The following is a 57,671-nucleotide window of genomic DNA, read 5'->3' as shown; positions in this document are numbered from 1 at the left end:
TTGGAAATTCTTCTTCAGTTGTGTTTTCCCAAACATTGGAGATTGTATCCGTGAATGCCCAGGAAAGTTTCACTTCATCCCAGTGAGTGAAGTTTGTTGCATCTCCGCGCATACAGTCATGAAGAAGCTTTTCATAGGCTTCAGGCGTGTTCATACCGTCGACACCATTATTGACGAAATTAAGTTTTACAGGTGTCGTTTCTATATTCTGCCCAGTTTTCTTGGCATTCAAGTGAAGGGTGATTCCTTCTTCCGGCTGGATGTGGATGACCAGAAGGTTCGGTGACAATTGTTTATCTGTATTATAATAAAGATTCATTGGAATATCCTTGAACTGGATGACAATCTTTGTCGACTTTGCTTCCATACGTTTCCCCGTACGGATATAGAATGGTGTCCCTGCCCAGCGGAAATTATCAATCATCAATTTCCCGGCAACGAAGGTCTCTGTATTGGATTCCGGGTCGACATTGCTGCCTTCACGGTAACCTTGAACTTCAGTGCCATTGATTGACCCGGCATCGTACTGACCGCGGACGAAGTAATCTTTCACTTCTTCATCTTTGAGCGGGCGAAGGGCCCTTAGCACCTTGACCTTTTCACTTCTGATTTCATCTGTTGTCAGCCTGATTGGCGGCTCCATCGCCAGAAGTGCTACCATCTGCATCATATGGTTTTGGACCATATCCCGTAATGCCCCGCTCTTCTCATAATAACGGCCGCGTTCCTCTACACCCAGTTCTTCACTTGAAGTGATCTGGATATTTGAAATGTAACGGTTATTCCATAAAGGTTCAAACAGCGCATTGGCAAAACGGATGACTTCAATATTCTGCACCATTTCTTTTCCAAGATAATGATCGATACGATAGATTTCCTTTTCAGAGAAAGAAGCCCGGATCTGATTGTTCAGGACTTCGGCAGACTCCAGGTCGTGTCCGAACGGTTTTTCAATGACAAGGCGTTTGAAACCTTGCGTATCGGTCAATCCGTCCTGCTTTAAATGATCCGTGATGGTTCCGAAAAATTCCGGTGCCATGGCAAGATAGAATATCCTGTTGCCTCCGAGTTCATATTTCTCATCCAATTGCACTGCCAACTGATTTAACTCTATGTACGAATCGCTGTCAGAAACATCATTGGACTTATAATAGAAATGAGAAACGAATTCTTCAATATTCTCGTCTTTTCCGATTGATGTAAGGACAGAATCCTTAACGTGTGCCTGGAATTCCTCATTTGACAGCTCGCGGCGGGCTACGCCCACTACGGCAAAATTCTTAGCGATTTTCCCTTTTCTGAATAGGTGGTATAGAGAAGGAAAAAGCTTTCTTTTGGCCAAATCTCCAGTTGCACCGAAAATCATTAGTAAAGTAGATGGTGTATCATTATGTTTCACTGCTAAGACCTCACTTTTTTCCTATTGAATAGCTGCTGGTTGGTTTTGAAAACAACGCCATACAAGTACTTAATTTTAAAGTCTTACTATCCATTTAGCAAATCATATGCTGTAAGCTTTGGGGTCGTCCATCTTAATAGTACACAATAATTCACTTTAGTGACATACTATTTGCGAATAAGTTACACCTTAAGGAACAGCCTTGTGTTCATTAGGTTGTCTCCAATCAGTATTCTTATTACAGTATGACCGACATTTTAACAAAGCGTGTACAGTTCTTTTATATCAGCAGGAACCGTCTTTTATGCTATGATAAAAACGAGAAAGTCAGGAGAGGAGTGAAGGGAATGGACCTGCTTTTTCTGGGGACGGGTGCAGGTGTTCCTGCCAAATTAAGAAATGTAACTTCAATTGCTCTAAAGCTTTTGGAAGAAAGAAATGCTGTCTGGCTGTTTGATTGCGGTGAAGCGACTCAGCATCAAATATTGCATACAACGTTAAAACCAAGAAAAGTCGAAAAGATCTTCATCACCCATCTTCATGGGGACCATATTTTCGGTCTGCCGGGATTCCTGGGCAGCCGGTCCTTTCAGGGAGGGGAGTCGGAACTGACGGTATACGGCCCTCCCGGCATAAAAGACTACATTGAGGTTTCTTTATCCATCAGCGGAACCCATCTGCTTTATCCTTTACATATTGTCGAAATCGAAGAAGGCATCATTTTCGAAGATGACCAGTTTACGGTGGAAGTACGTAAACTTGACCATGCCCTTCCTTGCTTTGGGTTCAGGGTAGTGGAAAAAAATAAGCCCGGGATTCTGCAGGCTGATAAATTAAAGGCCTCCGGCATTAAACCCGGACCGCTCTTCAAGAAATTGAAAAATGGAGAAACCGTTGTTCTTGAAGACGGAAGGGTGATTGATGGGAACGACTTCCTGGGGACTCCTATTCAAGGAAGGGTCGTTACCATCCTTGGCGACACTAGACCATCCCGGGAGGCGGTCAAGCTTGCTGAAAATGCCGATGTGCTGATTCATGAGGCTACTTTCGCCAAAGGCCAGGAAGAGATGGCACATGCTTATTTCCACTCTACAACAAAGCAGGCTGCCGAGACAGCCAAGGCAGCCAATGCCCGCAAATTGTTCTTGACCCATATCAGTTCCAGATTTTCTGAAGCCGAGTGGCCTGTCCTTGAACAGGAAGCCAGGGAATCCTTTCCTGAAAGTTATGTTGCCAGCGACTTCTTTGAAGCTGCCATAACCAGGAAGTAGGCTTCGATTTACAGGGCGGCAGCCTGCAATTTACTATTTATAGGGAGTGGTGAACAAAATGAAGGACTTATATATCGTGCGGCATGCAAAGGCTGAAGGACAGCCTCCATGGGCAAAGCTCACAGATCTTGGTGAAGACCAGGCAAAGATGCTGGTGAGGTTCTTTGAAGGCAGGGAGGTGGATGCCGTCTACAGCAGTCCATTTTTAAGGGCGGTTAAGACCATCGAACCTCTTGCAGCTGATAGAGGGCTTCCCATCATCCAGGATGAGCGACTTGGGGAAAGGGTTCTGAGCGGCACCAATCTCGATGACTGGATGATGCACCTTGAAAGAAGCTTTGAGGACTTCGAGTATGTTCTTGATGGGGGAGAATCAAACCGCGCTGCTTACGAAAGGGCTTCATCATTTATTGAAGAACTGATAAAGAGTGACCATGAATGCGTCATTGCAGTCAGCCATGGAAACCTTGCGACACTTCTTCTTAAATTTTTCGCGGCCAGCTTTGGATACAAAGAATTGCTGGAACTGTCAAATCCGGATGTCTATCATATTAATTTTGCGGCTGACACACCTTCTGTAAACCGGATTTGGGAAGAAGCATAGGATAAGAGGTTGTTTTAATGGCTGTTTTCGGATTGGGCAGATCTTTTCTAATTTCTCCGGTTTCATCCTATGTAGCAGCAAAGGCTGTTTTTGCATATATTGTGGCTTTCGGAAAATCCCAGATGCCGGATTTTCCCCTGTATTCAAAGGTTTTACTCTCGAAAAAGAACGAGCAGCTCTGTTCTTTCCTGCTCACCGGGGATTTTTACGGCGATTAACAGGATAGTATTTGAAATTTATATTGAATAGCAACAATTTACGAAAAGAGCCTTGTGAAAAGAGATCCATAAAAAGAATGCAGCAAATAGTCGCTGCATTCTCTGATAGCTTTACCAAGCCCTGTCATATTGTTTTGGAGATTCGATTTCCACCCCGAGTTCTTTTGCGGCTGTCCTTGGCCAGTAAGGGTCACGCAGGAGCTCCCTTGCCAGCAGAATGAGGTCTGCGCGTTCATTTTGGAGGATTTCTTCTGCCTGAATACCGGTGGTGATCAAGCCGACTGCTCCGGTTGGGACCTCTGCTTTGTTTTTGATGGTTTCTGCCAGTTTTACCTGGTAACCAGGGAAAACATCAATCTTTGCCGGTACCACGGCCCCCGAACTGACATCAATCAAGTCTACCCCCTGTTCTTTCATCCATGATGCAAAGACGGCATAATCCTCTGCATCCAATCCGCCATCTGCATAATCCTTTGCCGATACCCGTACAATAAGCGGTCCATCCCAGACCGTGTTGACGGCTTCCAGCACCTCCCGCAGGAAGCGGTAACGATTCTCTGCGGAACCGCCATATTCATCACTGCGCTTATTGGAAAGAGGGGAAAGGAATTCATTGATCAAGTAACCATGTGCCCCGTGGATTTCAATAAGATCATATCCGGCATTCCCTGCCCTTTCTGCGCCTTGTTTAAAGGCTTCGATAGTTTCCTTTATGTCTTCTTGGGTCATCTCCTGAGGTGTCTTCATTTTTTCATTGAATGGTATGGCTGACGGAGCAATGATATCGCCCTCAAGCACTGCTTTTCTGCCTGCATGAGCCAGTTGAATGCCTGCATGGGCCCCCTGTTCTTTAATAAGTGAGACAAGTTCTTTTAACCCCTCAACATGGTCATCGCTCCAAATACCCAGATCCTGAGGTGAAATACGGCCTTGGGGCGTAACAGCAGTGGCTTCCTGGATGATGAGGCCGACACCGCCGACTGCCCTGCTTGTATAGTGGGTTTTGTGCCAGTTCTCAACTTTGCCGTCCTCGTTATGAGAAGAATACATGCACATTGGTGCCATCACGATCCTGTTTTTCAAGGTAACATCTTTGATTGTATAAGGTTCAAATAATTTAGCTGACATTATATCGTCTCCTTTTGGCTGTTTCGTGTTCCTAAATACACGATTATTATATCAGCAGGGAATTTTCTGAAAAAGGATTTTGCCTTACTCCCCTATTTTCCTGCGAAGTTCCTTTAAGGAATATTTTGTCCCTCTCCAGATGACACCTCCGCGTAAAAATGTAAGGGCCACAGCCCGGATGATGCTGAAAATGAAAATCAGGGCGGTTACAGGAAGTACAAAAAATAAGCCTGCATGAAAGTCTGTCATCTTCTTGATTACTATGAAATAGCTGAAAAAGATGAGGGTGATCACTGTTAAGCTCAATAACCGTACAGCAGTATCCGAAGACAGGAGAGCCAAAAAGGGAAAGACCTGAGAAAAGAATACTCCCGCGACTGCCAGAATCACCATTGAATAACGGTAATACAACCCCGCAAACGTATTTTTCTCCAGCCCCTGCAAGGCAGATCTCAAGGTTGGATACCATTCCACACTCAGGAGGCCGATGGCAGTGACCATTCTCTGTTCCAGTCCATGTTCCTTTACTTTAGCACCAAGCTGGAGGTCATCATCCGGCCGGTTCCGCAAACTCTCATGCGTCCCGATGGTTTCGTAGCCTGACCGTGTCATCAGATTGAAGGCGCCGATGCCCATCCCGATGCGGGAGTTTTGATCATTCGCTTTCCAAGGTCTTTTATAGTAGGTGAACCCAAACAGGAAAAATGCTATGAATGTCTGTAGCCAAAACCCTTGGGCGGTCAGGGAGGGGGCTGCCGTTAAGTGATCGGCCTTTTCATTCTGCAGCGCCTTTACTGCTTTCGAGACGGAGTCCGGATGGAAGTGGACATCGGCATCTGTAAACAGAAGGAGATCCCCTTCAGAGTGGAGATATCCCTGATAAAGGGCATGGTTTTTACCCAGCCAGCCTTCTGGGAGTTCGTTCAGGTGCAAGGTCTTGATCCGGTCATCCATCTTGGCGATCCGTTCAATTTCCTGACGGGTTTCATCCGTTGAGCGGTCATTCACAATGATCCATTCGATGTTGTTGTATTTGAGCTTTAACTGTGTCAGGAGGCTCCTTCCGATGGTATGGGCTTCATTGCGGGCAGGGACGATAATGGAAAGGAAGGGCCCGTGATATTCTGCAGGGACTTTCTCCAACCGGTCGATCGTCCTCAGCCCCCAGTATATATCGCAGCTTAAAATAAGCCATCCAATAATGTTTATGATCAGCAATATGACAAGCATCGTTCACTTCTCCCATGTAGTATTTACGGTTTTCTCCATTGTAGCAATTCACGCTGCCGAATGCAGTGTTTTATCATTTTCCCTGTTTTCCATGACATCTTTTAAGAAAAAGAGTAAAATAAGGGAATGAATGATCATTCATTTTCAAATACATAAAAAGTGGTGAACGTATATGAATGCCAGTTGGGCTGGAGATATAGCAAAAATTGTACTGCCGACCCCTTTTGCAGTGGGGGACGTCAATGTCTACCTTGTGAAAGGGGAAGTACTGAGCCTGATCGATGCCGGGCCGCAAACCATAGAAGCAAAGGAAGTCCTGGGCAGGAATCTTAGTGAACTGGGCTATTCCTTTGAGGATATTGAACAAGTGATCCTGACGCATCATCATCCTGACCATGCGGGAATGCTGGACTGGATGCCGGATCACATTGAAGTCATGGGACACCCCGCCAATCAAAGATGGCTGGTGAGACCTGAGGGATTTTTTGAAGAACATGACCGATTTTATGTAAAATTATTTCTGCAGGCGGGACTGCCTCAGGAATACTTCTCCTTTATACAAAAAATCAGGTCTCCTTTGAAGTTCATGGGAAACAGGGGATTGACCTCCGCCATTAGGGAGGGGGACTCCATCCCCGGGATGGAAGGCTGGGCTGTTCTGGAAACGCCTGGCCATGCGCAAAGCCATATATCCTTCTGGCGGGAAAAGGACGGCAGGATGATAGCCGGGGACCATCTCCTGGCACATATTTCCCCGAACCCGCTGATCGAACCTCCCGAGAAAGAAGGGGAGGAAAGGCCGAAGCCCCAGCTGCAGTATAACCGCTCTCTGCGCGAGCTGCTGCAGGTGGATATCAGCATGGCCTATACCGGCCACGGAGAAGAGATAATGGAGGTTCACCCCCTTATCCGGAAACGGCTGAACAAACAGCATGAGCGGGCGATGCATGTAAAAGGACTACTGAAAAATGCTCCCCAGACCCTGTTTTCTGTTTGCCAAAAGCTGTTTCCAACCGTGTACCAAAAAGAACTGGGGCTGACGCTGTCCGAAACCCAGGCCCAAATCGACTATTTGGAAGCAAGACAGGAAATTTTCTGTGAAGAACGGGAAGGTGTCTTGTTCTATTACTGTTAAAAAGAAGGTGGAACCGTGAATCATCGTTTACAAAATAAAAATATCGTCATTACAGGCGCCTCGGGCGGAATCGGGGAAAGAATTGCGCTTAAAGCAGCAGGGTGCGGAGCCAATGTCGTACTGCTTGCCCGCAACACTGAACGCCTTAAAGAACTTCAGCTGAAAATCCAGGAGGAATACAAGGTGAAAGCCTTCGTGCATAGTGTGGATGTATCTGACTTTGAAACGCTTCCTTCTGTTTTTCAGTCAATCTACAGAGAGGTTGAGAATGTCGATATACTTGTCAATAATGCCGGTTTTGGAATCTTTGATGAAGCGGACGAGGCAAGCTTCGAGGACATTAAAGGAATGTTCGATGTCAATGTCCTCGGGCTTATCGCATGTACAAAGCATGTGCTGCCAATCATGAAAAAAAGGAAGGCCGGCCATATCATTAATATTGCGTCCCAGGCAGGCAAACTTGCTACACCCAAATCGAGTGCATACTCAGCTTCAAAGCATGCAGTCCTCGGCTTCACGAACAGCCTGCGGATGGAGGCATCTTCTTCGAATATTTATGTAACAGCGGTCAATCCGGGACCTATCGCCACAAACTTTTTCAATGTCGCCGACCGCTCCGGCACCTACGCTAAAAACGTTGAACGCTTCATACTTGATCCCGATGCCGTCGCTGAGAAAATTGTGGACAAGATGCTGACGAATACAAGGGAAATCAACCTGCCCCGCTGGATGAATGCGGGCAGTGTCCTGTACACCCTTTTCCCGGGAATCGTGGAGCGCCTCGGGAAGAACGCTTTCTTTAAAAAATGATTATTTTGACCAGCCTTGGTGAACCGGGGCTGGTTTTGTTTGTTTTTTTATTGAGTTGTCCTTATTAGGAAGTGGTTTGGTTGGAAAGGTACGTCCCCCCCTATAAAGTGCGGCCGGATTTAAAATGGGGTGATTGATTAGCGGAGAACACCCGGTTATAGGGAGTGAGCCGATTTAAAATAGGGTGATTAGGCGGGAAACACCGGGTTATAGGGAGTGAGTGTTTGATAATGGTAACTCCCGCCAAATATACCCCTAACCAAAGGAATGAACGTGTGAAAGGGCACGAATCCGCGCCAAGCGTGCCCTTAACCGGAGGAAGGCCATGTCTAAGGGCACGAATCCCCGAGAAACCAAACACCTGCTTGCCCACAGAAATCCCGGAAAGGAAGCCAAGTTTGTCCGAATCCCACCAGTATTCGGACAGAAATGCCGGAAAGGAAGGCTAGTTTGTCCGAATTCCACCAGTATTCGGACAGAAATGCCGGAAAGGAAGCCAGGTTTGTCCGAATCCCACCAGTATTCGGACAGAAATGCCGGAAAGGAAGCTAGGTTTGTCCGAATCCCACCAGTATTCGGACAGAAATGCCGGAAAGGAAGCCAGGTTTGTCCGAATCCCACCAGTATTCGGACAGAAATCCCGGAAAGGAAGCCAGGTTTGTCCGAATCCCACCGGTATTCGGACAGAAATCCCGGAAAGGAAGCCAGGTTTGTCCGAAACCCACCGGTATTCGGACAGAAATGCCGGAAAGGAAGGCTAGTTTGTCCGAAATCCACCGGTATTCGGACAGAAATGCCGGAAAGGAAGGCTAGTTTGTCCGAATCCCACCAGTATTCAGACAGAAATGCCGGAAAGGAAGCTAGGTTTGTCCGAATCCCACCAGTATTCGGACAGAAATGCCGGAAAGGAAGCCAGGTTTGTCCGAATCCCACCCCTTAAGGTGACGCCGCCACACATGCATATCATTATTTTCCTTCTTTCTCCTCTATTGTCCATTATTTGCTGATTCCCCTTTTTTGACCAGAACCTCATAATTTTTCTCATTATACCAACAAATAATATTTGAAAACGAACGTATATTCGTATACAATTTTAGATAAAATAGAACGAACGTTCCCTTTTAGGAAGGAGTGTAAAGAATGGCTGTTGATTACGGTGAACTTCCCGACCAGAAGATTTTGTGCATCGATATGAAGAGTTTTTATGCAAGCTGTTCGGCTGTCATGAGAGGCCTTGATCCATTGAACTGCTACCTGGCTGTGGCAGGGAAACTGGATCGTCCGGGAAGCGTAATTCTGGCTGCTTCCCCAAGATTGAAAAAGGAATTCGGCATCAAAACAGGTTCCCGTCTGTTCGAAGTGCCAAAGGACCCCAAAATCCTGGTGGTTGAACCCGCCATGGCCACCTACATCCGTATTTCCACTGAAATCACCCGTTTATTCCATCGGTATGTTCCCAAGGAAGCCATCCATACCTATAGTGTTGACGAAAGTTTCTTGAAGATAGATGGAACATCCAGCCTCTGGGGCGACGCCCATACAATTGCATGGAAGATCAAACAGGATATCGCAAGGGAATTCCAGCTCCCTTGCGCCATCGGGATCGGTCCGAATCTGCTCATGTCAAAGCTCTGCCTTGATTTGGAAGCAAAAAAGCACGGGGTTGCAGAATGGACTTATGAAGATGTGCCTGAAAAGTTATGGCCGGTCTCCCCGCTGAGTGAAATGTGGGGAATCGGCAAGCGGCTTGAAAAGACCCTGAACCGGATGGGAATTTTCAATGTCGGCCAGCTTGCGAAATATGATCTGGATAAACTTGAAAGTAAATTCGGGATCATGGGTAACCAGCTTTACTATCATGCCTGGGGTATCGACCTTTCCGAAATCGGTGCCCCGATCATGGAGGGGCAGGTCAGTTTCGGCAAAAGCCAGATCCTGCTGCGCGATTACAAGGAGGTAGAGGAGATCAAGAGCGTAATTCTTGAAATGTGTGAAGAAGTAGCCAGGAGGACGCGGAATCACCGGCAGGCAGGACGGACGATCAGCCTTGGCATCGGTTACAGCCAGGAAGAATTTGGAGGAGGGTTCCACAGGTCACGATCCATAGAGGAGCCTACAAATATCACTATGGACCTGTATAAAGTCTGCCAGGATCTTTTTAAAGAAAACTATAATGGCAAGACCGTCCGGAGCATTTCCATCAGCCTCGGAAACCTTTTTCCTGATGAAAGCATGCAGGTCAGCCTGTTTGAGCCGGACCGCTGGAAGAAGAGGGAACTTGGCTATGTCGTGGATCAGATTCGCCATAAGTACGGCTCAGGCGCATTACTTCGTGCCATTTCCTATACCGCTGCCGGAACAGCCAAACATCGTGCAACCTTATTGGGCGGGCATAAGGCATGAGATGCTGTCAGGCAGGGGCTGAAACGATGCAATCCATTAAGAAGAAGGAAAGAGGGTGGTGAAAAATGAACCGCGACCGTGGAAGAATCAAATGGACCTCCATGATGCTGCCTGAGCACGTGAAACTGCTGAGGGACTGGGCGAAAGAAGACAGCTTTGAACAGCGGAAGAAAATTGATGAACAGCATCTTGAGGAATTGAATGAAGTTACGGCAGAAGCCATGGAGTTCGGCCGAATGGTCACCATCACCCATTATGCAGGGCGGCGCCATGAATTGCTCATCGGCCGGATTCATTACTTTGATGGGCTGAACAGTAAGCTTCATGTTGTTGACCGCTTTGAAAGAACAACCTATCTGTACATCCATGACATTGTGGATATTCGTTTTACAGAAGAGTACTGAATTGAAAAGGTTGTTTTCTGTTTGGCTCTTTTCGCAAACTTTGTTGCAATTCCATATAAATTTAAAATAATGTCCTGGTAAATCGTAAAAACTCCGGTGAGCAGGAAAGAAAAGAGCAGCTCGTTCTTTTTCGAGAGTAAAACCTTGAATAAAGGGGAAAAATCCGGCACCTGGGATTTTTCCAAAAGCAACAATATCTTTTGTTCAGATTGCTTATTGATACGAGGGTTTCTTTCTTGTTTATGTAATTCATATATGCATGCAGCAGGAAGTTCAAAAAATAGAGCATTAAAAAAGCCCGAAACAGGAGGGAGCCCCCGGGTTTCAAGCTTTTTTAGTCATTCCTTATCGTCAAGGACTTTTTCTGCACGGACACATGATTCAAACTTGCCTTTATGAGAGGCGTCGCAGAACGGCATTCTCGAAGACATGCCGCAGCGGCAGAGAGAGAATACGCTTTTTGTGGGAAAGACGTTGCCTTCTGCGTCCACAAGCTCAACATCGCCTGTCACCTTCAATGATCCATTATCATTCACTTTAATTTGCGCTTTTGCCATCACTAACCATCCTTTCCATATGTAACAAAGATTCCCCACTTTGATAGTAAGTCGAAGCCGTGGAAATTGCAACCGTTTCTATACAGCGGCCATGAATTTCCTGCTTCCATATGATAAACTTTACACCATACAGAAATGTCAGGGAGGCCAGCTGATGAACATCACGATTACAGAAGAGGCACAGGAAATTCTGAAAGCAAAGATAGGCAGTAAAAAAGGCCATTTAAAGATAAAATATGAAACAGAAGGCTGCGGGTGTGTGATGAGCGGAATCCCGGTCCTGGAGTATGTAGAACAGATAGGACACGACGATATTGAAATCGACACCGGCTCGATTCCAGTGCTGGTGGAGAAATCAAAGCAGGTTTTTTACGATAAGAATTTGAAAATCGATTTTTCCCCCTCGTCGAAAATGTTTCAATTAAAAAGTCCCGGCCAGATTTTGAACGGGAGGATGAATTTTTTCATTCGCTGATAAAAAAGGATGGCGCCATCAATGGCGCTATCCTTTTCTGTTTTACGAAACTTGGTCTGCGGCAGCAATCTCCTCCAGGAACTCATCTACAGCTTTCTCGTATTCTTCTTTATTGTCATTATAAGACTGCGCATGAAGCCCATTGGCTGCAAGGTATAACTTTTTGCTGCCGCTCTTCTTGTCATACAGCTCCTGCGTCATAGATGACAAAATGTAGTCGTCCGGGATACTGTGGATGAATAAGACCGGTTTATGGATGTTTTCTACCACAGAGCGCGGAGAAATATCCTTGAGAGTGTAACCTTCGCGCAGCTTGAGGAACAAATCCGCGAGCGGCAGCAGCAGTCTCCCGACAGGCAGCCTTACCTCCCTTGCCATCCGGTAGGAAAGCTGCTCGCCAAAGTCCGAGTAAGGGCAGTCAGCTATGTAGAAGTCAGCCCGGTCTTCTATAGAGCCTGCATAAAGCAGGGTAGTGGCCGCCCCCATTGATTCCCCGTGGATGCCAAAGTAGACATCCTCCCCCTGGCGTTTGATTAGTTCATCAACGACGGCTTTCAGGTCCTGTTTTTCAAAGAATCCATAGCTGGAGGTACTGCCTCCGGATTCTCCGTGCCGGCGATGGTCATATATGACCGCGTTGAAGCCCCTTTTCAAAAAAAGATTCATATATTTTAAGGAATTGAGCTTGTTTTCAGTAACTCCATGGCAAAAGATCATATATTTATTGCCGGGATTCGGATGTATGAACACCGCTTTGATGGAATAGCCAAAAGGAGAAGGAATGCTGACCTCTTCCTTTGGCAAAGCTTTATATTCTTCAAGGTTGAGACGTCCAGCGGATATTTCCCGCTGAAGTATGACCTGTTCGTCCTTCTTTTTCAGATACATGAACTGATTGGTTAAAAAAACACCGAGACCTGCTGCAGCCGCAAGGGCTCCTCCGACAGCCGGCATCCACTTTTTCATAAAAATGTCCCCCAAAAATAAGTTATTTATAGTTTACCATCGGGCCTGACAATAGTCATAAAATAAGGCTGTTTCCACATGGAAGTATTATTATCTCAACAGGAAAAGCAGCACTTATCCTCCTTGCTTACAAAGATATTCCAGCTGGATCTTTGCATGAAGTAGCAGCACGGTTTAAGCAAAGAACCTAAAGAAAGACGGACCGCGAAAACAACGGCCCGCCTGGTGCCGGCCGCCATTTACTGCTCGGAATTTTGGCGGCCCGCCGGATGTACAGCTTTTTCAAGTTCTTCTTTTGAGATTACATTCTGCACAGTATCAGCATTAGGTTTCCCTTTTTGGCTGAACCCTTTTTCGCGCTTTTGGCTCATGCTCCTCTTCCTTTCCTAAATAAGATATAGGATTAGGATGCTCAAGGCAGTGCCGGCTATTCAGTTTATTGGACTGTCGTCTGCAGCTTGTAATAGCCGGTATCGATGGAGCGGGAAAGATGAGGAGCGACGATCTTGACCGCTGCCACCAGTCCGTCAAGGTCCACGCCGGTATCGATGCCCATTTGTTCAAGCATGAAGACGACATCCTCTGTAGCTGCATTGCCTGAGGCACCGGGTGCGAAAGGACAGCCTCCAAGACCGCCTGCTGATGTATCGAAACGGTCGATTCCGGCTTGCAATGAAGCAAGAATATTGGCAAGAGCCATTTTTCGGGTGTCATGAAAATGGGCTGTCAGCAAAACATCAGGAAGTGTTTCTTTAAGCATGGAGAATAGTTCAAAGGATTCCTTTGGATTGGCCATCCCGATTGTATCCGCAACACTCAGCTCATCCACTCCCATTTCAACAAATTTCCTGCATAGCTGCAGGGTTTCCCCAGGAGGAATTTTTCCTTCATAAGGGCAATAGAATGAGGTAGAGATGCAGGCGCGGACAAAGCACCCTTTTTCTTTAAGTTCACTGACGATCGGCTTCAGTTCCTCAAGGCTTTCAGATGTCGTTTTATTGATATTCTTTTTATTGAAACTATTGCTGACACCGACAAATACTGCGACGGCTTTCCCTTTGGTATGGAGGACGCGGTCGACCCCTTTTCGGTTTGGGGCCAGGACAATGTCACGGCTGCTGTTGAGACAGGCTTCGACAACTTCGCCGGCATCCCTCATTTGCGGGACCCATTTGGGTGAAACGAAGGAAGTGAGCTCCATTTCTTTCAAACCTGCAGCTTTCAGGGCGCGGATGAATTGGATTTTGATATCGATAGGCACAAAGTTTTTTTCATTTTGCAGGCCGTCACGGGGGCCGACTTCAATCATGGTGACTTTTTTTGGCAAGTCCATTGGGTTTCCTCCAGATTCAAAATTTAGTTCTAATACCATTGTAGAAAAATTCAGATTTAAAAATCAACTATAAATTTTTTGACGAATTAAGAGGAATTTAAACGCTTACATAGAAACCATTATAAGTAGAGCTAAAATGCATGGCAGCTTGCGGCACGTTCCGGCAAGTTCTGCATGACAAGGAGGACGAATGACATGGCGAAAGAAGTAGTGATCGTAAGTGCGGTCCGTACTGCAATAGGCAGTTTCAACGGATCTTTAAAAGATATCTCAGCACCAGAGCTGGGAGCGGTGGTAATCAAAGACGCGCTGGAAAAAGCGGGAGTATCTGCAGGCGATGTGGATGAGGTGATCATGGGGAATGTCTTGCAGGCCGGTCTTGGCCAGAATCCTGCAAGACAGGCGGCGTTGAAAGCGGGCATGCCGGAAACAGTGCCAGCCATGACGATCAATAAGGTGTGCGGGTCCGGCTTGAAGACCGTCCATTTGGCTGCGCAGGCCATCCTTGCGGGGGACGCTGATATTGTCGTGGCCGGGGGAATGGAGAATATGAGCCAGGCGCCATATCTTCTTAAAGATGCCAGGAACGGCTACAGAATGGGAGACGGGAAAGTGGTCGACAGCATGATTTCAGACGGATTGTGGTGTGCATTCAACGATTACCACATGGGCATGACGGCTGAGAACCTCTGTGACCGATACACGATTTCACGGGAAGAACAGGATGAGTTTGCCGCTTGGAGCCAGGAAAAGGCGGCAGCTGCAATTGAAGAAGGGAAATTTGACAGTGAAATCGTTCCGGTCGAAATTCCTCAGCGAAAAGGGGATCCCCTTCTTTTCAAAACGGACGAATTCCCGCGGAAAAGCTCAACAGCGGAAAAACTGTCAGGCTTGAGGGCTGCATTTAAAAAGGAAGGAAGCGTGACAGCAGGGAATGCATCGGGTATCAATGATGGAGCTGCAGCAGTAGTGGTCATGTCAAAAGAGAAGGCTGAAGCACTCGGCATCAAACCGTTAGTGGCCATCAAGGCAAACGCGAATGCCGCGGTCGATCCGGCGGTAATGGGCATCGGGCCTGTCACTGCGGTTAAGAATGTGCTGGAGAAATCGAGTCTTTCACTTGCTGATATCGACCTGATTGAAGCGAATGAAGCTTTTGCGGCGCAATCTCTGGCTGTGGACCGAGAATTGAAGTTTGATAAGGAAAAGCTGAATGTAAACGGGGGAGCGATTGCATTGGGCCACCCGATTGGCGCCAGCGGTACACGTATCCTGGTCACACTCATTCACGAAATGGGCAGAAGAGATGCCAAAAGGGGACTGGCGACGCTTTGTATCGGCGGAGGCCAGGGTGTTGCGACAGTAGTGGAAAAAGCGTAAATCTTTTGCGGAGGAGGAAAAGGGATGAAACAAGTTTACACTTCTTTTAATGAAGCGGTTGCAGATATTCAAGACGGGGCGACATTGATGGTCGGCGGATTCGGGTTGTGCGGTATCCCGGAGAACCTGATCCTGGCCCTTGTTGATAAAGGGGTAAAGGACTTAACCGTCATTTCCAATAACTGCGGAGTGGATGACTGGGGTCTTGGACTGCTTTTGCGAAATAAACAGATCAAAAAAATGATAGGTTCCTACGTAGGAGAGAATAAAGAGTTTGAAAGACAAGTGCTCTCAGGGGAAATTGAGGTTGAATTGGTGCCACAGGGAACTCTGGCGGAGAAAATCCGTGCAGGCGGGGCGGGCATCCCTGCGTTTTATACTCCGGCAGGCGTCGGCACGCCAATTGCAGAAGGCAAGGAAACCCGCATTTTCAACGGCAAGGAGTATCTGCTGGAAGAAGCTTATACAGCTGACTTCAGTCTCGTCCGTGCCTGGAAAGGCGATAAAATGGGGAACCTGCTTTACAACAAGACAGCCCGAAACTTCAATCCGATGATTGCTGCTGCAGGAAAGGTAACGATTGCGGAAGTGGAAGAACTGGTGGAAACGGGCAGCCTTAACCCGAATGATATCCATACCCCAAGTATCTATGTTCAGCGCATCATCCAGGCGGAACAGGAAAAAAGGATTGAAAGAAGAACAGTCAGCCAATAACTTGGAGCACCCGGAAAGGAGAGAGAGAAATGGATCGTGCAAAAATGAGAGAGAAAATAGCTAGAAGAGCAGAAAAAGAGATACAAGATGGTTTTTATGTGAACCTTGGGATCGGTATGCCGACACTTGTTGCTAATTATATTTCCGACAACAAGCAAGTTGTCCTTCAATCGGAAAACGGCCTTCTGGGAATCGGGCCTTACCCTTCAGAGGATGAGGTAGATGCCGATTTGATCAACGCAGGAAAAGAAACGGTAACAGCTATCCCCGGTTCGGCCTACTTTGACAGTGCTGAATCTTTCGCGATGATCCGCGGGGGCCATATCAATGTGGCCATCCTGGGCGGAATGGAAGTTTCAGAGACGGGGAATCTGGCGAACTGGATGATCCCGGGCAAGATGATCAAGGGAATGGGCGGAGCCATGGACCTTGTTCACGGAGCCAGGAAAATCATTGTCATCATGGAACATGTGAATAAGAATGGTGAAGGGAAAATCCTGAAGGAATGCACCCTGCCGCTGACAGGCGAAGGCGTTGTGGACAGGATCATCACTGACAGGGCAGTCATTGATGTGACCGAAAGCGGTTTGGTTCTGAAGGAAGTGGCCAAGGGCTACACAGTTGAAGATGTGACATCTACAACTGAGCCGGAATTGATCATTGACGATAACCTGCTGACGGATGCGTTTTAATCTTTTAGTCTCTTTTCGCAACCTGTTTTGTGACTTATAATAAACAAATCCGTAATTTAGTGGAAACCCATTGGGGTCAGGAAAGAAATGCTGCTCTTCCTGTTGGGAGGGAACACTTTTGGTAACTGGAGGAAACCCGGGCTTCAAGGGCCTTTCCGAAAGCAAACAACTTATGCAGGAACAGATTTTTTTAAGAGGGAAGCAATGCGCTTCTCTTTTTTTATATTTTTGATAAAATAAGTTCACAAAATGCAATTGCAAAGGAGGAACCTTCATGAAGAAAAAACATAAACAGCAGAAGCGCCCATCATCAAATAAAAATGAAGAATTGACACTTAAAGACTCATTACAGACGGATGTATTCCAAGCGTTGAAAGATAAAAAGAAAGAACTTGAAAAGGCAGAAACCGTCCGTCAGGAAGAAGAAGCCGAAAGAAAAAGGGAAGAAGCCAGACAGCGTGAAAAAAATAAATCTTTTGAAGAACTTCTTGGAGAAAGCAGCATGAATTGGAAGGACTTCAAGTAATGACAAGGAGAGTGGAAGTCACCCCTTATAATCCACTGTGGAGAAAAGACTTCCGTAAAGAAAAGAATAGGCTTGATATTGTCTTTGCGGGAAACTGACCTGTCATACATCATATTGGGTCGACATCGGTTGAAGGATTGGCAGCAAAACCCACCATTGATTTTCTGGTTGAGCTTCCGGATATTCAGCTGGCAGATGAAAGAACCCCCGCTTTAGAGGACTTGGGGTATACAGCCAAAGGTGAAAACGGAATAAAGGACCGCCGTTATTTTCAATACGAAAATGGAAAAGGGGAGAGGCTTTACCATGTTCATATCTATGGCTCAAACAGTGGGGAAATTGAGAGACATCTGATCTTTCGAGATTATTTGAGAACATTCAAAGGGGAAGCTGAAAGATACGGCCGGTTAAAAAGTGAACTTGCTGCACGATTTCCAACTGATATTAATGCATACATACAAGGGAAAGATGAATTTGTGAAAGAGTTGGAAAAGAGAGCTGTAAAGTGGGGCAGGATGAATCCAACTGATTAGCAGAATGACAAAAAAAGAAGAGTCGGCATTCGCCGACTCTTCTTCCTTTACAACTTATCTTTTGGAGTTAATATACAATTTGCCATCTGCGCGCTTGGTTGTCACATTGCCAAACTCATCCGAGATTTTCACTTCAACCACTGCTCCCGGGGCCTTCACATTTGAAGTCGCAGTATAGTATCCGACATAATGTCCATCTGAAGTTTCCATCATCGGAAGCTCGGTCGCATTGGAGACAGATGCTTTCGCATTCGTCAGCGGCATATGGATCACGAATGCCGCATCAAGACCTGGCTCACTGTCGAATTCAATTTTTACAGATTCACCTTTTTTCAGTTCCTTATCCTCTGCAGGAAGAAGGTTGTCAATCGCGATGTCGCCAAACTTTGCATGGACTGTAACTCTTTGTTTCTTTTTGTTTCCAGCCTTGTCTTTAGCGACAACCTGAATGACGTTTTCTCCTTCATCCAAAAGCAGCCTGTGGGTGAACTTTCCATCTTTGACAGAAGCTTTCTCACCATTTACTTTAACCCAGGCAAGGTTCTGATCAGTAATGTTTCCTTCTACTGTAATCGCCTCACGATTGGTTTTCGATCCTTCCTCAGGAGAGGTGATTTCCAATTCAGGTTTATCCTGGTCAAGAGTGATTGTGACCGGCTCGGAAGGACCTGTCATGCCTTGCTCTGTCGCTGCCTTTGCAGTAAGCGTATTTTCGCCTGCCTGTAAAGCAACGTCAGCGGAGAAAGTACCATTTTCCTCAGTTTCAGTTTCAGCAACTTCCTCATCCCCATTGAACAAGTGAACGGTTGTGGATGGGGCGGATGTTCCTTCAACTGTAACAGTTTCATTATTAGTGAAAGAATTATCCTTAGGCGACGTAATCACCGGAGCGGTAACTTCATAATTCACCGTTGCGCGGATCATATAGTTACCTTCCTCTTCAGGAGCAGGTGACCACGCTCCTCCAACCAGCTGCCAGCTTCTTGCTGCGTATTCGCCGTCTTCATCCGTTCCAAGTCCTGGTGTATTAGGATTTGGTTGAGATTGGATGTACACCATGTAGAAATCCCCCTCGACCATGATACCATGCTCGCTCAAGTCTACATGTGTCCATTCACCATTACGTAATGCTGTGCCATCAAAAGGACCGGCAAGTTTCTTTCCGGGTGCGCCGTCAGTACCGGATGCATCATAAACGGCCACTTGGAATTCAGTTCCGCCTGGTACAGGCCATTCAGTATCCCAGAATCGGAATAACCCGCCTGTTACTAAAGCTGTATCATTTCCTTCTTCAAGAGACATCTTGACCGCCCAGCCATTTCCTGCATCATAGAAGGCGCGGGCATTTTCTGCCGTACCATCATCATAGCCGATTTCACCAGGGTATCCGATGAAAGGTTCCAAGGCGATATCCGCAGTGGTGACTTCCCCGCCTTCAATCGTGATGTTTACTTCCTGGCTGTAGAAATAAGGTGCAACAACTTTTAGTGTATATTCACCTTCGTACGCCTCTAAGTCGAACTCGCCATTTTCATTTGTTTCGACAGGCTCCACTGCTGCATCTTCAAGCAGGAATGCTGAAGCCCCTTCAACCGGTTCACCGGTGACTTGATTTGTTACAGTGCCAGTCACGTTTCCTCTAGGAATTTCTTCAAGTGTGAAGTTGGAAATTGAAGTGCCGTCTTCTTCAATTTCCACACTCTGAGTCTGTGATCTGTAGCCGTATGTGGAAGCTTGCAATGTGAATTCGCCGGCAGCATGAGTCATTTCATAGGATCCATCAGCTGGATTGGTATATACTGACCGTCCGGTCTCAAGGACACTTACTTCTGCTTGCAAAGGCAGCAGAACTGGCGCAGGGGTTCCGTTCTGGTCAGCTGATTCCTTTTTAATATTTTTGGCTGGCTTGATCTTGCTTGGATTGACACTAGGTTTTTTGGAAACAGAAGCAGATGTGTCATCTTTTGATTTAAGTCCAAGTTGTTTTTTCTTGGCAGGGAGGATGGATTCAGCACTCAGTTTCACATCATCCAAATACCAGCCTTGTTTCACAACACTTCCATCTGTCGTTACATTGAAAGCAATATATACCCGCTGGCCGGCATATTCACTTAAATCAACTTCTCCGTCAATCCAGCCGTCTGTATTTCCGTTCACACGCAGGACTTGAGTCCAGTTTTCACCATCTGTGGAGATGAAAACGTGTCCATAGTCATAGTTGCGTTCAAGTTCATGCCACTGCTTGAATTGAAGGAAGCTGTTTCCTTCAGGCAGGTCCACAGGAGGCATTTGTAAAGACATATTCGCGTTGCTGGCGTAATTTCCAGCAAGGCTGGTTGCATATACCTTTTCACCAGATGCAGCACTGCCGGGACCATTTACAGGAACTCCCCATTCCCAGCTGTCTGCTTCCCCATAAGAAGTCCAGCCAGCCGGACTGGATTCGAAATCCTGCTCATATCCTGTTGAAATCCCTGGAAGGAGTGCAACAGAATATTCATCAGTCTCAACATTATTTCCGCCGAAATCAAGAGCGCTCCATTTATAAGTGACACTGTCACCGGTCAGAGCCTCACCAGGAATGACGGCTTCGTAGATACCGGACTTGAAGTCACCCGAGGTTTTTGCTGCTTCGACAGGAACCCATTCGCCATCAGCATTTTGATAGTGAAGGGTTACGCTTGTAACACTTACATTATCGCTGGCTTCTGCCTGCAATGAAAGACTCATTTCTTTGAATGATTCAGCTGGTGCTTCATGAGTGATAGCAGGCGCTTCAGTATCATCGCCTTCTTTTGATACTTGCCCTTTCACTTTCCCAAGGCCGCTCATCACTGAGGAAACGGCGTCAAATGCATTGACCAGACCGTGGCCGTAGCCGTTGTTTGGTGTTTCCGGGAAAGTTCCGTCTGTTAAAGGAATAGCAGTTGTTGTTAAGATTTCTTCAATTTCATCCACCGTCAACCCTGCATCTGCCTGCTTGAGTAAAGCGACAACAGCTGATACATGGGGGCCGGCCATAGATGTTCCATTCCAACCGCCTTCATAATTGCTTCCTGGAACTGAAGAACGGATATTCACACCTGGCGCGGAAATTTCAGGCTTCACTTCTTGGTATGGAGATGGACCTTGAAGGGAGAAACTTCCAAGAATGTCGTTTATATCTGTTGCACCAGTTGCAAATGATTCAGGATAGTTTGCCGGAGTGGCGATAGAACCAGGTCCACCAGGATTAAAGAGGGTGGTATTTCCGGCTGAAAATTCAGGGAAGATCTCAGCTGCCCTCCAGGCTGACACCATATCACGGTACCATTCATCAAGGCCAGGTCCGCCGCCCCATGAATTGTTCACTACATCAGGAGCCATTTCAGGATGAGGATTACCTTCAGCATCCTTCGGGGCAAGAATCCACTCCCCTGCTTCAAGTAAATCAGCATCACTTCCACCGTCAGGCGTGAATGCTTTGACAGCGATCCACTTAGCACCCGGAGCAACCCCGATTTGATTGTTTCCATCCGGCTCGGAGCCGACCATTGTTCCGGTAACATGGGTTCCGTGACCATCATCGTCATAAGGGGTTCCCTGGCCGGCAGTAGCATCGAACCAGTTAAATTCATTATCTGGGGAATCAGGGTTTTGAGGATCGAATCCTCTGTATTTTTCTTTCAGGGCAGGGTGATTCCACTGCACTCCGGTGTCGATGGAGGCAACGACTGTTCCTGCTCCGTCAATTCCCATGTCCCATACTGCCGGTGCACCGACCCTGTCGATGTTCCATTCAATCCCGGCAGGATTATTTTCAGCTTGTTTAGCTTTCTCCATCACGCTTGCAGCAGGAGAGTCTGCTTTAACGGGCTGAATGAGTTGACGCGTTTCGTTTGGTAAGATTTTCTCGACTTCCGGGAAATTTGCGATTTTTTCCATGACTTCTTTTGTACTTGTAACAGCCATGCCGTTAACGACATAGAATCCTTTAACATCTTTAACCGAACCGGATTTCTTCTGGCTATTTAAGTATTTTTTCACTTCTGCTTGAGTTTCAAGGGCAGTAGAACGCAGCTCTGATACTACCAGGTTCCGTTTTAATAATTTTTTGCTGTAAGCAGTAAGCTTTTGCTTCTTTGCTTGATCAGCAGCTTTCTTTTCTGCAGACTTAGTGTCTGCCTGCTCCTTGAACTTCACTAAGTATGTGACGTGCTTATCCTTCTTGAATTGGTCTTGCAGCTTAGATGTGATTTTGGATTGCGGACTGACTTTTGCTGTATCCTTTACTGAAACAGAAGGTTTTCCTTTCTGTGCAGCCTGTTGTGTGGAAGCAGCTGCTCCTGCATTCGGTGGAAACATTAATGGAATAAACATGATCAGGGTCAGTGCAATGGACAACCATTTTACGTTTCTTCTTTTTCCTGTCATTCAGTTTTCCCTCCTATAATGTTTGTAATGGGGGTGCCGATCCTCCTTTCTTCTTATTCCACCTGGTAAAAAGTAGATGGTAAACCAACGATAACCAATAATATAAGTCGAATGTTGTATATATTTGTCGTAATAGTTTTGAATATTCAGAAAATAGATAAGAAGTTTCAGCATGCATCATTTTTGGTAGGTCATTGGTATGGCTTTTTTTATAACTCCAGGAATATAACGGATTAACGTAAAGAAATGACAGGGAGTTTAGTAGTGTGTATTTAAACGATGTAAATCGACAAGAGAAAAAATGAGAGGTTGGATGGAAGGGGAAGAAGCAGCAACACCTTTATAGAAAAAACTCCTAAATTGTATAATTAGTCATTCGGAATAATATTCCCAAAAGAATATACGAGGGATAAATCCCGGTATTTAACCTCGATTTTAATTTAAATGGGTCTATTATATCGGAATGCAAGAGACAGAGAAGTTTAAAATAGGGATATTTGAATCATCTGCAGACTTAGAATACCCCGGTTCTACTTGTTGAATGGAAAATCAATGAAGTTCAGAGTGAATAAGGCATGAGGACTGGAAATGAGGGTGATTTCCATAAGGCGGCAGAATCGGAGTGCCTGGTCATTTCGTAAAGTGTAAACAGTACGGCTCACCTTAAATGGGGAATTGTGTATAGGAAAATAGGTTTATTCATGCCGGTAAAAAATCCATCCCCATTGCCGGGGATGGATTGAAAGATTCATATACGGTGCTGTTCATAAATATTCTGCTTGGTAATATTCTTTAAGACTTCCATTTCTTTGCTGGATAACGGGGGTGCTTTTGCCGCCTGGGCATTTTCGCGTAATTGTTCAACAGAACTAGCACCTGGAACAACAGCTGAAACGGCGTTGTGACTGAGGATATATTGCAGGGCAATTTCATTCATGGATCTGCCGGCAGTCAGTTTTTCATGTATGTTCCCAAGCACTTCCTCAAGTTCATTGTATGAATAATCGAGATATCCTTGTTCTTTCATTTTGGAAGACGCTTTATCAAGCATTCTGTCACTGAGCAATCCTTTTGCAATAGGACCTCTTGTCACCACACTGATTTCTTTGTCTTCGAGCAGAGGGAAAATTTCCTCTGGACGTCTGTCCAGCAAACTGTACTGCATCATTACAGAAATAATACTGGAAGACTCAGAAAAACGTTTAATGACATTCGGGCGGATTGATGAGATTCCATAGAATCGAATGAGTCCTTCTTGCCTGAGTTCTTCAAATGCTTCGATCGTTTCGTCCAAGGGATCATCAATTGTCCCGCCATGAAGTTGAAATAAATCGATGTATTCCGTTCCAAGCCTTTTTAAGCTGCGCTTTGCTGCTTCTTTAATATATTTTTTGGAAGGGTCCCAGCGCCAGCCGTCCTCAACATCATCCCAGCGGTTCCCTGCTTTCGTGGCAATGATCACTTTATCCCTTACAGACTTCAAAGCTTTTCCGACAATTTGTTCATTTTCGCCAAAGTCATAGAGATCGGCTGTATCAAAATAGTTGATGCCTTCATCGAGGGCGGCCTCAATGATCGGCTTGGCTTTTTCAGGGTCTTTTCCAAGTGACATGCATCCTAATCCTATTCTGCTGACAAGCAGGTCTGATGTTCCCAATCTGTTCTTCTCCATCATTTCCCCGACCTTTCCTTTATATTAATTAAGGATATTGTAACGGAAGATGACAGGGGAAACCAAATTTACTGTTTCTCATTGCTTGCAGCCTTGGACCAATCCTGAATATATTGATATTTATGGCTGTATTCTTTCAGTTTGGCTTTTATTTCCCAAGCTTTTCCATGGAGTATAACTCCTTTGGGATGGACTATGATTTTCATGACCGGACCTCCGGGAATATATTTTGAACCAGAAACGTTGAAACGGATACCAGATGACACATTGTGGTTAATCTATATTCAAAAAAGGAAATAGTATGAATGAAACCACGGAGGATGGGTAAATGGTGGAGTTCTGATATAATGACCACAGCCACCATTAAGAACAGGAGTGTAAAATATGAAAAAATTTGAAGAAAAGACACTGAACTCAGAAAAGATTTATAAGGGGAAAATCATTGACTTACAAGTCGATGAAGTCAGCCTGCCTAACGGAAAGACCTCTAAACGTGAACTCATCAGGCATCCTGGTGCCGTCGCTGTTATTGCGCTGACTCCTGAAGGGAAAATCGTAATGGTTGAACAGTATCGAAAAGCCTTGGAACAATCGATAGTGGAGATACCGGCAGGGAAATTGGAACAGGGGGAGGAGCCTGCGAAAACTGCGGAAAGGGAACTGGAAGAAGAAACGGGTTACGCGTGCAGGGATATGAAGCCGCTCATCTCTTTCTATACCTCACCTGGATTCGCGGATGAACTGGTTCATCTTTTTATTGCTGAAGATATTTATAAATTGGAGAATGCCAGTCCTCCCGACGAAGATGAATTTGTCGAACTCCTGGAAGTCAGCCTTGAAGAAGCACAAAAGATGATAGAAGAAAAGCGGATTTTCGATGCGAAAACAGCTTATGCAGTTCAATATCTGCAATTGAAAGAGAGATTGAAAGAAAAGTGAACGAATATTTTGCAGATATGCATATCCATATCGGAAGGACTGCCAGCGGGCGGGCAGTAAAGATTACAGGATCAAAAACACTGACACTGGCCAATATCCTCACGTATTCAGGCTGCCCGAAAGGTCTGCATATGACCGGTGTAATAGACTGCCATTCACCGGAAGTCATTCAGGAGATCGAAGCCCTGATTCACACGGGAGAATTAAGGGAGCTTCGAGATGGCGGCTTTCAACATGAAAATGGACTGGTATTGATTCCTGGAAGCGAGCTGGAGATAAATGATGAAAATTGCAATGGGCCGATACATGTGCTGGCTTACTTTCCTGATCTGCCTTCGCTGAAATCGTTCTCTGGATGGCTGAGCAGCAAAGTGACAAATATTCATCTCAGCTCACAGCGGATTTATGCGGACGGCAGGGAGCTTCAACTGAAAGTGAAGGGTTTGGGTGGCCTTTTTATACCTGCCCATATCTTCACCCCTTTTAAAAGCCTTTATGGAAAAGGTGTAAGGAATTCGTTAAGTGAAGTATTTTCACCGGAACAGATTGATGCAGTCGAATTGGGGTTGAGCAGCAATACGGCGATGGCAAACAGTATACCGGAACTCCATAAGTATACTTTTCTGACCAATTCAGATGCTCATTCACTCGCTAAAATCGCGCGTGAATATAATTCAATTACAATGGAAGCCCCCTCGTTCAAAGAATTTGCCAAGGCATTGAAGAATGAGGAGGGGCGAAAGATTGCGGCAAACTATGGCCTTGATCCATTTCTGGGGAAATATTATGAAACAACCTGCTCCAGCTGCGGTGTCATCATGCAGGATAGCGCGGAAAAATGCCAAGAGTGTGGGCATGGCAGGAAAATCAGGGGAGTGAAGCACCGGATTGCAGACCTGGCAGAGGACATACCTTCACCTTTGAGACCGGCGTACATCCCTCAGGTGCCGCTCGAGTACATTCCCGGCCTCGGACCAAAAACCATGGATAAGCTGCTCGATCATTTTGGGACAGAAATGGATATCCTTCATCATGTACCGAAGGGCAGACTCGCCGAAGTGACGAAAGAGCAGCTGGCAGAAACGATCCACAAAGCCCGGACAGGACAGCTTGTGTTCAATGCGGGTGGAGGTGGAAGATATGGGAAAGTAGCCAGGAATGAAAATAAAGGACAATGACTGTAACTGAGTCATTGTCCTTTATTTTGTTCGAAGAAGTCCTTCACCATTTGGACGCACTTTTGTTTTGGGTAATTATGATATAACAATCCGGAAAGCCTGACGGGGTCACCAAAAAAGTATCTTTCGTATTGAGTTTGCCTGGTGCCGAATGAACTCATCGTAAGATCCCATGCTAAACGGAAGATCCGGGTCTTTTCTGCGGCTGAATGGTTGGCTCCTTGCAGGTACTGTTCCAGGTCTGCTCCGATTTCAGAGTGGAAGGCTTCCTCGGTAGGCAACGTCACCATTCCGCTCGCGCCAATCAATTGAATGATTTCGGTGAACCTCGGGTAAATCCTGGGAAATATATTGCTTGCCGTCCGAAGAGGAATGATGCTTGGCCGCATAATACCGCAGCCGTCCGGTTCCGCATCATTTTCTGCCTTCTCCAGAAGTGCTTTCATCGTCTCCAGGCCGATGATGATTTCTGATAATTTCTCTTGAATATGCTGGTATTCCCTGACATTGATCAGTTCGGTAAGTGATTCAGCAATCCCCAGTATAAACTCGGTCTTAGCAATTTGCCTTATGAGTACTTGATGTATAGTGAAGTGATGAAAGGAGCTCTGTATGACCAAAGAATTAGAGGCGTCTTGGTTATCATAAAAGAAGACTCGTTCCCACGGGACCAGCACGTTGTCAAAAACAAGGATTGTATCCATTTCTTCAAACCGGGAGCTGAGCGGGTGATCGAAAGCAGAGGCCCCGCCAACAAAGGACTCTCTGCAAATGAATTTCAAACCTGCTGTGCCGGATGGGATGGAAAAGGCGAAAGCTTCGCCTTTTTCAAATAATAATTTGCTTGGGGCGCTGAAGACGAGTACTTCATCACTTATCCCTCCCTGTGTAGCGAGAAGGCGTGCTCCTTTAATGATCAGGCCGTCGTCATTTCGATCCACGACCCTTGCAGATATCGGTTCCTCCGTTTCATCTTGAAAGTAACATTGAGACCGATTTACTTGCGGTGTTATGAATGTATGAGTGAAAGATAAATCCTCTTCCCTGGCCATTTCAAACACCGATTGGAAATGTTCAGGGAAACAATTCTCCTTCCCTTGCAGTATATGGGCGGAAGAAGCGAAGCTCATCATAGCTGTATTGAGGTAATCCGGGCTTCGGCCCATCAGCCCGTAATTTTGTCCTGCCCACTTTTCCATCATTCTTCGGCGCTTCCGCAGGTCTTCTTTCGACTTCGGCTGTAGAAAGGACAGCCCGACAGGTTCATTTGAAACTGGTGAGGTGAATGTCATTTCATTTCTATGAACCGGATCGGTCTGCATGTCATAAAGGGCGGCTTTTGTTTCAATGATCCCCTTGAATGCAGGGTGCTCAGAGACCTTGCCCTCGATTTTTTTCCATTGAACCAAATTTCAGGGTTTATTTGATCTAGCCTGCTGATAAACTGTTTTCCATTTATCGCTCCCAAGTGATTAATCCCTCCGTTCCAGGATTTCCTGTAATAATGATCGATTCCATTATATTCCTCTGTGCAGGTGTCCGTTCGGGACAGGAAACCAGAGGGAGCCAAAGTTTGACGTTTAATGATGATGGTATTTCCATTCATCTGCCAGTACTGAATACACACAAGTATTTCTGAGCTCCTGTCCGTCAGCACTTAGGGAATTCCGGCGGAGTGTTCCTTCGAGAGTATAGCCAAGTCGTTCGGGGATTCGACGGGATGCGTGGTTCAATTCATCGCAGCGTATCTCCACTCTATGAACCGCCAAATGTTCAAAGGCAAAGCGGGTCAGTTCCTTAACTGCTTCCGTAATATAGCCATTTCCGCTGTGAGAGGAAACTCCCCAGTATCCTATTTCCAAACTGCCTGTCTTCCAATCAATACGGTGAAACCCCGTCGATCCTGCAAACTCACCGTCATCTTTCTTGTATATATGCAGCCTGAAGTCTTTCCTTAATATAAAATCGGCATACGATTTCCGGATGCCTTCTTCTATTTCCTCAACGGTCTGCTCTTTTTGAGCTAAAGCCATCCATTTTGACAGATTTTTAATAGAGGAATTAATAGCCTTATGCAGCTTGTATCCGTCACCTGGTTTGCAGTGTCTAATATAAAGGCGGTTCGTTTCAATTAAGTCTGGAAAGTCAAACAGTATCCGGTTTCCCATGAAATCCCTCCTGATTTTTCAGAAAATTATATCTGAAATAGCGGCAGGGGACAACAGCTATTTAAAATATTAATGAAATCTCAAAGGTATAATTACTAGATTTGCAACATAGTATCTAGTAATACTCGATTAGGAGGAAAAACAGATGCGAAAGGGAATCTCATCCAAAAATCCAATCATTGAACACGTACAAGCCCATTCCTCTATCTACCTATTTATACTCACTCTGTTCTTAATGGGTGTCATTTTCGGGGCGGTGGTCGTGAACAGCCTGTCGTTCACCCAGAAAGAAGACCTTTACTTTTATCTCGGACAATTTTTCGGGGAAATATCAGATGGCAAAATTGCATCTGCCGAAGATTTGTTCCGGCAGAGTTTTCTTCATAATATAAAATATTTAGGGTTGATGTGGATACTCGGAATCTCCATTATCGGTCTGCCGCTCATTTTTATCCTTTTATTCATGAAAGGGGTCGTCATTGGTTTTTCAGTCGGTTTTTTAGTGAATCAAATGGGTTGGAACGGATTTCTCCTGTCGTTCGCAACGGTTTTGCCGCAGAATATCGTAATCATACCGGCCTTCATATTCATAGGGGTGATCAGTGTAAGCTTCTCTTTGACACTCATTCGGAAGATATTCATGAAACTTTCACCGCATTTACAGGTCCAAATGGTCCCATTACTGTCAAGGTACGTTCTTGCATTTGTAGTGGCGATCGCTATTATAACCCTTGCTGCTGGTATTGAAGCCTATATTTCTCCCAGCTTGATGAAAACGATGGTGAACCTATCCGGTAAATAATAATTATTATATAATAAAAATTCTAATCTCTTCTTTATAATTATTTTATTTTGCTTATTCCTCCCTTTTTGTTATAATAATGTAGACACTGACGGGGGAGGGAGACGGAATTATGGAAAGCCGGATAGACCGAATAAAGAAACAGCTTTCTTCTGCCAGCTACAAGCTGACACCACAGCGTGAAGCGACAGTGAGAGTACTATTGGAAAATGAAGAAGACCATCTAAGTGCAGAAGATGTATACCTCCTCGTTAAAGAAAAATCTCCCGAAATTGGTTTGGCGACTGTCTATCGGACATTGGAACTTTTGACAGAGTTGAAGATTGTAGACAAGATAAATTTCGGCGATGGTGTATCGAGGTATGATCTCCGTCAAGAAGGCGCAGCTCACTTTCACCATCACCTGGTATGCATAGAGTGTGGAGCTGTTGATGAAATCCAAGAAGATTTACTTGAAGATGTGGAAGCAATTGTAGAAAGAGATTGGAAGTTTAAAATAAAAGACCACAGATTGACCTTCCATGGCATTTGCTATAGGTGCCAGGAAAAGTCAGATGAAACCGAATCAGAATAGAAATCGCAGAGCTGACCGCCAAGTTGTCAGTTCTTTTATTTTGGCTCTTTTCGTAAACTTTGTTGCTATTCAACATAAAATTTTAGATTATATCCTGGTAAAACCCCGGTGAGCAGGAAAGAAAAGAGTTGCTTGTTCTTTCGAGAGTAAAGCTTTGAATACAGGGGGGAAATCCGTCAGCTGGGATTTTTCTGAAAGCAACAATATCTGCGAAATTAGCCTTTTACCTAGACAAGTGAAAACGCAGTGGGTCGTGCCGTCAGAGCGGTACTGAATCACTCAAGCTTTGTTGTAACCCTGCCAAGCAGCTGCACTAAGTGACAAACCCAGGTTTTTTTACACCCAAATGGTATAAAACCCTGCATTTTCGTCATAGCTTGTAAGAAAGAATGTTTACGGAGGACAGGCGTATGTTACAAACAGGGATGAAGACCATTTGGCACACTATAAAAGTGTTTATACTGTTTACAGGCTCTACGATTCTTTTTTACTATGGTATCATGTGTATAAGCGAAGAATACGAAAGCTATCACAGATACGATGAGCCGGAAGGTGCTGCTGTTAAAGTGTTCCAGACAGTTTCAGAGGAGGAGCGGAGCTGGACTGACCGGCTATTACTTTTTTATATGAATGGGGAGTAATTAGCTTGGAGAGCCGACTACAAGATTTTATCCATTTTTTGATTGTTGAAAAGGGGCTTGCCAAAAATTCGGTGGACTCCTATCAACGCGATCTGAAGAATTATATGAAATTCCTTCAAAATGTGGATTCAGCAAACGTTTGGAATGAAGTGCAAAGGGTCAATATTACCGGGTTTCTCAGCCATTTGAAATCTGAAGGGAAGTCTGCCAAGACCATTGCCAGGCATGTGGCTTCCATCAGGTCTTTTCATCAGTTTCTTTTGCGTGAGAAAGTAACCGAACAAGACCCATCTATACATATTGAGTCACCAAAAATGGAACGCTCGCTTCCTAAAGTGCTCAGTATAGATGAAGTGGAAGCCCTGCTGGAAGCTCCGCAGGAGAGCACTCCACTTGGGATAAGGGATAAGGCGATGCTAGAGGTGCTGTATGCGACCGGAATCCGTGTATCGGAACTCATCCGGCTCCAGATGGACGATGTCCATTTGAAAATGGGGTTTGTGCGGTGTATTGGAAAAGGAAACAAGGAACGGATCATCCCCATTGGTAAGACTGCAATTGAAGTGCTGGAGAAATACCTGACGGATGGCCGTCCGAAACTGGTCAGGAAGAAGCACAAGGACGATTCCCTCTTTTTGAATCATCATGGCAAAGGATTATCCAGGCAGGGCTTTTGGAAAATCCTGAAGGGATTGGCTGCGGAAGCAAAGATTTCCAAAGAGCTGACGCCTCACACCCTCAGGCATTCATTTGCAACTCATCTGCTGGAGAATGGTGCAGATTTGAGAGCGGTGCAGGAAATGCTGGGACATGTGGATATTTCGACAACCCAGATTTATACTCATGTGACCAAGACGAGAATGAAGGATGTCTATTCGAAATTTCACCCGCGGGCTTAAAAGGCCTGCTTTTTTTATGTTCATAAAAAGATAGAAGATTATCTATGTAAACGCTTGTTTTTTGTAAGCACCGGCTTTAAAATAAGGTTGTCTGACTTCTGACAAATCAACTTTTGGTTACACCCTGAGAAACGGGGTAATATAAGCGTAAATATGACAAGGGCTGTTGAGTTTGTATCTAGGGTTCCCTGCAGGATTATTGCTTTCCCATTTTTAAAGATTGGAGCTGCAGGTGAGGCTTCCTGATGGATTAACGGAACTTGCTTATCAGCTGAAATCCAGCTTGCAGCCTTACTGATTCAAAAGAAGCAGCAAATCAATGAAGGAGGAAGAGAAACAAATGAGCAATTATACATACAAAAGAATCCACCTTGTTGTCATGGACTCTGTTGGAATCGGGGAAGCTCCCGATGCTAAGGATTTCAACGATGAAGGGGCGGATACATTAGGTCATATAGCTGAACATATGAATGGTTTGAACATGCCTAATATGGCCAGGCTCGGTTTATCGAATATCCGTGAAATAAAAGGAATTGAAAAGCAGGAACACCCTATGGCGTTCTACACAAAGATGGAGGAAGCCTCGGTAGGGAAAGATACGATGACGGGGCATTGGGAAATCATGGGGTTGAATATCAGCCAGCCATTCAAAGTATACCCTGAAGGCTTTCCTGATGAATTATTGAAACAGCTTGAAGAAAGGACAGGAAGGCCGATCATCGGAAATAAGCCGGCAAGCGGAACGGCCATCATAGAGGAACTCGGAAAAGAACATATGGAAACAGGTGCGCTCATCGTCTACACATCTGCAGACCCGGTTCTGCAAATAGCTGCACACGAAGAGATTGTGCCGATTGATGAATTGTATAAGATCTGTGAAATTGCCCGTGAGTTGACAAAGGACGAGAAATATCTCGTCGGCCGTGTCATTGCACGCCCTTTTACAGGGGAACCGGGTAACTTCCAGCGTACATCAAACAGACATGACTATGCGCTGAAACCATTTGAACGGACAGTCATGAATGAACTGAAAGACTCAGGATACGATGTCATCGCTCTTGGGAAAATTTCCGATATCTACAATGGCGAGGGGGTGACGGCGTCTGTCAGGACCAAGCACAATATGGATGGTATGGATCAAATGGTCAAGTCTTTTGAAAAGGATTTTACCGGACTGAGCTTCTTGAATCTCGTCGACTTTGATGCATTGTTTGGGCACCGCCGTGACCCCGAGGGCTACGGAAAAGCCCTCGAGGAGTTCGATGCCAGACTCCCTGAAGTCTTTGAAAGAATGACAGAGGATGATTTATTGATCATCACTGCAGACCATGGCAATGATCCGGTGCACTATGGAACGGACCATACAAGGGAGTATGTTCCTCTGCTAGTTTATTCGAAGCGAATGAGTGTCGGGAAAGAGATCCCGGTCCGCAAAACATTCGCTGACATTGGTGCAACAGTGGCAGACAATTTCAATGTGAAACTTCCGAAATACGGAGAAAGCTTTTTAAACGATATCGCTAAGGAGTCTTAATATGAAATTCGAACAGATAGAGAATGCAGCAAATTTTTTGAAAAACAAATATACAGGCAAACCGGCTATCGGCCTTATTCTGGGATCAGGACTCGGTGTGCTGGCGGAAGAAATTGAGAATCCGGTTGTAGTACCTTATAAAGAAATTCCTGATTTCCCGGTTTCCACAGTGGCCGGCCATGCAGGACAGCTGGTATTTGGCCAACTGTCCGGTAAAGAAGTCGTGGCCATGCAAGGAAGGTTCCACTTCTATGAGGGATATGGTTTCGATAAAGTCACCTTTCCTGTCCGTGTGATGAAAGAGCTTGGCGTGGAATCCCTGATTGTTACTAACGCAGCAGGAGGGGTTAATGAATCCTTCCAGGCTGGTGATTTGATGATCATTTCCGATCATATCAATAATATGGGAGGTAATCCTCTGATTGGTCCTAATGATGACCGTCTTGGTGTCCGTTTCCCTGACATGTCGGAAGCATACAGTAAATCACTCCGTGAACTGGCAAGAACAGTGGCTGAAAAGCTTTCACTGGACATTAAAGAAGGTGTGTATGTTGGAAATACAGGCCCCGTTTATGAAACTCCTGCCGAGGTGCGCATGTTAAGGACACTTGGAGGAGACGCGGTAGGAATGTCTACGGTCCCGGAAGTCATTGTTGCAAGGCATGCAGGCTTGGATGTGCTGGGGATTTCGTGTATTTCCAACATGGCAGCAGGAATCCTTGACCAGCCCCTTACTCACGATGAAGTAATCGAGACAACCGAAAAGGTTCGCGCAGACTTCCTTGATTATGTGAAATCTATCGTTAAATCGATGTAAAGAATGATGAATACTGCAGGATGACTATGTTTTGAGGTGAATGGAAATGAGAATGGTTGATGTAATTGAAAAGAAACGGGATGGCAAAGAGCTTACCCCGGAAGAAATAAATTATTTTGTTGAAGGTTATACAGATGGAAGCATCCCTGATTATCAGGCGAGTGCGCTGACTATGGCGATTTTCTTCCAAGGCATGTCTGAAAGGGAGAGAGCGGACCTTACCATGTCAATGGTGCAATCAGGTGATCAAATTGATTTATCGGCAATTGAAGGCGTCAAGGTCGATAAGCACTCAACGGGTGGTGTCGGTGATACGACTACATTAGTGCTCGGACCTCTCGTTGCTGCCGTCGGTGTGCCCGTTGCGAAAATGAGCGGAAGGGGCCTTGGGCATACAGGTGGTACAATCGATAAGCTGGAGGCAGTCCCTGGTTTTCATGTTGAAATTGACAATGATGAATTTACCCGCCTGGTGAATGAAAACAAGATTGCCGTCATCGGACAAAGTGGAAATCTGACACCTGCTGACAAAAAATTGTATTCACTTCGTGATGTGACGGCGACAGTTAACAGTATTCCCTTAATCGCTTCTTCCATCATGAGCAAAAAAATTGCTGCAGGCGCAGATGCGGTTGTCCTTGATGTCAAAACAGGGGCTGGAGCTTTCATGAAGGAGCTCGGGGACTCACAGGAACTCGCACAGGCGATGGTCAACATCGGCAACAATGTCGGCCGCAGAACAATGGCCGTTATCTCCGACATGAGCCAGCCGCTTGGATTTGCGATCGGGAACGCTCTGGAAGTAAAAGAAGCGATCGATACGCTTAAGGGCGAGGGACCGGAAGACTTGACAGAGCTTTGCTTGACATTGGGAAGCCACATGGTTTACCTTGCAGGAAAAGCTGCAACCCTCGAACAAGCCCGTGAAAAGCTGGTTTCAGTGATCAAGGATGGATCAGCTTTGAACAGCTTTAAGCTTTTCTTGAAATCCCAAGGCGGGGATGAGTCTGTCGTCGATGAACCTGAGAAGCTGCCAAAAGCTGCGCACGTCCTTGAACTTGAAGCAAAGGAAGACGGATATGTTTCAGAAATCATCGCTGATGCAGTGGGCACTGCGGCTATGTGGCTGGGCGCAGGAAGAGCGACAAAAGAGTCAGAAATCGACCTTGCTGTAGGGCTGGAACTGAGAAAGAAAATCGGGGATAAAGTCCAAAAAGGTGAATCTCTTGTGACGATCCACAGCAATAGTGAAGATATCGCTGATGTTAAGAATAAACTTTACGAAAGCATCAAAGTGACTAAGAACAAAGTCGATGCTCCAGTGCTGATACACGGGGAAATTAAAGAAACAAAATAATCAGGTTGATTAGTCAACCCAAAAAGGCAGGTGATCTTTCAGGATCATCTGCCTTTTTTATGAAAATTTTACATTGCTTACATAATTGGCGGGAAATTAATGAAAAAAATCCTTGGAAATCACTGTATAAAAAAGATAAGGATGGAAAAAATGGGGCTATGCATGTAATGAAATTATTTACATTGAATGGAGGACCAGGAATGAAACGAATGATATCGGCCATCCTTATGTTGGTATTGATCTCTTCCGCTTTTGCTCCGTTTGCTGCGGCAGAGGAGAAAAAGACTGAATTAGCGGAAGGCGCTAAATCAGCGATAATGATTGAAAGAGATACGGGAACGGTTTTATATGATAAAAACAGCCATGAGAAACTGCCGCCGGCATCCATGACAAAAATCATGACAATGATCTTGATCATGGAAGCCATTGAAAAGGGCCAGATTAAATGGGAAGACAAAGTCAGGACAAGTGAATACGCTGCATCAATGGGAGGCTCCCAGATTTTCCTGGAACCTGGTGAAGAAATGACAGTCAAAGAAATGCTGCTTGGCATTTCAATCGGTTCTGCCAATGATGCCTCAGTAGCGATGGCAGAACATATAGCAGGCAGTGAAGAAGGCTTCGTCGAGAAAATGAACGAAAAAGTTAAAGATCTGGGATTGAAAGACACGAATTTCAAAAATCCCACTGGCCTGCCTGCAAGTGATCATGTCAGTTCAGCACATGATATGTCGATGATGGCAAAAGAATTATTACGGCACCAGGAAATCACTAATTTTACAGGAACGTATGAATCCTACCTGAGAGAAGATACGGATAAGAAATTCTGGCTTGTGAACACAAACAAGCTCGTAAGGTTTTATCCTGGAGTGGATGGATTGAAAACAGGCTTCACCAATGAGGCAAAGTACTGCCTGACCGCAACGGCTAAAAAAGATAATATGAGGGTCATTGCAGTCGTCTTCGGCGCGCCGACACCAAAAGACCGCAATGCAGAAATCAGCAAGATGTTTGACTATGCCTTCAGCCAGTATAAGACCCAGCCACTCTTTGAAAAAGGAGCAAGTGTAGGCAAGACGAAAGTGTCCAAAGGGAAGGACAAAGAAGTTGAAGCAATGACAAACGAACCTGTTTCGCTTCTAGCAAAAAAAGGTGAAAAACTTGATGGAATCGAGAAAAAAGTGAAACTCGATAAACTGAAGGCCCCAGTGAAAAAGGGTGATGCAATCGGGAAGCTTGTCATTGAGAAAGATGGCAAACAGCTTTCTGAAACTCCTCTCGTGGCTAAGCAGGACGTTCCTCAGGCAAGCTTCTGGCAGCTATATAAGCGTGCATTCGGAATGTTCACGAAGACCGGAAAATAAACTAAGCCTTCGAATAAAAAAAACAGCATAAATTGTCTGATTTCTTCTAGTTTTGTCTTGTAGGAGGAATTTAGGAATACAGAGTAGAATTGACTCACTATACGACAGAGAAGGAGGCCTGTTATAGTGAGTCTTACTATTGGTCTGGAAGTTAAAAGTGATGTTCTTTGCATTCGTCTGAGCGGGGAACTGGATCACCACACAGCAGAAAAATTGAGGCAGCAAGCTTCTCAATTGATTGAAGAACGCGGAATCAAGCACATCGTACTGAACATGGAAGCCCTTGGATTTATGGACAGCTCTGGACTGGGTGTGATTTTAGGAAGATATAAGCAAATCAAACAAAAGCATGGAGAAATGGTTGTCTGTGCGATTTCCCCTGCAGTCAAGAGGCTGTTTGAAATGTCAGGCCTATTCAAGATTATACGTTTAGAGCCGTCTGAAGAGTATGCATTACAAAGTCTGGGGGTTGCCTGATAATGAAGAACGAAATGAACATCCAATTCAGTGCGGTGAGCCAAAATGAATCATTTGCCCGTGTGACGGTAGCTTCCTTTATCGCACAGCTTGATCCGACAATGGATGAATTGACGGAAATCAAGACAGTCGTTTCAGAAGCGGTCACCAATGCAATAATTCATGGTTACGATAATAACCCAAACTGTTTCGTCTATATTTCGGTCAAGATGGAAGATGGGTTCGTTGATATGGAAATCAGGGATGACGGTATCGGCATTCAGGATGTGGAAGAAGCCAGACAGCCGTTATTTACGACTAAACCAGAGCTTGAACGTTCGGGAATGGGCTTTACAATCATGGAAAACTTTATGGATGAAATAGAAGTGAGTTCGCACCCAGGAGCAGGCACAACCGTTCGTTTAAAAAAGCATTTAGCTAACAGTAAAGCGCTATGCAATTAAGGAGCCATGCTAATGGATGTGGATGTTAAGAAGGACAAAGAGCAAAGCTTCCTGAAGGATTCGGAAGTTAAGGAGCTCATACAGCGAAGCCAGGAAGGTGACCAGTCAGCCAGGGACTTGATCGTCCAGAAGAACATGAGACTCGTATGGTCGGTTGTACAGCGCTTTCTGAACCGGGGTTATGAACCTGATGATCTGTTTCAAATCGGTTCAATCGGTCTGTTGAAGTCAGTGGATAAATTTGACTTGTCCTATGATGTGAAGTTTTCCACCTACGCTGTCCCGATGATCATTGGAGAGATACAAAGGTTCATCCGGGATGACGGTACAGTGAAGGTAAGCAGATCGTTGAAAGAAATGGGCAACCGGATCCGGCGGGCGAAAGATGAATTGTCCAAGACACTGGGAAGGGTGCCGACAATTAATGAAATTGCCGCCCATCTCGAACTTTCCCCTGAAGAAGTCGTCATGGCACAGGAAGCAAGCAGGGCCCCGTCCTCTATTCATGAAACAGTATATGAAAATGATGGCGACCCCATAACTCTCCTTGACCAAATATCCGATAATTCAGACCAGAAATGGTTTGATAAAATCGCCCTGAAAGAAGCAATCCGGGAGTTGGACGAAAGGGAACGCCTGATAGTTTATCTCCGGTATTACAAGGATCAAACCCAGTCAGAGGTGGCAGACCGCCTCGGTATTTCCCAGGTACAGGTTTCAAGGCTGGAGAAAAAAATCCTGCACAATATGAAAGAAAAAATGAATATGACGTAAAGGGAAAGAGGCCGGGACAAAAGCTTTTCAGTAACTAAAAAAGCCGAACTATTTTAGAAATGCTATCTTAGCATTCTAGATTAGTTCGGCTTTTTGAATTCAATTAGATCTTAAGTGAAATTAGCATTCGGCTATAGACGCTAATAAAATAGTCATGTCCCAGCCTCTTTTTTTGATTCTGCAGCTGATCAACGGCCCTCGCTACAGTATGAAGCCTGCAGCCAAATGATCACAAGAGGGATCATCATTGCAAGAAGCGGGTTTACCATATGAGATTTCGTATTCCTGTTAATCCAAAAAAACAGTTAGCAATTATTGGCTTCATGAAATATTTGTCTGAAATCCATACTATTTATACACGCAGGAAAATAATGTTGACCAGGAAGTGAGAAGGATGGAAGGTTCAGTATATATTCGGCTTCGGCACAGGCTGCAAGTGAGACCGGAAAGCAGTATCCAGCTAGAAAATACTGCCCAGATCATCGCCCCTGAACATTATCTTCAGGCCATTCGGAAGATCGTTCTTCATAAGGTGACCAAAGAGGATAAGAATATTATCATCCTTGACCTGATGAGAGTGATTTCGCAGATCAAATCGGTGCTTCCAAATGTGGATGTTCAAACGATCGGTCCTTCCCAGACGATCGTGGAAGTGGTATATAAGCGGAAAAAAGTTTCACCGGCATTATTTGCGGCTGTCTGGCTATTGCTGTTTATTGGCGCAGCAATGGCAATCATGAATTTTCATGAAGATGTGAGCATGCGGGAAGTGCATCAGCGCCTTTACTTAATGATGACAGGCAAGGAAGACCCGCATCCATTGTTATTTCAAGTACCTTATTCCTTCGGTTTAGGATTAGGGATGATCTTATTTTTCAACCATGTATTCCGAAAAAGGATTAACGAAGAGCCGAGTCCCCTTGAGGTTGAAATGTTCAACTATCAGCAAGATCTCGATCAATATGTCATCATGCATGAAAATAAAGAAAGTATGAAGCATCTTGATGACGATTAACATCATCATTTTGGGATTTGTCGGTCTTGCAGGAGGGCTTGCTGTAGGTTCTGGTTTAGTGGCATTTTTGACTGTGCTGGGAATCATTCCCCGATTGACGCAGCTCACCAAAACAATGAAAATGATTCACTTTTATGAGTGGGCGGTTGTGTTTGGGGCGATAATCGGGAGTGTTTTCAGTCTCAATGATTTTAAGCTGGGGCTTTCCCCTTATATTCTGATTCCCATGGGAATGCTGAGCGGAATTTTTGTCGGGATGCTTGCTGCTGCATTGACGGAGGTCTTGAATGTTCTTCCGATCCTGACAAAAAGGATCGGCATCAATGACCGCATCATCACCCTGTTGATGGCGATTGTCCTTGGAAAGGTACTTGGGTCACTGTTTCATTGGATTTATTTTGTCCGTCTATAAGCCTTGAAAGGAGAGCTCGTATGGCAGGGAAGAAAAACGTAATACTCGTTACCGATGGAGATGAATATGCCAGAAAAGCGATCGAAACAGCGGCGAGGGAATATGGAGCACGGTGCATCTCAAGGTCACAGGGGAATCCATCAATCCTGAAAGGAAGTGAAATAGTCGAATTGATAAAGTCCGCAGCAGGGGATTTGGTTATTGTCATGTTTGATGACAGCGGGTTTCTTGGTGAAGGAAGCGGCGAAACGGCCATGAAGTATGTTGCAGCTTCCGGTGAATTTAACATTCTGGGAGCCATTGCCGTCGCTTCCAAGACCCGGCAGGCCGAATGGACCAAAGTTGATGTATGTATTGATCGATTCGGAGAGCTGACGCCATATGGAGTAGATAAGTTCGGTGTCCCTGAAAATGAAATGGGAAGGATCAATGGCGACACCGTTTACTGTCTGGACCAATTAAACCTGCCGATTGTCGTGGGGATTGGCGATATTGGGAAGATGGCGCATAAAGATCATTTTTCCCGGGGTGCCCCTATCACCAAAAAGGCAGTTGAAATCATACTAGAAAGGAGCGGTTACCATGCCTAATATGAAAAGAGAAAAAACTCCTATCCCTGAAGACCTTGGAAAACTGGAACAACTGATGATAGAAACTACAGGGTTGAACAAGAGTTTTGACCTTGGAGTCAGGAAATTGAAAATCCTTAAGAAGGATGTCCATCTATATTATATCAACGGCTTATGCGACACTCAGTTCTTGATGAGAATAGTAGAGGATCTCGTTGAAGTCAACGATCATGAACGAATGTCATCAAAGCTATACGAAATCATCCACAACCGGATTCCGCACCAATCAGTCGAGCCTATGAAAACAGTGGAGGAAATGGTGGATGAAGTATTATCCGGACTGGTCGCTTTTGTAGTAGAAGGCGAACAGGAAGCGTTGATTGTCGATGTAAGGAGTTATCCTGGCAGGCAGCCGGAAGAACCTGATACAGAAAAAGTTGTAAGGGGTTCCCGTGATGGCTATGTTGAAAATATCATTGTCAATACGGCTTTGACGAGAAGAAGGATAAGAGACCCCAGACTGAGGTTCGAGATATTCAGGATAGGAGAACGGTCCAAGACGGATATCTCTATTGCTTACATTGAAGATGTTGCGAATCCCTCGCTGATCAAAGTAATCAAACAGGAATTGAAGAATATCAAAATTGACGGTTTAACAATGGCTGATAAAACGATAGAGGAGTTCCTCGTGAAGCAGGGATACAATCCATATCCGCTGGTAAGGTATACAGAAAGGGCGGATATCGGAGCCACCCACCTTCTGGAGGGGCATGTACTCATCTTTGTTGATACGTCTCCAAGCGTGATCATCACTCCAACTACGTTCTTCCATCACCTGCAGCATGCTGAAGAGTACAGACAATCGCCAGCGGTTGGTACATTTGTCAGGTGGGCCAGATTTATCGGACTTCTTGCCAGTTTGTTCCTTCTGCCTTTATGGTACTTATTTGTGATGGATCCATCTCTTCTCCCCGAGCCTCTTGAGTTCATAGGACCGAATGAAGAAACCAATATTCCCGTAATAGCACAGCTGCTGATTGCTGACATGGGAATTGAATTTCTGAGGATTGCCGCAATTCATACTCCGACACCGCTCTCAACAGCAATGGGGTTGATTGCAGCAGTTCTCATCGGTCAGATTGCGATTGATGTGGGAATGTTTGTACCAGAAGTCATCTTATATGTCGCAGTGGCCGCGATAGGAACCTTTTCGACACCAAGCTACGAACTGAGCGTAGCCAACAAACTTTTCCGGCTCGCTTTATTGATTGTAGTCGCGTTGTTCCATGTTCCCGGACTGATGGTTGGAGCCACTGTATTCCTCCTTTTCCTGATTCATATACGTTCACTGAACACTCCGTATTTATGGCCTTTCTTGCCTTTCAGTCCAAAGGCCTTTATGCAGATCATCATCAGGAGGGCGGTGCCCGGGTCGAAAATAAGGCCGAGTATCGTACAGCCGAGGAATAAATATAAGCAGCCTGCAAAGTCCCGTTAAGATTGCAACACCTTTCATTCTGTGATAAATTTACTTTTAATTACTAAAGCGATAAAGTAAAAGGGATGAGAAGAATGCACTTAAATGGAACAGCAAAAATAAACAGCCTTGATCACCTCGAAATTGGCGGGGTAGATACAATTGAATTGGCAAAAGAATTCGGAACGCCGCTTTATATTTATGATGTTGGATTAATCAGGGAGCGGGCCAGGGGCTTTAAGAATACATTTGAGAAAATGGGAATCAAGGCTCAAGTTGCATATGCGAGTAAAGCTTTTTCATCGGTTGCCGTTTTTCAGCTTATGAATGAAGAAGGATTGTCCTTGGATGTAGTCTCAGGGGGGGAGCTATTCACAGCGATGAAAGCAGGATTCCCTGCTGAGCGGATTCATTTTCACGGGAATAATAAAAGTGAAGAAGAGCTGAGAATGGCTTTGGAACACAAAGTAGGCTGTATTGTGGTTGACAACTTCCATGAATTGCAGCTCCTTGAAACAGTATGCCGTGATATGGACCAAAGCATAGATGTCCTGATCAGGGTGACGCCGGGAATCGAAGCTCATACCCATGACTATATCCTGACAGGACAAGAGGACTCTAAATTTGGTTTCGGTCTGGAAAACGGCCAGGCAGAGGAAGCTTTATTGAGAGCCATTAAATCTTCACATATAAATGTCCTGGGATTGCACTGTCATATCGGGTCCCAAATCTTTGAAACGACCGGATTCGTTCTGGCTGCGAGCAAAATCATCGGGAAGCTTTCAGAATGGAAGGTTCAACATGACTACACCGCTGAGGTATTGAACCTTGGTGGAGGCTTCGGGATAAGGTACACGGGTGAAGATGATCCGATCCCTGCTTCTCGATATGTGGAGGAAATTATTTCAGAAGTGCAGAAGAAGGCAGAAGAATTTAATCTGGGGATGCCTGAAATATGGATTGAGCCAGGCCGCTCTTTAGTCGGTGATGCTGGAACGACTTTGTACAGTGTCGGTTCAAGTAAAGAGGTGCCGAATATCAGGAAATACCTTGCAGTAGATGGAGGGATGAGTGATAACATCCGTCCTGCGCTTTATGAAGCTAAGTATGAAGCCATCCTTGCAAATAAAGCTGGACAACCTATCCAAGAAACGGTCTCCATTGCCGGAAAATGCTGCGAGTCCGGGGATATGTTGATTTGGGACCTGCCGCTGCCTGAATCGGCACAAGGGGATCTTCTGGCAGTTTTCTGTACAGGGGCATATGGTTATTCCATGGCAAATAATTATAACAGAATCCCAAGACCGCCGGTGGTTTTTGTGGAAAATGGCCATGCAAAGCTTGTCGTCAGAAGAGAAAGTTTTGAAGACCTTGTTAAACTGGACTTGTCCCTTATAGATTAATACATTATAGTAGAGGCTGACGCCCATGTCAGTCTCTTTTTTTAGGTTCTTTTCGTAACCTTCGCTGCTGCTGATACTATTTCACTTGCTATTCATGATAAAAACCCCTGTAAGCAGGAAAGAAAAAAGACGTTGTTTATCAGAAGAAATATCCGGCTCGGGGATTTTTCCGAAACCATCAATTATTTCGAGGTATGATTAATTGATTTATGAACCGGAGGGTGACCTACTGAAGCAAAAAATAACTATATTTTATGGAGCAAAATCCCATTTTATAGAGTATGTACCAAAGGAGCTGCACGAATGATGAGGAAGAAAAATATACTATTATTCATCCTGCTCCTGATCCTTTCGATGGGTTGGGGAGTAGTTTATTGGATGTTTTTCGCAAGTTGATGAAATGCCACTGCCGGCTCATCCATGCGAATAATGTTGAATCTTTTGCTTAATTTTAGTAAGATATAAACGGTTAAGATGATCACGGAATGAATAAACTTTGTGCAGAGGATGCATAAATTATAACGAGGGGTCTTTTATGCTTATACGTTACAAAAAAGCTTTTGAGAAAATTGCAATGGGCTTGCTGTCTTTTATGCCGCAGGAAAAAGATTTGAAAAAGCTGCAGCAGACGATGCTGAATTATGAGCAGGAAAATGACTGGCAGTTATTTCTGTGGAAAGACGAGGATATAGTGGGCTTGATCGGTGTTGTCATCGGGGAGGAAGCAATTGAAGTAAGGCATATTTCTGTCAATCCTTCTCACCGGCATGAGGGGATAGGAAAAGCCATGCTCCGTACGCTGAGCGATATCTATTCCAACAAGATGCTTAAACCGAATGAAAATACCGCTGCATTTTTCGAGAAATGTGATTTAAATAACAAAGAATTGGATATATAAATCGGAGTTTTTGGACTCTGTAATTTAAAATCAATTATGCAAAGACCGCTGAATCCGGCATTTATAAGGGATTATTATTACAGGTTGCGGCAAAGTATATGAATGCACTGCAAAAGACTGACATACAAACTTGTCAGTCTTTTTGTTTTTTTCTCATAAGGAGTGCTTTTTCGCGTTCCCTGATCACTTCCGTGCGGTCACGCCGGGAATGGCGATGGATGATTGATGCAGGAACTCTTTGGTTGGAACTGGATTCCCCGCATTTTGCTTGAAGCATTTGCTTTAGTTCATTACTTACCGGGAGCCGGATACTTATATACCTTTCTCCGGAGATTATGTTTTCAATGGTTTGTTCCATGATCTTCTGCAGCCTTGACGGGTCAATTCCGAGTTCTTGGAGTGAGCGTTTATGGTGTTTGAGATTTGCCCATCCTTTCTGCATCATCCTGGCAGCACCGGTCCTGTTTTGTCTCCGGAAATGATAGAAACCCACCGCGACCTGAATCAGCCCGACCCAGACAGAATCCCTGTTGCCTGGATCAGTTTTCTTCCAATATTCCTCCAGAACTTCATGGCATTCAAAGTAATCCCTGTCGCAATGGAAATGAATGAGATAATCTAAATATTCCTTTGGATAGTTCATAAGAATCGCACCCCTTCTTCAGCTGATTTTATCATATCCATTCGCTGTTAAGAAAATAGTAATACTAAATTTACTCTTGGAGAATATCCTATAATCCACTATACTAATAGTTAGTCTAAAAATGCGTTTTTTATAGAATTGGTGGTATTATGGAGTATAATGTTAAAATTGATGCCTTCGAAGGTCCTTTGGATCTGTTGTTGCATCTGATTCATTCATTGGAAATTGATATTTATGACATTCCGATGGCGCAAATCACAGAACAGTATTTATTATATATACATACGATGAAAGAATTGGAACTGGACGTCGCAAGTGAGTATCTTGTGATGGCGGCAACGCTGCTGGCAATCAAAAGCAAGATGCTTCTGCCAAAACATGAAGAAATGGACAATGAAGATGATTTTGAAATAGAAGATGATCCACGTGATGAGCTGGTTGATCGGTTGATAGAATATAAAAAGTATAAAGAAGCGGCAGAAGAACTGAAGACCCGGGAAGAAGAAAGGGGTCAAATGTATACGAAGCCGCCAAGTGATTTATCACAATTTGCGGATGAGAGTACAGCAGGCAGGCTGGATCAGGATATAACCATCTATGATATGCTCGGTGCCTTTAACAAGCTGCTTCGTCGAAAGAAATTACAAAAACCTGTAACCACAAAGATATCACGGCAGGAAATTCCGATTGAAAAAAGAATGGATGAAATCCTGGTCCATCTGAAGGGTTCACGAAAGAAACAAAAATTCTTTTCTTTGTTTCCGTATGAGGACAGGGAACATATCGTGGTCACTTTCCTTGCTGTCCTGGAGCTTATGAAAAGGAAACAGATCGTGGTAAGGCAGGAACAGAACTTTGACGACTTTACTGTGCAGTCAGCAGAGGAGGCTGAACTTGTTGGGAATCATTAATTGGAAGGGAATATTGGAAAGCCTGCTTTTCGCTGCGGGGGATGAGGGGCTTTCCCTAAAACAGATCTGCGCTGTTCTTGAAGTCGAAGAGCATCAGGCGCTGGAAATCATAGAGGGACTCTTCACAGAGTATAACAAGGATGAAAGCAGGGGGATAATCCTTACTGAACTTGCTGGAACATATCAGCTTGTTACCAAAAAGGAACACGCACCTTACTTAAAAAAACTTGTTGAATCTCCGAACGTTAACTCTCTTTCACAGGCTGCTCTCGAGACTCTTGCTATTGTAGCCTATAAACAGCCGATTACCAGAGTCGATATAGAGGAAATAAGAGGTGTGAAAACCGAGAGGCCTCTGAGCACCCTTACTGCCAAAGGACTCATCAAAGCTGTTGGAAGAGCAGAACGAACAGGCCGTGCCATCTTGTATGGCACAACTAAAGAATTTCTGGATTACTTTGGATTGAAAGACATCAGTGAACTCCCTCCGCTTCCGGAAAACATCGACGAAGAGTTCATGTCGGAAGATGCAGATTTATTTTTTGAAAAATTTCAGGAAACTCTCGATTCTCAGTCCTGACATTATGGTACTATTAATACAAGCTGATCCAAGGAGACGGTGCTTGCTTCTTCAAATCAGCTTTTCCCTGAATTTCATTTTCTGAAAGTTCGAAACTTTATACCTGCACAGGAATTGAAAGGATTTATCGTCATAGAATGGAAAAGGAAACAGTGTAACTGAATTTTTTACTACCAAATGCATGATATGGAGGGATTTTATGAGCAATCCTATCGTCAAATCACAAGTTGAAGAAGTACATACTTTCCTTGAAAAGACAGTTGCGAATCTTGAAGACTACCTTAATAATGTGACAATTGAAATGCTGCTGAAGGAAAAACATGGGGATAGGGCTTACTACGAAGGGATTCTCTCCAATATGAGAAGGCTTCTTGTGCATTGTGAGGAAGGCCTGGATTCATGTCATATCGTTTTGCAAAACGAGCCATTCATTAAAAGGGCTGCGGAGAAAACTCTATACAGGATTTATCATCAATGCATAGAAGAATTCTTTTCGCCAAGATACGATTTATGGTATGAAGACAGCAGATCAGCCTATACTGGAAGGAATTCAATCATGTTCCGGCAAGAACTCCCTGAAAGCATTGTAAATCTGATGACAGCAGCTGAAGGGGACTTCCAGCAGACGAGGGAAGAACTAGAATATTATGAAACAGACTTCCGGACGAAAATTACACAGTCACGTGGATGAATAATTCTGAAACAGCAAGTGCCGCAGGTGCTTGCTGTTTTTTTTATTGCAGCAGCATCAGGGATTTGAAGGTTCATATCCCCATCTTGAGTGACTGCCCGGCTTCCCAATATGGTTGTATTTGATCTATTCGCCACCGCTTTTGTCTTTGAAGAAGGAATCATATTTACTCCTCTTAAGCATAGACTTGTACAAACAGTTTTGGACAAGGAAAGGAAGTAGATGTCTATGAAGAAGAGGAGAATCCAGGCCTACATATGTACGGTTTTCATATTATCCATTATTTTTTCTTCTTTTAACGGAACAGCCGAAGCGGCTCCTTCAGTCAGTGCTCAGAAGGCCATTGTCATAGATCAGGATACAGGAAGAATCTTATATGAGAAAGACGCAAACACCCAAAGCAGGATTGCAAGCATCACAAAGATCATGACAGCGATCCTGGCCATTGAGTCAGGCAAGCTGGATGAAACGGTGAAAGTCAGTGATAATGCGGTAAGAGCGGAAGGGTCGTCAATTTATTTAAAGCCAGGTGAAAAGATTAAGCTGGAGGACCTGGTCTTCGGATTGATGCTCAGGTCAGGAAATGATTCTGCTGTTGCGATTGCAGAGCATGTAGGCGGAAGTCTGGATGGTTTTGTTTACTTAATGAACAAGAAAGCTGAAGAAATCGGAATGAAAAATACCCACTTCTCCAATCCCCACGGCCTGGATGACCACGAAGACCATTATTCATCTGCTTACGATATGGCCATCCTGACAAGGTATGCTATGCAAAATGAAAAGTACAGGGAGGTGGCGGGCACCAAAGTCCATACATCACCTGACCCTGAAAATGACTGGGACAGAAAATGGAAAAACAAAAACAGGCTCCTGACAGAATTATATAAGTACTGCACAGGAGGTAAAACAGGATATACCAAAAGGGCGAAAAGGACCTTGGTCACCACAGCTACAAAAGGGGGACAAAACCTGATTGCTGTTACCCTGAATGGACCGGATGACTGGAATGATCATATTCAGATGTTCGAGTATGGATTTAAAAACTTTGATACTGTAATCGCGGTATCCGAAGGCAAGGTTGATGATATAAAGGACCCTTTTTATGAAAATAAGATATATATCAAAAGAGACGTGCTGCTGGCATTGAAAAAAGAGGAGATTGAGACGGTAAGGGTTGAGTATAAGCTCCTGAAACCAAAAGAATCCTGGAAGGACGCTGTAGTCCCGGAAGTGGTGGGGAAGGCAGTGATTTATATGGGCGGTGAGCAAGCAGATGCTGTACCTCTGTATTACAGTCAGGTCAAGGTGAAAGAGAAAAAAAGCTGGTGGATGTTCTGGAAACAGTCTTTCATTACTGTTCTCGGAGTGAAAACGGATGGTTAATTATATCTGGGTCGCCATGACAATCATTGGGTTGATCTTTGCAGCGGTCAACGGGAAGATGCAGGAAGTGAATGAAGCAATCTTCCAATCAGCTAATGAAGCAGTAACTCTTTGTATCGGCCTTATCAGCATCCTGGTTTTCTGGCTGGGAATCATGAGGATCGCCCAGGATTCCGGCCTTTTGGATAAGCTCTCATACTTGTTTCGTCCGATTGTCAAAAGATTATTCCCGGAAGTTCCTGCGGATCATCCAGCGATGGGCTATATTCTTTCCAATATGATGGCCAACATGTTCGGACTGGGAAATGCGGCAACCCCTTTGGGAATAAAAGCCATGGAACAACTTAAAGAATTAAATGGAGGCAGGGATTATGCAAGCCGGTCGATGATCACCTTCCTTGCCATCAATACGTCAAGTTTAACCATCATCCCCACGACCGTGATTGCCATTCGAATGAACTATGAATCTGCCTCGCCTACCGAAATTGTCGGTCCGACTCTGGTCGCGACGTTTCTATCCACAATAGGGGCAATCATGATTGACCGCTATTTTTACCGCAGAAGAATCCGCAATGGAGTGAAATGATATGCAGATAATATCGACTATTTCGTTATGGCTGATTCCGATGCTGATCGGAGTCATACTTTTATACGGAACATTCAAGAAAGTGCCTACGTATGAAAGCTTCGTGGACGGCGGAAAAGAAGGAATCAAGATCGCCATTTCGATTATCCCCTTCTTGATAGGAATGCTGGTGGCCATCACAGTCTTCAGAGCTTCAGGAGCTTTAGAGTTCTTTGTATCTTTAATTGAACCGATGCTGAACGCGATGGGAATTCCAGCGGACATAGTTCCCCTGGCCATCATCAGGCCGATATCCGGCACGGCAGCACTTGGTATGGTAAGCGACTTACTTGCGACTCACGGCCCCGACTCCTTCATAGGCAGGCTCGCTTCAGTCCTGCAGGGCAGCACCGATACCACCTTCTATGTGTTGACTGTTTACTTTGGTGCAGTAGGTATCAAGAAGATGGGTGATGCCCTGAAGGTTGGCCTGCTTGCAGACCTGATCGGCATAGCAGCCGCCATTGTGATCGTCACATTGATGTTTAGATGAATGTACGCGATTGTATGTTTGTATGTTGCTTTAACGCATCACCGCGGCGGGGGACAGTCCCCTGTTACTTTAACGTATCACAGTGCTTCAGCGCACTCCCAATTGAACTAATAACGCCCCGATTCGATAATCCCCGGGGTGTTATTATGGTTTTGGTGCATAAGTGTGAAGTTAGATGCATAACCATTTTTCGTTGGAAAACTAGTCCCTTTTAAGCAGGATTTTTGATGTTTTTGTAAGAATTTTCAGTACAAGTAAGGAAAGGAGTGATAGATTGATTGTAAAAAAGAGATCAGTCCCTGTCAGAATTCAACAAAATGAGGCGCTTTTGGGTAGGCTGGATCCCTGTCATCCGAAAAGAGAGCTTATTCAGGAAGATTTATCAAAAAGGGCAGCCGGCTACAAAGGCGAATGCTCCGTTGATTACTATCTAAGCTTTTTATCAGAAAAAGAGTACCATATTTTTCACAGCCTCAGACTTCCACCTAAAGATGTGCACTTCCAATTGGATATTCTCCTGATTTCCCCTAAACGAATCATTCTTCTTGAAGTCAAAAACATATCTGGCACTGTTGTATTCGGAGATCCGTTCAATCAGCTCGTCCGATTAAAAGATGATGTTGAAACAGGCTTTGAAAATCCAATCACTCAAGTGCGCCGTCAACGATTTCAACTTATCAAGTGGCTGTCTAAGAATAATAATTTCCCCCTGCCTCTCCCATTGAATATTTTGTAGTCTTCAGCAATCCATCCACGATTATTAAATCAACCTCCAATGACTCAAATCTTTTTCAGACTGTTTGCCACGCCAACCAAATACTCTCCAAACTTGAAAAGCTGGAGAGGTCATCACCAGTCCAATCATTAATCGACAACAAAATAATCAAGAGATTGGGAAGGCAGCTTCAAAAGCAGCATAAAACGCATATTCCTGACATTCTTACGATTTACGGAATAACCGCAAAGGAGGTGAAAATGGGGTCAAATGTCCTGGATGCTCATTCATCCCTATGAAAAGAGAAAGAGGCAAATGGCTTTGTCCAACCTGTAAAATTACCTCCAAACGCGCTCACCTCCAAGCCCTCCATGAATATTTCCTTCTCTTAGGTCCGACCATCACAAATAGTAAGGCAAGAGAGTTTCTTCAAATAACCTCACTCATAGTGGCGGGCAATCTTCTTGCGGAAATGGATCTAGAGATGGAAGGAAGCAAAAGGGGATCTGTATATCAATTTAAAATTAACAAGATTTCCCCAGCCAAATAAAAGAAACTTAAAAAATGAAGGATGAAATCATTTTCGATTTCGTCCTCTTTTCTTTGAAAACATAAAGGTAATTACAAAGCTGCCAGCACCACAGTTTAAAAACCCCTGCATTACCAATACTAATAAAGGACAATCCCTTTGCATTTTATAGCTTATATGTAATAATTCATTCATGTGAAGGAATTTCAGCCGAATGTTTATACTCATGAACTTATATCAATATAAATCATATTCGAATGAAAAGGTGCTGTGAGCGTAAGCTGTGTGCCCCTGTGTAAATCCCGGGAGTCGTGCAGCTAAAAGCGTGAATCAGCAAAAACACGGAATTATTATAAGAGGTGAAAACAAATGGAACGTTTACAAAAAGTCATCGCCCATGCCGGCGTAGCTTCTAGAAGGAAGGCTGAAGAGCTGATTCTGGAAGGGAAAGTGAAAGTGAATGGAAAAACAGAAAAAGAGCTGGGAACCAAAGTATCAGGATCAGACAAAATCGAAGTGAACGGGATCCAGATCGAAAGAGAAAACAAAGTATATTATCTCCTTTATAAACCAAGAGGGGTCATCTCAGCGGTTACAGATGATAAAGACCGCAAAGTTGTAACTGATTTCTTCCCTCATATCCAAGAGCGGATTTACCCGGTTGGAAGGCTGGACTATGACACATCAGGATTGATCCTCCTGACAAATGACGGTGAATTTGCGAACCTTTTGACCCATCCAAGCTACAATATAGACAAGACCTACGTTGCCAGACTTAAAGGGATCCCCCCGAAATTCAAACTGAATGAACTGGAAAAAGGCATTATGCTTGAAGATGGAAAAACAGCTCCGGCAAAAGTGAAGACCTTGAAAATAGAGAAAAAACAAGATAAGGCGATAGTGGAAATCACCATTCATGAAGGCAGGAACAGACAAGTGAAAAGAATGTTTGAAGCCATCGGATATCAGGTTCAAAAGCTGAAGCGCGAAAGATTTGCGTTTTTGGATCTGCATGGGCTGAATGCAGGTGATTCAAGAGAGTTGACTCCACATGAAGTGAAACAGCTGAGAGCACTCGCTGAAACAGGAAACCTGTTATAGACTGCCTGACCTGAAAGAGAAAAGTGTCACACTTCATTCATAATCAGGTCCTGAAGAAAAAAACAAAAATGTTATAATAGATGGGAATATATCATCACAAACAAAAGGGACAATCACATTGTCCCCTTTCGTTTGCAGCAAAAACTGTTACATGCAAGGAGGCAATAAGGAAGATGGATAAAAAGAAACGCCGCTTGCTTATCCGTACAATCATATTGGTTGTACTGGCTGCAGCAGTCATTTATACCTTATATGCAAATTTCACGAAGGATGAGAGAGGAGTCCTTAAAGCTGGGGACCAGGCTCCTGATTTTGTGCTTCAGGATATGGAAGGCAACAGCCACCGGTTATCGGACTACAAAGGCCAGGGAGTTTTCCTTAACTTCTGGGGGACTTGGTGCAAGCCTTGTGAAAAAGAGATGCCGTATATGGAAAATCAGTACCAGGCCTTCAAAGATGAAGGAGTTCAGGTTTTAGCTGTTAATGTGGGCGAATCCGATTTTCAAGTGAACAAATTCATCGAGGAACATAATCTTACATTCCCAGTGGTAGTGGATTCAGAGAGGGATGTGCAGAATGCTTATGGTATAAAGCCGCTGCCAACCACACTTCTTATCAATCCGGACGGCAAGATTGAGAGAATCCTGACAGGGGAAATGACGGAAGCTGATATTAAGCAGCACATGGAAAGCATTAAACCTAATTAACAGTCGGCCGGGAACTCCGGCCTGAAGAATGAGGAGTTTTAGCATGAAGGAAATTAAATGTGAATGTGGGCATGTGAATCCGCATGGAACGATCCTTTGTGAATCTTGTGGAAGGGCTTTGACGGAAGAAGCAAAAAAAGACAAGCTCCATGATATGAGATACGAAGGTAGCGCCAGGCGTTCCCAAACTTACAACAAGTCAGTAATCGATAAGATCTGGAACTTCTTTTCATCCGTGAAGGTTGGAATCTGGCTGATATTGATTACCTTGATAGCTTCGGCAGTAGGGACGATCCTTCCGCAGGAAATGTACATACCAAATACAATGCCTCCGGAACAATACTATGCGGAAGTGTATGGGTGGTTTGGTGAACTGTATTATACTCTTGGCTTCCATAATCTTTATGGTTCCTGGTGGTTCCTGTTGATGATTGCATCTATCGGTATCTCACTTGTAATATGCAGTCTGGACAGGGTCATTCCATTGTACCGGGCATTGAAGAAACAAAAAGTTTCAAGGCATGCAGGGTTCCTGAAAAGGCAGAGGCTGTTCAGTGAGACGGATCTGGAAAACCCTGATGGGAAACTGCAGGAAATCAAAAAGAAAATGGAATCGAAGAGATACAAAGTCCGAGAAGAAGACGGCAACCTCCTGGCGGAAAAAGGAAGATTTTCCAGGTGGGGCCCTTACGTCAACCACGTAGGGTTGATTATCTTCTTGATTGGTGCCATGCTTCGTTTTGTCCCAGGCATGTATGTGGATAAAGTCCTGTGGATAAGGGAAGGGGAAACAAAGCCGATTCCAGGAACTAATAAAGAATATTATCTGCAGAACAAAGAGTTTACTCTCGAAAACTATGATAAGAATAGTGATAAAGAAGTATTCAATGAAGCTATTGATAAAAATGGCGTCATTGCCAAGAATTATCAGACTGATGCTGTTCTTTACCGTGCTGAGCAATCTGATGTTGCCGGTGAAAAGGCCGAAATGAAAGAAGAAAAAGAGAAAGCAATTCAGGTCAACCAGCCTTTGAAATTCGGTTCCTATGCAATCTATCAGACAAGTTATCAATTGGATGAGTTTAAGGCAATGTCATTTACTCTTTCAAACAAGACTACAAATGAAGAGTTTGGGAAGTTTACAGTGGACTTATTCGATCCGCAGGGAATGTATGAATTGGAAGATGGACGCAAGGTGGAATTAATGGGGTATTACCCTGATTTTTCGGGCTTTGATGATAAAGGGGAACCGCAAACTGAATCCCCGCTCCCAAACAATCCCGCTTTCCTCTTCAAAATGTTCTCACCTGAAAAACCTGACGGTGAAATCAGTTTTGTCGGAATCCAGCAAAACCTTGAGCCGCTCGGCGAAAATGTTTATAAAATGAATTTCGCCGGATTGGATACACGTGATGTTTCCGCACTGACAGTCAGAAAAGATCTGACTCTGTGGGTAATCGGCATCGGCGGTGCCATCTTTATGATCGGGGTCGTCCAGGGTGCGTACTGGAATCACCGAAGGATCTGGGTCAGGAAATCAGACGGAGGCTTGATTGTAGCAGGTCACACCAACAAAAACTGGCATGGATTAAAAAAAGAAATCAATATCGTGCTGGAAGGTACCGGTATTAACGAACCACTGGATCAGCAGCAGAAGGAAGTAAAAAACACAAAAGTAAATGAAGTATAATGAGTTTAGAAATATAGTTTGGCCATGGTGAAAGGCTGAAAGTTTTTCACCGTGGCCATATGAAAAAGGAGGATTTCCTGTGACGGATTTGGCACAATGGAGCAGTACTTTATTATACATTGCCTTTATTCTTTACCTTATTGCAACTCTTTTCTTCGGGGGTTCCATCCGTGATAAAAGGAATGATCAAAAAGGTGTGAACCGCTGGGGACGGATCGGTATGGGCCTTACTTTGATTGGATTTGCAGCTCAGCTGGGATACTTTTTCACCCGGTGGATTGCTGCGGGCCATGCGCCTGTAAGCAACTTGTTCGAATTTACAACGTTCTTTGGGATGATGCTCGTCGGAGCGTTCATAATTATCTATTTTCTGTATCAATCAACGATTCTGGGTCTTTTCGCATTGCCTATCGCCCTATTGGTCATTGCATATGCGAGCATGTTCCCCCGGGAGGTAAGCCCGCTTATTCCTGCACTTCAAAGTGACTGGCTGAAAATCCACGTAACGACTGTTTCAGCAGGAGAAGCGATTCTGGCCATCAGCTTTGTAGCCGGATTGATATATCTCCTGAAAAAAGTCAACCATGCCCAGGATAAGAAACAATCCTTCTGGCTTGAAAGTGTGATGTATGGCTTGATTGTTGTTGTCGGATTCATCGCTGCATCAACCACTTTCACTCTCATGGGTTACAGCTCGGAATTTCAATATGTCAATCAAGCCGGGCAGGAAGCAGTGGAAGAGTATTCAATGCCTGCTCTTGTAGTTCCACATGAGGCGGAGTTGCTGACAGCAGATAAAATGGAATCTTCTGTCGAAATGCCTGCATTCATCAATGCACATAAACTGAATACAGTGCTTTGGTCATTTATCATAGGGACAGGGATTTATTGGCTCTTGCGTCTGATAGCCAGGAAGAAAATCAGCCTGTGGATTCAAAAGTACATGAATAATGTCAATCTTGATCTTATGGATGAAATCGGATACCGCTCTGTACTGATCGGCTTTCCGGTATTCACATTAGGCGGTTTGATCTTTGCCATGATATGGGCACAGATAGCGTGGAGCCGCTTCTGGGGCTGGGATCCCAAAGAAGTATGGGCGCTTATTACGTTCTTATTTTATGCAGCATTCCTGCATTTCCGCCTCTCAAAAGGATGGCATGGGGAAAAGTCTGCCTGGCTTGCAGTGATAGGTTTCATTATCATCATGTTCAATCTTGTCGCTGTCAACTTGATTATTGCAGGGCTTCATTCCTACGCTTGATAGTATTGAAGGAAGCAATCAATGAAAGGATTGCTTCCTTTCTGAAAAAGATGTTTCCTCCGCTTTTAGTGGAGGCTTTTTTCTATTAAAATAGGGAGTAAGTACAGATTTAACCATATCCAAAGGGGGATAAAAACATGGATCAGGACGTAAAAGTTCTTATAGTTGATGATGAAGACCGAATCAGGAAGCTTTTGAGAATGTATCTTGAGAGGGAAAACTATGTCATAGAAGAAGCTGAAGACGGCGAGAGTGCACTTGAATTAGCGTTGAACAACGAATATGACTGTATCCTTCTTGATCTTATGATGCCGGGAATGGACGGGATTGAAGTCTGTAAAGAGCTTCGGGAGAAAAAGTCGACGCCTGTCATCATGCTGACAGCCAAAGGTGAGGAAGCTAATCGTGTTCAAGGATTCGAAGTGGGGACTGACGACTATATTGTGAAACCGTTTTCCCCGCGGGAAGTGGTCCTAAGGGTGAAAGCTCTCTTAAGAAGGTCTTCCAAGACCAGCTATATACATACAGACACCAAGGCAAAGGATATGATTGTGTATCCTCACCTGACGATTGATAATGATGCTCACAGGGTCACAGCGGACGGAAAGGATGTCAATCTTACTCCGAAGGAATATGAATTGCTTTACTTTTTGTCAAAAGCTCCTGATAAAGTCTTTGACCGCGAGCATCTGTTGAAAGAGGTATGGCACTATGATTTCTTCGGTGACCTAAGAACAGTGGACACACATGTCAAGAGGCTTCGCGAAAAGCTGAATAAGGTATCCGAACAGGCTGCCAAGATGATTGTGACAGTATGGGGAGTAGGCTATAAGTTTGAGGTTAATAATGAATGAGGCTCTGGCGCAGTGTTGTAGGTAAACTATGGATCACCATTCTTCTTTTAGTTGCATTCGTCCTATTCATCCTGACGATTTTACAGCTTGAATTCTTTCAAAACTATCATTTGGAGCAAGTCGAGAATGATTTGTCTGATACTGCAGAAAAGATTGCCTCTGTTGTTGAAAACCATCAGGACTTAAGTATGGGGCTTCAGATATCCAAAGAAATAGTGGATGATCCCCACAACTTAATCATTGCTGAGAACAGGAACAAGTTGTACTATGCTGAAGACATTTCAGCCGGTCATCAGCTTCTCATCCAGGAGATCCTCGATGAAAAAGAAGTGACGGCTGTCTTCAGGCAGGAGAAGCCATTCGTCAAGGAACTCCACTTAAACGGTGAGCATGTTTCGGATTTGTATCAAAATATCGTGGTTGTCGGCGCCCCTGTCCAAATTGGCGAAACATCGGGAGCGGTCGTGATTTTTCAATCTTTGGAAGAAATAAAAGAAACGACGAGGCAGACCACAAAATTGATTTTGCTGGCTGCAGGGATTGCCATCATCCTGACAACCATCTTTGCGTTTTTCCTGTCTACTCGTATTACAGCTCCGCTTCGAAAAATGCGGGAGGCTGCTTTTGAAGTTGCCAGGGGAAGGTTTGATACAAAGGTACCGATACTTACCCATGATGAAATTGGTGAATTGGCAACCGCATTCAATCAAATGGGAAAACAATTGAACTTCAACCTTCATGCCCTCAGTCAGGAAAAAGAGCAGTTATCCAGTATATTGAGCAGTATGGCAGACGGGGTCATCACGTTTAACCGGGATGGGACAATCTTGATTACCAACCCTCCCGCGGAAAGATTCCTCCAGCAATGGTACTACGAACAAGAGGGGAATGATCAAGAAGCAATCCCGACCACTTTGAGGGAACTGCTTGAACAGGTCATCCTTCTTGAAAATGAGCAGACGGGGGAAGTGAGCCTCCAGGGACGTTCTTATGTGGTAATCGTAAGTCCTTTGTATAATGAAGAGTACGTCAGGGGAGCAGTAGCTGTAGTCAGGGATATGACCGAGGAGAGGCGGCTCGATAAGTTAAGGAAGGATTTTATCGCAAATGTTTCGCATGAGCTTCGGACCCCGATTGCGATGCTTCAGGGGTACAGCGAGGCCATAGTTGATGATATTGCCGGATCAGAGGAAGAGAAAAAGGAAATCGCCAGGATTATTTATGATGAATCCCTTCGCATGGGAAGGCTCGTTAATGATCTTCTGGATCTGGCCCGAATGGAAGCGGGACATATTACCCTCAATAAAGAAAAGACGGATTTACCTGGATTCCTTGAACGGGTGACGAATAAATTCCATGGCCTGGCAAAAGAGAAAAACATCAGGTTAAGCTTCAATGGAAGGGGATCTGATGAAAGGATACCTGCTATTGATATCGACCCGGATCGATTGGAGCAGGTCCTGACGAATTTGATTGACAATGCTTTAAGGCACACTCCTGCAACAGGAAGTGTCACTGTGGACTATAAACCTTCTAAGACGGGGGTATTGGTAGAAGTCAGTGATTCGGGTTCAGGGATTTCCGAAGAAGACCTCCCGTTTGTCTTTGAACGTTTCTATAAAGCAGATAAAGCCAGAACACGAGGAAAGTCAGGAACGGGCCTTGGGCTTGCAATTGCGAGGAACATCATTGAGGCCCATAATGGGCAGATCGGTGTTCACAGCAAAGTGGACCAGGGAACGACTTTCTCCTTCTTCCTTCCTCAATAATCGTCAAATAATTCACCGGGAAGCAGGTTTAAGGGTTCTATGCTGGAGATTGCTGACGATTAATCTTGTTACACGGGAAACAATACCACACATTACTGAAACGCCCAGGGAA

The 57,671-nt window shown here is 44.6% G+C and carries 58 protein-coding genes and 1 pseudogene (1 of these 59 running past the window's edge); 46 read left to right on the top strand and 13 right to left on the bottom strand.

Annotated features, from left to right (window positions below; translation table 11 throughout):
• Positions 1–1,366: the 5' portion of a glucose-6-phosphate dehydrogenase gene (gene zwf / locus D3H55_RS11000; RefSeq protein WP_119547013.1), read on the bottom strand. The gene continues 104 nt to the left of window position 1, outside the view; the window shows 1,366 of its 1,470 coding nt (coding positions 1–1,366); it begins with the start codon at positions 1,364–1,366; its stop codon lies off the left edge, out of view.
• Positions 1,367–1,746: 380 nt separating this feature from the next.
• Here zwf and rnz point away from each other — a divergent pair, with 380 nt between their 5' ends.
• Genes rnz through D3H55_RS24235 form a run of 3 tightly spaced genes read left to right on the top strand, consistent with a single transcriptional unit; the run spans position 1,747 to position 3,492 of the window.
• Positions 1,747–2,670, top strand: coding sequence for a ribonuclease Z (rnz, locus tag D3H55_RS10995; RefSeq protein WP_119546960.1), 924 nt, complete (start codon positions 1,747–1,749; stop codon positions 2,668–2,670).
• Positions 2,671–2,728: 58 nt separating this feature from the next.
• A complete protein-coding gene (locus tag D3H55_RS10990; RefSeq protein ID WP_119546959.1) occupies positions 2,729–3,274 on the top strand; it encodes a histidine phosphatase family protein in 546 nt (181 codons plus the stop codon).
• 17 nt (positions 3,275–3,291) lie between these two features.
• Positions 3,292–3,492 (top strand): hypothetical protein, encoded by a 201-nt coding sequence (locus D3H55_RS24235; RefSeq protein WP_119546958.1) that lies wholly within the window; start codon positions 3,292–3,294, stop codon positions 3,490–3,492.
• Between the two features lie 111 nt (positions 3,493–3,603).
• Here the strand turns inward: D3H55_RS24235 and namA are convergent, their stop codons facing one another.
• Both namA and D3H55_RS10975 read right to left on the bottom strand, forming a co-directional pair.
• The gene (gene namA / locus D3H55_RS10980; protein WP_119546957.1) at positions 3,604–4,620 is read right to left on the bottom strand and encodes an NADPH dehydrogenase NamA; all 1,017 of its coding nucleotides are present in this window, start codon (positions 4,618–4,620) and stop codon (positions 3,604–3,606) included.
• 84 nt (positions 4,621–4,704) lie between these two features.
• Positions 4,705–5,850, bottom strand: a complete 1,146-nt coding sequence (locus tag D3H55_RS10975) for a glycosyltransferase family 2 protein (RefSeq protein WP_119546956.1) — start codon at positions 5,848–5,850, stop codon at positions 4,705–4,707.
• Between the two features lie 172 nt (positions 5,851–6,022).
• Here D3H55_RS10975 and D3H55_RS10970 point away from each other — a divergent pair, with 172 nt between their 5' ends.
• The 5 genes from D3H55_RS10970 (at position 6,023) to D3H55_RS10950 (ending at position 10,602) form a co-directional block, all read left to right on the top strand.
• Positions 6,023–6,985 carry an MBL fold metallo-hydrolase gene (locus D3H55_RS10970; protein ID WP_119546955.1) on the top strand — a complete coding sequence of 321 codons (963 nt, stop codon included), beginning with the start codon at positions 6,023–6,025 and terminating at the stop codon, positions 6,983–6,985.
• Positions 6,986–7,000: 15 nt separating this feature from the next.
• Positions 7,001–7,795, top strand: coding sequence for an SDR family NAD(P)-dependent oxidoreductase (locus D3H55_RS10965; RefSeq protein WP_119546954.1), 795 nt, complete (start codon positions 7,001–7,003; stop codon positions 7,793–7,795).
• A 325-nt stretch (positions 7,796–8,120) separates the two neighbouring features.
• On the top strand, positions 8,121–8,735 hold the full coding sequence (locus tag D3H55_RS10960) for a hypothetical protein (protein ID WP_119546953.1): 615 nt from the start codon (positions 8,121–8,123) through the stop codon (positions 8,733–8,735).
• Positions 8,736–8,935: 200 nt separating this feature from the next.
• Entirely contained in the window at positions 8,936–10,198 is a 1,263-nt protein-coding gene (locus tag D3H55_RS10955; protein ID WP_119546952.1) for a Y-family DNA polymerase, read from the top strand.
• A 65-nt stretch (positions 10,199–10,263) separates the two neighbouring features.
• A complete protein-coding gene (locus tag D3H55_RS10950) occupies positions 10,264–10,602 on the top strand; it encodes a YolD-like family protein (RefSeq protein ID WP_119546951.1) in 339 nt (112 codons plus the stop codon).
• 338 nt (positions 10,603–10,940) lie between these two features.
• Here the strand turns inward: D3H55_RS10950 and D3H55_RS10945 are convergent, their stop codons facing one another.
• Positions 10,941–11,159: a CDGSH iron-sulfur domain-containing protein gene (locus D3H55_RS10945; protein ID WP_119546950.1), complete on the bottom strand. Its 219-nt coding sequence runs from the start codon at positions 11,157–11,159 to the stop codon at positions 10,941–10,943.
• Between the two features lie 154 nt (positions 11,160–11,313).
• Here D3H55_RS10945 and D3H55_RS10940 point away from each other — a divergent pair, with 154 nt between their 5' ends.
• Positions 11,314–11,634 (top strand): iron-sulfur cluster biosynthesis family protein, encoded by a 321-nt coding sequence (locus tag D3H55_RS10940; RefSeq protein WP_119546949.1) that lies wholly within the window; start codon positions 11,314–11,316, stop codon positions 11,632–11,634.
• Positions 11,635–11,676: 42 nt separating this feature from the next.
• On the opposite strand, the gene D3H55_RS10935 is transcribed toward D3H55_RS10940, so the two are convergent.
• The 3 genes from D3H55_RS10935 to D3H55_RS10930 all read right to left on the bottom strand — a co-directional run bounded on the left by D3H55_RS10935 (position 11,677) and on the right by D3H55_RS10930 (position 13,933).
• A complete protein-coding gene (locus D3H55_RS10935) occupies positions 11,677–12,600 on the bottom strand; it encodes an alpha/beta hydrolase (protein WP_119546948.1) in 924 nt (307 codons plus the stop codon).
• A gap of 239 nt (positions 12,601–12,839) precedes the next feature.
• Positions 12,840–12,971: a hypothetical protein gene (locus D3H55_RS25240; protein ID WP_276310230.1), complete on the bottom strand. Its 132-nt coding sequence runs from the start codon at positions 12,969–12,971 to the stop codon at positions 12,840–12,842.
• 65 nt (positions 12,972–13,036) lie between these two features.
• Entirely contained in the window at positions 13,037–13,933 is an 897-nt protein-coding gene (locus tag D3H55_RS10930; protein WP_119546947.1) for a hydroxymethylglutaryl-CoA lyase, read from the bottom strand.
• Between the two features lie 195 nt (positions 13,934–14,128).
• Here D3H55_RS10930 and D3H55_RS10925 point away from each other — a divergent pair, with 195 nt between their 5' ends.
• The 5 genes from D3H55_RS10925 (at position 14,129) to D3H55_RS10905 (ending at position 17,778) form a co-directional block, all read left to right on the top strand.
• Complete coding sequence (locus D3H55_RS10925; RefSeq protein WP_119546946.1) at positions 14,129–15,313, top strand: acetyl-CoA C-acetyltransferase; 1,185 nt, start codon at positions 14,129–14,131, stop codon at positions 15,311–15,313.
• Positions 15,314–15,337: 24 nt separating this feature from the next.
• Positions 15,338–16,027, top strand: a complete 690-nt coding sequence (locus tag D3H55_RS10920) for a CoA transferase subunit A (protein ID WP_119546945.1) — start codon at positions 15,338–15,340, stop codon at positions 16,025–16,027.
• Positions 16,028–16,056: 29 nt separating this feature from the next.
• On the top strand, positions 16,057–16,719 hold the full coding sequence (locus tag D3H55_RS10915; RefSeq protein ID WP_119546944.1) for a CoA transferase subunit B: 663 nt from the start codon (positions 16,057–16,059) through the stop codon (positions 16,717–16,719).
• A gap of 274 nt (positions 16,720–16,993) precedes the next feature.
• Positions 16,994–17,245, top strand: a complete 252-nt coding sequence (locus D3H55_RS10910; protein ID WP_119546943.1) for a DUF3886 domain-containing protein — start codon at positions 16,994–16,996, stop codon at positions 17,243–17,245.
• A gap of 104 nt (positions 17,246–17,349) precedes the next feature.
• Positions 17,350–17,778 carry a GrpB family protein gene (locus tag D3H55_RS10905; protein WP_338067931.1) on the top strand — a complete coding sequence of 143 codons (429 nt, stop codon included), beginning with the start codon at positions 17,350–17,352 and terminating at the stop codon, positions 17,776–17,778.
• A gap of 54 nt (positions 17,779–17,832) precedes the next feature.
• Here D3H55_RS10905 and D3H55_RS10900 read toward each other — a convergent pair whose 3' ends face one another.
• The 3 genes from D3H55_RS10900 to mciZ form a co-directional block, all read right to left on the bottom strand.
• A complete protein-coding gene (locus tag D3H55_RS10900) occupies positions 17,833–22,191 on the bottom strand; it encodes a S8 family peptidase (RefSeq protein ID WP_119546942.1) in 4,359 nt (1,452 codons plus the stop codon).
• A 748-nt stretch (positions 22,192–22,939) separates the two neighbouring features.
• Entirely contained in the window at positions 22,940–23,863 is a 924-nt protein-coding gene (locus D3H55_RS10895) for an aldo/keto reductase (RefSeq protein WP_119547012.1), read from the bottom strand.
• A gap of 68 nt (positions 23,864–23,931) precedes the next feature.
• Positions 23,932–24,069: a Z-ring formation inhibitor MciZ gene (mciZ, locus tag D3H55_RS10890; RefSeq protein ID WP_119546941.1), complete on the bottom strand. Its 138-nt coding sequence runs from the start codon at positions 24,067–24,069 to the stop codon at positions 23,932–23,934.
• Between the two features lie 178 nt (positions 24,070–24,247).
• Between mciZ and D3H55_RS10885 the strand changes: the two genes are divergently transcribed.
• Positions 24,248–24,802, top strand: a complete 555-nt coding sequence (locus D3H55_RS10885; protein WP_119546940.1) for an NUDIX hydrolase — start codon at positions 24,248–24,250, stop codon at positions 24,800–24,802.
• Positions 24,799–25,980, top strand: a complete 1,182-nt coding sequence (locus D3H55_RS10880) for an endonuclease Q family protein (protein WP_205685470.1) — start codon at positions 24,799–24,801, stop codon at positions 25,978–25,980. The genes D3H55_RS10885 and D3H55_RS10880 overlap by 4 nt, the downstream gene beginning before the upstream one ends.
• 11 nt (positions 25,981–25,991) lie before the next feature.
• Here D3H55_RS10880 and hpaB read toward each other — a convergent pair.
• Together hpaB and D3H55_RS10870 are read right to left on the bottom strand one after the other, a co-directional pair.
• Positions 25,992–27,448: pseudogene (gene hpaB, locus D3H55_RS10875) on the bottom strand (4-hydroxyphenylacetate 3-monooxygenase, oxygenase component).
• A gap of 112 nt (positions 27,449–27,560) precedes the next feature.
• Entirely contained in the window at positions 27,561–28,148 is a 588-nt protein-coding gene (locus tag D3H55_RS10870) for a GNAT family N-acetyltransferase (protein WP_119546939.1), read from the bottom strand.
• Between the two features lie 145 nt (positions 28,149–28,293).
• Here D3H55_RS10870 and spoIIM point away from each other — a divergent pair, with 145 nt between their 5' ends.
• The 17 genes from spoIIM (at position 28,294) to D3H55_RS10785 (ending at position 43,604) form a co-directional block, all read left to right on the top strand.
• Complete coding sequence (gene spoIIM, locus D3H55_RS10865; protein WP_119546938.1) at positions 28,294–28,950, top strand: stage II sporulation protein M; 657 nt, start codon at positions 28,294–28,296, stop codon at positions 28,948–28,950.
• A 112-nt stretch (positions 28,951–29,062) separates the two neighbouring features.
• Positions 29,063–29,524, top strand: coding sequence for a ferric iron uptake transcriptional regulator (gene fur / locus D3H55_RS10860; protein WP_119546937.1), 462 nt, complete (start codon positions 29,063–29,065; stop codon positions 29,522–29,524).
• A gap of 410 nt (positions 29,525–29,934) precedes the next feature.
• Entirely contained in the window at positions 29,935–30,165 is a 231-nt protein-coding gene (locus tag D3H55_RS10855) for a YqzK family protein (protein WP_119546936.1), read from the top strand.
• A 5-nt stretch (positions 30,166–30,170) separates the two neighbouring features.
• Complete coding sequence (xerD, locus tag D3H55_RS10850) at positions 30,171–31,064, top strand: site-specific tyrosine recombinase XerD (RefSeq protein ID WP_119546935.1); 894 nt, start codon at positions 30,171–30,173, stop codon at positions 31,062–31,064.
• A gap of 340 nt (positions 31,065–31,404) precedes the next feature.
• Positions 31,405–32,598, top strand: a complete 1,194-nt coding sequence (deoB, locus tag D3H55_RS10845; protein WP_119546934.1) for a phosphopentomutase — start codon at positions 31,405–31,407, stop codon at positions 32,596–32,598.
• Between the two features lies 1 nt (position 32,599).
• Positions 32,600–33,415 carry a purine-nucleoside phosphorylase gene (locus D3H55_RS10840; protein WP_119546933.1) on the top strand — a complete coding sequence of 272 codons (816 nt, stop codon included), beginning with the start codon at positions 32,600–32,602 and terminating at the stop codon, positions 33,413–33,415.
• A gap of 46 nt (positions 33,416–33,461) precedes the next feature.
• Positions 33,462–34,772: a pyrimidine-nucleoside phosphorylase gene (locus tag D3H55_RS10835; RefSeq protein WP_119546932.1), complete on the top strand. Its 1,311-nt coding sequence runs from the start codon at positions 33,462–33,464 to the stop codon at positions 34,770–34,772.
• Between the two features lie 200 nt (positions 34,773–34,972).
• Entirely contained in the window at positions 34,973–36,136 is a 1,164-nt protein-coding gene (locus D3H55_RS10830) for a D-alanyl-D-alanine carboxypeptidase family protein (RefSeq protein WP_119547010.1), read from the top strand.
• 126 nt (positions 36,137–36,262) lie between these two features.
• Positions 36,263–36,613, top strand: coding sequence for an anti-sigma F factor antagonist (spoIIAA, locus tag D3H55_RS10825; RefSeq protein ID WP_119546931.1), 351 nt, complete (start codon positions 36,263–36,265; stop codon positions 36,611–36,613).
• Positions 36,614–36,615: 2 nt separating this feature from the next.
• Complete coding sequence (spoIIAB, locus tag D3H55_RS10820; protein ID WP_119546930.1) at positions 36,616–37,056, top strand: anti-sigma F factor; 441 nt, start codon at positions 36,616–36,618, stop codon at positions 37,054–37,056.
• 12 nt (positions 37,057–37,068) lie between these two features.
• On the top strand, positions 37,069–37,830 hold the full coding sequence (gene sigF, locus D3H55_RS10815; protein WP_119546929.1) for an RNA polymerase sporulation sigma factor SigF: 762 nt from the start codon (positions 37,069–37,071) through the stop codon (positions 37,828–37,830).
• A gap of 394 nt (positions 37,831–38,224) precedes the next feature.
• Complete coding sequence (locus D3H55_RS10810) at positions 38,225–38,845, top strand: stage V sporulation protein AA (RefSeq protein ID WP_119546928.1); 621 nt, start codon at positions 38,225–38,227, stop codon at positions 38,843–38,845.
• Entirely contained in the window at positions 38,835–39,257 is a 423-nt protein-coding gene (locus D3H55_RS10805; protein WP_119546927.1) for a stage V sporulation protein AB, read from the top strand. Before D3H55_RS10810 ends, D3H55_RS10805 begins: the two co-directional genes overlap by 11 nt.
• Before the next feature lie 20 nt (positions 39,258–39,277).
• Positions 39,278–39,847, top strand: coding sequence for a stage V sporulation protein SpoVABEA (gene spoVAEA / locus D3H55_RS10800; RefSeq protein ID WP_119546926.1), 570 nt, complete (start codon positions 39,278–39,280; stop codon positions 39,845–39,847).
• A gap of 1 nt (position 39,848) precedes the next feature.
• Positions 39,849–41,324: a spore germination protein gene (locus D3H55_RS10795; protein ID WP_119547009.1), complete on the top strand. Its 1,476-nt coding sequence runs from the start codon at positions 39,849–39,851 to the stop codon at positions 41,322–41,324.
• A 74-nt stretch (positions 41,325–41,398) separates the two neighbouring features.
• Positions 41,399–42,706, top strand: a complete 1,308-nt coding sequence (gene lysA, locus D3H55_RS10790; protein WP_119546925.1) for a diaminopimelate decarboxylase — start codon at positions 41,399–41,401, stop codon at positions 42,704–42,706.
• Between the two features lie 535 nt (positions 42,707–43,241).
• A complete protein-coding gene (locus D3H55_RS10785; RefSeq protein WP_119546924.1) occupies positions 43,242–43,604 on the top strand; it encodes a GNAT family N-acetyltransferase in 363 nt (120 codons plus the stop codon).
• Positions 43,605–43,737: 133 nt separating this feature from the next.
• Here D3H55_RS10785 and D3H55_RS10780 read toward each other — a convergent pair whose 3' ends face one another.
• The gene (locus tag D3H55_RS10780) at positions 43,738–44,247 is read right to left on the bottom strand and encodes a DUF309 domain-containing protein (RefSeq protein WP_119546923.1); all 510 of its coding nucleotides are present in this window, start codon (positions 44,245–44,247) and stop codon (positions 43,738–43,740) included.
• A gap of 149 nt (positions 44,248–44,396) precedes the next feature.
• Between D3H55_RS10780 and D3H55_RS10775 the strand changes: the two genes are divergently transcribed.
• The 13 genes from D3H55_RS10775 to D3H55_RS10710 all read left to right on the top strand — a co-directional run bounded on the left by D3H55_RS10775 (position 44,397) and on the right by D3H55_RS10710 (position 57,559).
• Complete coding sequence (locus tag D3H55_RS10775) at positions 44,397–45,158, top strand: segregation/condensation protein A (protein ID WP_119546922.1); 762 nt, start codon at positions 44,397–44,399, stop codon at positions 45,156–45,158.
• Positions 45,145–45,738: an SMC-Scp complex subunit ScpB gene (scpB, locus tag D3H55_RS10770; RefSeq protein ID WP_119546921.1), complete on the top strand. Its 594-nt coding sequence runs from the start codon at positions 45,145–45,147 to the stop codon at positions 45,736–45,738. The genes D3H55_RS10775 and scpB overlap by 14 nt, the downstream gene beginning before the upstream one ends.
• Positions 45,739–45,937: 199 nt before the next feature.
• Positions 45,938–46,429, top strand: a complete 492-nt coding sequence (locus D3H55_RS10765) for a YpuI family protein (RefSeq protein WP_119546920.1) — start codon at positions 45,938–45,940, stop codon at positions 46,427–46,429.
• A 228-nt stretch (positions 46,430–46,657) separates the two neighbouring features.
• Positions 46,658–47,812: a D-alanyl-D-alanine carboxypeptidase family protein gene (locus D3H55_RS10760; protein ID WP_119546919.1), complete on the top strand. Its 1,155-nt coding sequence runs from the start codon at positions 46,658–46,660 to the stop codon at positions 47,810–47,812.
• Complete coding sequence (locus D3H55_RS10755; protein WP_119546918.1) at positions 47,805–48,398, top strand: nucleoside recognition domain-containing protein; 594 nt, start codon at positions 47,805–47,807, stop codon at positions 48,396–48,398. The genes D3H55_RS10760 and D3H55_RS10755 overlap by 8 nt, the downstream gene beginning before the upstream one ends.
• A gap of 1 nt (position 48,399) precedes the next feature.
• The gene (locus tag D3H55_RS10750) at positions 48,400–48,930 is read left to right on the top strand and encodes a spore maturation protein (RefSeq protein WP_119546917.1); all 531 of its coding nucleotides are present in this window, start codon (positions 48,400–48,402) and stop codon (positions 48,928–48,930) included.
• Between the two features lie 274 nt (positions 48,931–49,204).
• Complete coding sequence (locus tag D3H55_RS10745; RefSeq protein ID WP_168413044.1) at positions 49,205–49,666, top strand: nuclease-related domain-containing protein; 462 nt, start codon at positions 49,205–49,207, stop codon at positions 49,664–49,666.
• Positions 49,667–50,543: 877 nt separating this feature from the next.
• Positions 50,544–51,275: a pseudouridine synthase gene (locus D3H55_RS10735; protein WP_119546914.1), complete on the top strand. Its 732-nt coding sequence runs from the start codon at positions 50,544–50,546 to the stop codon at positions 51,273–51,275.
• A 173-nt stretch (positions 51,276–51,448) separates the two neighbouring features.
• Positions 51,449–51,982 carry a thiol-disulfide oxidoreductase ResA gene (gene resA / locus D3H55_RS10730; protein ID WP_119546913.1) on the top strand — a complete coding sequence of 178 codons (534 nt, stop codon included), beginning with the start codon at positions 51,449–51,451 and terminating at the stop codon, positions 51,980–51,982.
• A gap of 43 nt (positions 51,983–52,025) precedes the next feature.
• The gene (gene resB, locus D3H55_RS10725; protein ID WP_119546912.1) at positions 52,026–53,672 is read left to right on the top strand and encodes a cytochrome c biogenesis protein ResB; all 1,647 of its coding nucleotides are present in this window, start codon (positions 52,026–52,028) and stop codon (positions 53,670–53,672) included.
• Positions 53,673–53,760: 88 nt separating this feature from the next.
• Entirely contained in the window at positions 53,761–54,936 is a 1,176-nt protein-coding gene (gene ccsB, locus D3H55_RS10720) for a c-type cytochrome biogenesis protein CcsB (protein WP_119547008.1), read from the top strand.
• A gap of 137 nt (positions 54,937–55,073) precedes the next feature.
• A complete protein-coding gene (locus D3H55_RS10715) occupies positions 55,074–55,790 on the top strand; it encodes a response regulator transcription factor (RefSeq protein WP_119546911.1) in 717 nt (238 codons plus the stop codon).
• On the top strand, positions 55,787–57,559 hold the full coding sequence (locus D3H55_RS10710; protein WP_119546910.1) for an ATP-binding protein: 1,773 nt from the start codon (positions 55,787–55,789) through the stop codon (positions 57,557–57,559). Before D3H55_RS10715 ends, D3H55_RS10710 begins: the two co-directional genes overlap by 4 nt.
• Positions 57,560–57,671 lie beyond the last annotated feature (112 nt).

The organism is Bacillus salacetis (assembly GCF_003581585.1).
Taxonomy (GTDB): Bacteria; Bacillota; Bacilli; order Bacillales; family Bacillaceae_B; genus Rossellomorea; species Rossellomorea salacetis.
This window is presented reverse-complemented; position numbering and strand designations above follow the sequence as displayed.

Coding starts and splice junctions, on each gene's coding strand:
- D3H55_RS10785 (WP_119546924.1), top strand. CDS start 43,242: ATGCTTATACGTTACAAAAAAGCTTTTGAGAAAATTGCAATGGGCTTG.
- D3H55_RS10835 (WP_119546932.1), top strand. CDS start 33,462: ATGAGAATGGTTGATGTAATTGAAAAGAAACGGGATGGCAAAGAGCTT.
- resB (WP_119546912.1), top strand. CDS start 52,026: ATGAAGGAAATTAAATGTGAATGTGGGCATGTGAATCCGCATGGAACG.
- D3H55_RS10925 (WP_119546946.1), top strand. CDS start 14,129: ATGGCGAAAGAAGTAGTGATCGTAAGTGCGGTCCGTACTGCAATAGGC.
- D3H55_RS10950 (WP_119546951.1), top strand. CDS start 10,264: ATGAACCGCGACCGTGGAAGAATCAAATGGACCTCCATGATGCTGCCT.
- D3H55_RS25240 (WP_276310230.1), bottom strand. CDS start 12,971: ATGAGCCAAAAGCGCGAAAAAGGGTTCAGCCAAAAAGGGAAACCTAAT.
- D3H55_RS10920 (WP_119546945.1), top strand. CDS start 15,338: ATGAAACAAGTTTACACTTCTTTTAATGAAGCGGTTGCAGATATTCAA.
- D3H55_RS10945 (WP_119546950.1), bottom strand. CDS start 11,159: ATGGCAAAAGCGCAAATTAAAGTGAATGATAATGGATCATTGAAGGTG.
- deoB (WP_119546934.1), top strand. CDS start 31,405: ATGAGCAATTATACATACAAAAGAATCCACCTTGTTGTCATGGACTCT.
- mciZ (WP_119546941.1), bottom strand. CDS start 24,069: ATGAAAATCATAGTCCATCCCAAAGGAGTTATACTCCATGGAAAAGCT.
- spoVAEA (WP_119546926.1), top strand. CDS start 39,278: ATGGCAGGGAAGAAAAACGTAATACTCGTTACCGATGGAGATGAATAT.
- D3H55_RS10840 (WP_119546933.1), top strand. CDS start 32,600: ATGAAATTCGAACAGATAGAGAATGCAGCAAATTTTTTGAAAAACAAA.
- D3H55_RS10910 (WP_119546943.1), top strand. CDS start 16,994: ATGAAGAAAAAACATAAACAGCAGAAGCGCCCATCATCAAATAAAAAT.
- D3H55_RS10940 (WP_119546949.1), top strand. CDS start 11,314: ATGAACATCACGATTACAGAAGAGGCACAGGAAATTCTGAAAGCAAAG.
- fur (WP_119546937.1), top strand. CDS start 29,063: ATGGAAAGCCGGATAGACCGAATAAAGAAACAGCTTTCTTCTGCCAGC.
- D3H55_RS10765 (WP_119546920.1), top strand. CDS start 45,938: ATGAGCAATCCTATCGTCAAATCACAAGTTGAAGAAGTACATACTTTC.
- D3H55_RS10895 (WP_119547012.1), bottom strand. CDS start 23,863: ATGGAGAAGAACAGATTGGGAACATCAGACCTGCTTGTCAGCAGAATA.
- D3H55_RS10900 (WP_119546942.1), bottom strand. CDS start 22,191: ATGACAGGAAAAAGAAGAAACGTAAAATGGTTGTCCATTGCACTGACC.
- D3H55_RS10780 (WP_119546923.1), bottom strand. CDS start 44,247: ATGAACTATCCAAAGGAATATTTAGATTATCTCATTCATTTCCATTGC.
- spoIIAB (WP_119546930.1), top strand. CDS start 36,616: ATGAAGAACGAAATGAACATCCAATTCAGTGCGGTGAGCCAAAATGAA.
- D3H55_RS10750 (WP_119546917.1), top strand. CDS start 48,400: ATGCAGATAATATCGACTATTTCGTTATGGCTGATTCCGATGCTGATC.
- D3H55_RS10810 (WP_119546928.1), top strand. CDS start 38,225: ATGGAAGGTTCAGTATATATTCGGCTTCGGCACAGGCTGCAAGTGAGA.
- D3H55_RS10970 (WP_119546955.1), top strand. CDS start 6,023: ATGAATGCCAGTTGGGCTGGAGATATAGCAAAAATTGTACTGCCGACC.
- rnz (WP_119546960.1), top strand. CDS start 1,747: ATGGACCTGCTTTTTCTGGGGACGGGTGCAGGTGTTCCTGCCAAATTA.
- D3H55_RS10930 (WP_119546947.1), bottom strand. CDS start 13,933: ATGGACTTGCCAAAAAAAGTCACCATGATTGAAGTCGGCCCCCGTGAC.
- D3H55_RS10935 (WP_119546948.1), bottom strand. CDS start 12,600: ATGAAAAAGTGGATGCCGGCTGTCGGAGGAGCCCTTGCGGCTGCAGCA.
- D3H55_RS10955 (WP_119546952.1), top strand. CDS start 8,936: ATGGCTGTTGATTACGGTGAACTTCCCGACCAGAAGATTTTGTGCATC.
- lysA (WP_119546925.1), top strand. CDS start 41,399: ATGCACTTAAATGGAACAGCAAAAATAAACAGCCTTGATCACCTCGAA.
- namA (WP_119546957.1), bottom strand. CDS start 4,620: ATGTCAGCTAAATTATTTGAACCTTATACAATCAAAGATGTTACCTTG.
- D3H55_RS10710 (WP_119546910.1), top strand. CDS start 55,787: ATGAGGCTCTGGCGCAGTGTTGTAGGTAAACTATGGATCACCATTCTT.
- D3H55_RS10805 (WP_119546927.1), top strand. CDS start 38,835: ATGACGATTAACATCATCATTTTGGGATTTGTCGGTCTTGCAGGAGGG.
- D3H55_RS10870 (WP_119546939.1), bottom strand. CDS start 28,148: ATGGGAAACCGGATACTGTTTGACTTTCCAGACTTAATTGAAACGAAC.
- D3H55_RS10755 (WP_119546918.1), top strand. CDS start 47,805: ATGGTTAATTATATCTGGGTCGCCATGACAATCATTGGGTTGATCTTT.
- D3H55_RS10775 (WP_119546922.1), top strand. CDS start 44,397: ATGGAGTATAATGTTAAAATTGATGCCTTCGAAGGTCCTTTGGATCTG.
- D3H55_RS24235 (WP_119546958.1), top strand. CDS start 3,292: ATGGCTGTTTTCGGATTGGGCAGATCTTTTCTAATTTCTCCGGTTTCA.
- D3H55_RS10960 (WP_119546953.1), top strand. CDS start 8,121: ATGTCTAAGGGCACGAATCCCCGAGAAACCAAACACCTGCTTGCCCAC.
- D3H55_RS10915 (WP_119546944.1), top strand. CDS start 16,057: ATGGATCGTGCAAAAATGAGAGAGAAAATAGCTAGAAGAGCAGAAAAA.
- D3H55_RS10975 (WP_119546956.1), bottom strand. CDS start 5,850: ATGCTTGTCATATTGCTGATCATAAACATTATTGGATGGCTTATTTTA.
- resA (WP_119546913.1), top strand. CDS start 51,449: ATGGATAAAAAGAAACGCCGCTTGCTTATCCGTACAATCATATTGGTT.
- D3H55_RS10830 (WP_119547010.1), top strand. CDS start 34,973: ATGAAACGAATGATATCGGCCATCCTTATGTTGGTATTGATCTCTTCC.
- D3H55_RS10795 (WP_119547009.1), top strand. CDS start 39,849: ATGAAAAGAGAAAAAACTCCTATCCCTGAAGACCTTGGAAAACTGGAA.
- D3H55_RS10990 (WP_119546959.1), top strand. CDS start 2,729: ATGAAGGACTTATATATCGTGCGGCATGCAAAGGCTGAAGGACAGCCT.
- D3H55_RS10715 (WP_119546911.1), top strand. CDS start 55,074: ATGGATCAGGACGTAAAAGTTCTTATAGTTGATGATGAAGACCGAATC.
- spoIIM (WP_119546938.1), top strand. CDS start 28,294: ATGCGAAAGGGAATCTCATCCAAAAATCCAATCATTGAACACGTACAA.
- D3H55_RS10760 (WP_119546919.1), top strand. CDS start 46,658: ATGAAGAAGAGGAGAATCCAGGCCTACATATGTACGGTTTTCATATTA.
- sigF (WP_119546929.1), top strand. CDS start 37,069: ATGGATGTGGATGTTAAGAAGGACAAAGAGCAAAGCTTCCTGAAGGAT.
- D3H55_RS10885 (WP_119546940.1), top strand. CDS start 24,248: ATGAAAAAATTTGAAGAAAAGACACTGAACTCAGAAAAGATTTATAAG.
- D3H55_RS10735 (WP_119546914.1), top strand. CDS start 50,544: ATGGAACGTTTACAAAAAGTCATCGCCCATGCCGGCGTAGCTTCTAGA.
- D3H55_RS10855 (WP_119546936.1), top strand. CDS start 29,935: ATGTTACAAACAGGGATGAAGACCATTTGGCACACTATAAAAGTGTTT.